This window comes from Shewanella sp. NKUCC05_KAH, from assembly GCF_019345585.1.
GTDB lineage: Bacteria > Pseudomonadota > Gammaproteobacteria > Enterobacterales > Shewanellaceae > Shewanella > Shewanella oncorhynchi.
On record NZ_JAHKQZ010000019.1, the window covers coordinates 57,672 to 115,342 of the forward strand.

General features: G+C 46.1%; 51 protein-coding genes (2 of these 51 cut by a window edge). 21 read left to right on the forward strand and 30 right to left on the reverse strand.

Going from position 1 to position 57,671, the window contains the following annotated elements; all coding sequences use genetic code 11:
• A protein-coding gene (gene rpmA / locus KO533_RS16875; RefSeq protein ID WP_006080527.1) for a 50S ribosomal protein L27 crosses the window boundary here: on the reverse strand, positions 1–4 show its beginning. The gene continues 251 nt to the left of window position 1, outside the view; only the first 4 of its 255 coding nucleotides appear in the window; the start codon lies at positions 2–4; its stop codon lies beyond the left edge, outside the window.
• A gap of 14 nt (positions 5–18) precedes the next feature.
• Positions 19–330 carry a 50S ribosomal protein L21 gene (gene rplU / locus KO533_RS16880; protein WP_006080526.1) on the reverse strand — a complete coding sequence of 104 codons (312 nt, stop codon included), beginning with the start codon at positions 328–330 and terminating at the stop codon, positions 19–21.
• A gap of 272 nt (positions 331–602) precedes the next feature.
• On the opposite strand from rplU, the gene ispB reads away from it, so the two are divergent.
• Positions 603–1,574, forward strand: a complete 972-nt coding sequence (gene ispB / locus KO533_RS16885; RefSeq protein WP_049821790.1) for an octaprenyl diphosphate synthase — start codon at positions 603–605, stop codon at positions 1,572–1,574.
• An 83-nt stretch (positions 1,575–1,657) separates the two neighbouring features.
• On the opposite strand, the gene ung is transcribed toward ispB, so the two are convergent.
• Positions 1,658–2,323 carry a uracil-DNA glycosylase gene (gene ung / locus KO533_RS16890; protein WP_181800850.1) on the reverse strand — a complete coding sequence of 222 codons (666 nt, stop codon included), beginning with the start codon at positions 2,321–2,323 and terminating at the stop codon, positions 1,658–1,660.
• 187 nt (positions 2,324–2,510) lie between these two features.
• On the opposite strand from ung, the gene KO533_RS16895 reads away from it, so the two are divergent.
• Positions 2,511–3,074, forward strand: a complete 564-nt coding sequence (locus KO533_RS16895; RefSeq protein WP_028761538.1) for a prepilin-type N-terminal cleavage/methylation domain-containing protein — start codon at positions 2,511–2,513, stop codon at positions 3,072–3,074.
• Between the two features lie 74 nt (positions 3,075–3,148).
• Positions 3,149–3,469, forward strand: a complete 321-nt coding sequence (locus KO533_RS16900; protein WP_105250001.1) for a DUF3144 domain-containing protein — start codon at positions 3,149–3,151, stop codon at positions 3,467–3,469.
• A 92-nt stretch (positions 3,470–3,561) separates the two neighbouring features.
• On the opposite strand, the gene KO533_RS16905 is transcribed toward KO533_RS16900, so the two are convergent.
• On the reverse strand, positions 3,562–4,176 hold the full coding sequence (locus tag KO533_RS16905) for a LysE family translocator (protein ID WP_168825002.1): 615 nt from the start codon (positions 4,174–4,176) through the stop codon (positions 3,562–3,564).
• A 277-nt stretch (positions 4,177–4,453) separates the two neighbouring features.
• On the opposite strand from KO533_RS16905, the gene KO533_RS16910 reads away from it, so the two are divergent.
• Positions 4,454–5,005, forward strand: coding sequence for a thioredoxin family protein (locus KO533_RS16910; RefSeq protein ID WP_219255264.1), 552 nt, complete (start codon positions 4,454–4,456; stop codon positions 5,003–5,005).
• 141 nt (positions 5,006–5,146) lie between these two features.
• On the opposite strand, the gene KO533_RS16915 is transcribed toward KO533_RS16910, so the two are convergent.
• A complete protein-coding gene (locus KO533_RS16915; protein ID WP_219255297.1) occupies positions 5,147–7,723 on the reverse strand; it encodes a TonB-dependent receptor in 2,577 nt (858 codons plus the stop codon).
• Positions 7,724–8,092: 369 nt separating this feature from the next.
• On the opposite strand from KO533_RS16915, the gene KO533_RS16920 reads away from it, so the two are divergent.
• The 3 genes from KO533_RS16920 (at position 8,093) to KO533_RS16930 (ending at position 13,321) form a co-directional block, all read left to right on the forward strand.
• Entirely contained in the window at positions 8,093–9,553 is a 1,461-nt protein-coding gene (locus KO533_RS16920) for a sigma 54-interacting transcriptional regulator (RefSeq protein ID WP_105250005.1), read from the forward strand.
• Positions 9,554–9,725: 172 nt separating this feature from the next.
• Positions 9,726–11,198, forward strand: a complete 1,473-nt coding sequence (gene ccoG / locus KO533_RS16925; protein ID WP_173246391.1) for a cytochrome c oxidase accessory protein CcoG — start codon at positions 9,726–9,728, stop codon at positions 11,196–11,198.
• A 521-nt stretch (positions 11,199–11,719) separates the two neighbouring features.
• Positions 11,720–13,321, forward strand: a complete 1,602-nt coding sequence (locus tag KO533_RS16930; protein ID WP_173246394.1) for an AMP-binding protein — start codon at positions 11,720–11,722, stop codon at positions 13,319–13,321.
• Between the two features lie 96 nt (positions 13,322–13,417).
• Here KO533_RS16930 and KO533_RS16935 read toward each other — a convergent pair whose 3' ends face one another.
• The 4 genes from KO533_RS16935 to KO533_RS16950 all read right to left on the reverse strand — a co-directional run bounded on the left by KO533_RS16935 (position 13,418) and on the right by KO533_RS16950 (position 18,843).
• The gene (locus KO533_RS16935) at positions 13,418–15,322 is read right to left on the reverse strand and encodes an ABC transporter transmembrane domain-containing protein (RefSeq protein ID WP_173246397.1); all 1,905 of its coding nucleotides are present in this window, start codon (positions 15,320–15,322) and stop codon (positions 13,418–13,420) included.
• A gap of 218 nt (positions 15,323–15,540) precedes the next feature.
• Complete coding sequence (gene hutZ, locus KO533_RS16940; protein ID WP_173246400.1) at positions 15,541–16,098, reverse strand: heme utilization protein HutZ; 558 nt, start codon at positions 16,096–16,098, stop codon at positions 15,541–15,543.
• 37 nt (positions 16,099–16,135) lie between these two features.
• On the reverse strand, positions 16,136–16,711 hold the full coding sequence (gene hutX / locus KO533_RS16945; RefSeq protein WP_173248680.1) for a heme utilization cystosolic carrier protein HutX: 576 nt from the start codon (positions 16,709–16,711) through the stop codon (positions 16,136–16,138).
• A 41-nt stretch (positions 16,712–16,752) separates the two neighbouring features.
• Positions 16,753–18,843 carry a TonB-dependent hemoglobin/transferrin/lactoferrin family receptor gene (locus KO533_RS16950; RefSeq protein ID WP_219255266.1) on the reverse strand — a complete coding sequence of 697 codons (2,091 nt, stop codon included), beginning with the start codon at positions 18,841–18,843 and terminating at the stop codon, positions 16,753–16,755.
• 335 nt (positions 18,844–19,178) lie between these two features.
• Between KO533_RS16950 and KO533_RS16955 the strand changes: the two genes are divergently transcribed.
• The 7 genes from KO533_RS16955 to KO533_RS16985 all read left to right on the forward strand — a co-directional run bounded on the left by KO533_RS16955 (position 19,179) and on the right by KO533_RS16985 (position 24,827).
• On the forward strand, positions 19,179–20,051 hold the full coding sequence (locus tag KO533_RS16955) for an energy transducer TonB (protein WP_219255268.1): 873 nt from the start codon (positions 19,179–19,181) through the stop codon (positions 20,049–20,051).
• 137 nt (positions 20,052–20,188) lie between these two features.
• Complete coding sequence (locus tag KO533_RS16960; protein ID WP_106649665.1) at positions 20,189–20,944, forward strand: MotA/TolQ/ExbB proton channel family protein; 756 nt, start codon at positions 20,189–20,191, stop codon at positions 20,942–20,944.
• The gene (locus tag KO533_RS16965) at positions 20,941–21,378 is read left to right on the forward strand and encodes a biopolymer transporter ExbD (RefSeq protein ID WP_106649664.1); all 438 of its coding nucleotides are present in this window, start codon (positions 20,941–20,943) and stop codon (positions 21,376–21,378) included. Before KO533_RS16960 ends, KO533_RS16965 begins: the two co-directional genes overlap by 4 nt.
• Positions 21,379–21,475: 97 nt before the next feature.
• Positions 21,476–22,447: a hemin ABC transporter substrate-binding protein gene (locus KO533_RS16970; RefSeq protein ID WP_219255270.1), complete on the forward strand. Its 972-nt coding sequence runs from the start codon at positions 21,476–21,478 to the stop codon at positions 22,445–22,447.
• Between the two features lie 65 nt (positions 22,448–22,512).
• Positions 22,513–23,529 (forward strand): iron ABC transporter permease, encoded by a 1,017-nt coding sequence (locus KO533_RS16975; protein WP_219255271.1) that lies wholly within the window; start codon positions 22,513–22,515, stop codon positions 23,527–23,529.
• 10 nt (positions 23,530–23,539) lie between these two features.
• On the forward strand, positions 23,540–24,379 hold the full coding sequence (locus KO533_RS16980) for a heme ABC transporter ATP-binding protein (protein ID WP_131523862.1): 840 nt from the start codon (positions 23,540–23,542) through the stop codon (positions 24,377–24,379).
• 109 nt (positions 24,380–24,488) lie between these two features.
• Complete coding sequence (locus KO533_RS16985) at positions 24,489–24,827, forward strand: DUF2956 domain-containing protein (protein ID WP_131523863.1); 339 nt, start codon at positions 24,489–24,491, stop codon at positions 24,825–24,827.
• A 52-nt stretch (positions 24,828–24,879) separates the two neighbouring features.
• On the opposite strand, the gene KO533_RS16990 is transcribed toward KO533_RS16985, so the two are convergent.
• Together KO533_RS16990 and KO533_RS16995 are read right to left on the reverse strand one after the other, a co-directional pair.
• The gene (locus KO533_RS16990; RefSeq protein WP_251073479.1) at positions 24,880–25,269 is read right to left on the reverse strand and encodes a hypothetical protein; all 390 of its coding nucleotides are present in this window, start codon (positions 25,267–25,269) and stop codon (positions 24,880–24,882) included.
• Between the two features lie 743 nt (positions 25,270–26,012).
• Entirely contained in the window at positions 26,013–27,551 is a 1,539-nt protein-coding gene (locus KO533_RS16995) for a leucyl aminopeptidase family protein (protein WP_219255273.1), read from the reverse strand.
• 219 nt (positions 27,552–27,770) lie between these two features.
• On the opposite strand from KO533_RS16995, the gene KO533_RS17000 reads away from it, so the two are divergent.
• The 3 genes from KO533_RS17000 (at position 27,771) to KO533_RS17010 (ending at position 31,772) form a co-directional block, all read left to right on the forward strand.
• Entirely contained in the window at positions 27,771–29,231 is a 1,461-nt protein-coding gene (locus KO533_RS17000) for an aminoacyl-histidine dipeptidase (protein ID WP_131523865.1), read from the forward strand.
• 244 nt (positions 29,232–29,475) lie between these two features.
• Positions 29,476–30,030, forward strand: a complete 555-nt coding sequence (locus tag KO533_RS17005) for a cache domain-containing protein (protein ID WP_028761558.1) — start codon at positions 29,476–29,478, stop codon at positions 30,028–30,030.
• A 95-nt stretch (positions 30,031–30,125) separates the two neighbouring features.
• Positions 30,126–31,772 (forward strand): methyl-accepting chemotaxis protein, encoded by a 1,647-nt coding sequence (locus tag KO533_RS17010; protein ID WP_168824980.1) that lies wholly within the window; start codon positions 30,126–30,128, stop codon positions 31,770–31,772.
• Between the two features lie 153 nt (positions 31,773–31,925).
• Here KO533_RS17010 and KO533_RS17015 read toward each other — a convergent pair whose 3' ends face one another.
• A complete protein-coding gene (locus KO533_RS17015) occupies positions 31,926–32,858 on the reverse strand; it encodes a DMT family transporter (protein WP_219255275.1) in 933 nt (310 codons plus the stop codon).
• A 92-nt stretch (positions 32,859–32,950) separates the two neighbouring features.
• Between KO533_RS17015 and KO533_RS17020 the strand changes: the two genes are divergently transcribed.
• On the forward strand, positions 32,951–33,850 hold the full coding sequence (locus KO533_RS17020) for a LysR family transcriptional regulator (RefSeq protein WP_219255277.1): 900 nt from the start codon (positions 32,951–32,953) through the stop codon (positions 33,848–33,850).
• A gap of 44 nt (positions 33,851–33,894) precedes the next feature.
• Here KO533_RS17020 and dinB read toward each other — a convergent pair whose 3' ends face one another.
• The 16 genes from dinB to KO533_RS17100 form a co-directional block, all read right to left on the reverse strand.
• Positions 33,895–34,971, reverse strand: a complete 1,077-nt coding sequence (gene dinB, locus KO533_RS17025) for a DNA polymerase IV (protein WP_219255278.1) — start codon at positions 34,969–34,971, stop codon at positions 33,895–33,897.
• Between the two features lie 203 nt (positions 34,972–35,174).
• A complete protein-coding gene (gene bfr, locus KO533_RS17030) occupies positions 35,175–35,642 on the reverse strand; it encodes a bacterioferritin (protein ID WP_011918791.1) in 468 nt (155 codons plus the stop codon).
• 9 nt (positions 35,643–35,651) lie between these two features.
• Positions 35,652–36,125 carry a bacterioferritin gene (gene bfr / locus KO533_RS17035; protein ID WP_006080475.1) on the reverse strand — a complete coding sequence of 158 codons (474 nt, stop codon included), beginning with the start codon at positions 36,123–36,125 and terminating at the stop codon, positions 35,652–35,654.
• 253 nt (positions 36,126–36,378) lie between these two features.
• Entirely contained in the window at positions 36,379–36,603 is a 225-nt protein-coding gene (nqrM, locus tag KO533_RS17040; RefSeq protein ID WP_105250019.1) for a (Na+)-NQR maturation NqrM, read from the reverse strand.
• Positions 36,604–36,618: 15 nt separating this feature from the next.
• Entirely contained in the window at positions 36,619–37,665 is a 1,047-nt protein-coding gene (locus tag KO533_RS17045; RefSeq protein WP_219255280.1) for an FAD:protein FMN transferase, read from the reverse strand.
• Positions 37,666–37,763: 98 nt separating this feature from the next.
• Positions 37,764–39,020, reverse strand: a complete 1,257-nt coding sequence (nqrF, locus tag KO533_RS17050; protein WP_028761565.1) for an NADH:ubiquinone reductase (Na(+)-transporting) subunit F — start codon at positions 39,018–39,020, stop codon at positions 37,764–37,766.
• A 46-nt stretch (positions 39,021–39,066) separates the two neighbouring features.
• Positions 39,067–39,675 carry an NADH:ubiquinone reductase (Na(+)-transporting) subunit E gene (gene nqrE / locus KO533_RS17055; protein WP_006080469.1) on the reverse strand — a complete coding sequence of 203 codons (609 nt, stop codon included), beginning with the start codon at positions 39,673–39,675 and terminating at the stop codon, positions 39,067–39,069.
• A 5-nt stretch (positions 39,676–39,680) separates the two neighbouring features.
• Positions 39,681–40,313, reverse strand: a complete 633-nt coding sequence (locus tag KO533_RS17060) for an NADH:ubiquinone reductase (Na(+)-transporting) subunit D (protein ID WP_006080467.1) — start codon at positions 40,311–40,313, stop codon at positions 39,681–39,683.
• Positions 40,313–41,101, reverse strand: coding sequence for a Na(+)-translocating NADH-quinone reductase subunit C (locus KO533_RS17065; RefSeq protein WP_028761566.1), 789 nt, complete (start codon positions 41,099–41,101; stop codon positions 40,313–40,315). Before KO533_RS17065 ends, KO533_RS17060 begins: the two co-directional genes overlap by 1 nt.
• Positions 41,094–42,293 carry an NADH:ubiquinone reductase (Na(+)-transporting) subunit B gene (locus tag KO533_RS17070; protein WP_105250021.1) on the reverse strand — a complete coding sequence of 400 codons (1,200 nt, stop codon included), beginning with the start codon at positions 42,291–42,293 and terminating at the stop codon, positions 41,094–41,096. Before KO533_RS17070 ends, KO533_RS17065 begins: the two co-directional genes overlap by 8 nt.
• The gene (locus KO533_RS17075) at positions 42,293–43,627 is read right to left on the reverse strand and encodes a Na(+)-translocating NADH-quinone reductase subunit A (protein ID WP_028761568.1); all 1,335 of its coding nucleotides are present in this window, start codon (positions 43,625–43,627) and stop codon (positions 42,293–42,295) included. The genes KO533_RS17070 and KO533_RS17075 overlap by 1 nt, the downstream gene beginning before the upstream one ends.
• A gap of 401 nt (positions 43,628–44,028) precedes the next feature.
• Entirely contained in the window at positions 44,029–46,083 is a 2,055-nt protein-coding gene (locus KO533_RS17080; protein WP_219255282.1) for a TonB-dependent receptor, read from the reverse strand.
• 164 nt (positions 46,084–46,247) lie between these two features.
• The gene (gene luxS, locus KO533_RS17085) at positions 46,248–46,757 is read right to left on the reverse strand and encodes an S-ribosylhomocysteine lyase (protein WP_028761570.1); all 510 of its coding nucleotides are present in this window, start codon (positions 46,755–46,757) and stop codon (positions 46,248–46,250) included.
• Between the two features lie 154 nt (positions 46,758–46,911).
• Entirely contained in the window at positions 46,912–48,030 is a 1,119-nt protein-coding gene (gene dctP / locus KO533_RS17090; RefSeq protein ID WP_131523871.1) for a TRAP transporter substrate-binding protein DctP, read from the reverse strand.
• Between the two features lie 232 nt (positions 48,031–48,262).
• On the reverse strand, positions 48,263–48,583 hold the full coding sequence (locus tag KO533_RS17095) for a BolA/IbaG family iron-sulfur metabolism protein (RefSeq protein ID WP_173246445.1): 321 nt from the start codon (positions 48,581–48,583) through the stop codon (positions 48,263–48,265).
• A 151-nt stretch (positions 48,584–48,734) separates the two neighbouring features.
• Entirely contained in the window at positions 48,735–49,349 is a 615-nt protein-coding gene (locus KO533_RS17100) for an alpha-ketoglutarate-dependent dioxygenase AlkB (protein WP_219235186.1), read from the reverse strand.
• Between the two features lie 83 nt (positions 49,350–49,432).
• Between KO533_RS17100 and KO533_RS17105 the strand changes: the two genes are divergently transcribed.
• Both KO533_RS17105 and KO533_RS17110 read left to right on the forward strand, forming a co-directional pair.
• A complete protein-coding gene (locus tag KO533_RS17105; protein ID WP_219235188.1) occupies positions 49,433–50,569 on the forward strand; it encodes a methyltransferase in 1,137 nt (378 codons plus the stop codon).
• A gap of 212 nt (positions 50,570–50,781) precedes the next feature.
• Positions 50,782–54,012: a DUF2339 domain-containing protein gene (locus KO533_RS17110; protein WP_219255283.1), complete on the forward strand. Its 3,231-nt coding sequence runs from the start codon at positions 50,782–50,784 to the stop codon at positions 54,010–54,012.
• A gap of 106 nt (positions 54,013–54,118) precedes the next feature.
• On the opposite strand, the gene KO533_RS17115 is transcribed toward KO533_RS17110, so the two are convergent.
• Together KO533_RS17115 and KO533_RS17120 are read right to left on the reverse strand one after the other, a co-directional pair.
• Entirely contained in the window at positions 54,119–55,417 is a 1,299-nt protein-coding gene (locus KO533_RS17115) for an aminotransferase class I/II-fold pyridoxal phosphate-dependent enzyme (RefSeq protein WP_131523875.1), read from the reverse strand.
• 123 nt (positions 55,418–55,540) lie between these two features.
• Positions 55,541–56,980, reverse strand: a complete 1,440-nt coding sequence (locus KO533_RS17120; RefSeq protein ID WP_219255285.1) for a PLP-dependent aminotransferase family protein — start codon at positions 56,978–56,980, stop codon at positions 55,541–55,543.
• 158 nt (positions 56,981–57,138) lie between these two features.
• Between KO533_RS17120 and KO533_RS17125 the strand changes: the two genes are divergently transcribed.
• Positions 57,139–57,671, forward strand: the 5' end (the start) of a protein-coding gene (locus KO533_RS17125; protein WP_219255287.1) for a cytochrome ubiquinol oxidase subunit I. The gene runs 802 nt beyond the window's last position; only the first 533 of its 1,335 coding nucleotides appear in the window; it begins with the start codon at positions 57,139–57,141; its stop codon lies off the right edge, out of view.

A 57,671-nucleotide genomic window follows, 5' to 3' on the forward strand; every position in this document is an offset into this window, starting at 1 on the left:
CCATGAGTTAGACTCCTATTATGCGTTGATAGCAGTAATTTTAACTTCAGTGAACCACTGACGGTGGCCCATTTTCTTGTCGTGGTGCTTACGACGACGGAACTTAACGATAGTAACTTTATCGCCACGACCGTGACTTACAACTTCAGCAACGACTTTACCGCCAGCTACTAAAGGAGCACCAACATGCACTGTTTCTCCATCAGCGATCAAAAGAACTTGATCGAACTCGATAGTTTCGCCAGTTGCAACTTCTAACTTCTCTAAACGTACTGTGTGGCCTTCAGCTACACGGTGTTGTTTACCACCACTTTGAAAAACAGCGTACATAGCTATTTTACTCCAATTCCTAACACGCGGGCTCATTCTTGGATGAGGCAGGGTGCTACAAAAACTTTATTGACAATGGGCGCGGAGTTTACGCGAAGAATCTAACTCTGGCAAGCCCTAATTAGGAAAGAATAAAAAAAGACCGGATTAACTCTCACATTAGTTGAGCTAGTGCTGTCATATGTCAGAATTTTAGGTAAAATTCATTTCATTATAACACGTGAGCCTAAACAGGGGCCGGGTACGTAATGACCCCACAACCAGAGTCTATTATGGATTTAAACGCTATTCGTCAACTGGCTGACACTGATATGCAAGCAGTCAATCAGCTGATATATAAACAGCTTGAATCAGATGTCGCCCTAATTAATCAATTAGGTTTTTACATTATTAATGGTGGTGGTAAACGTCTTCGTCCTCTGCTGTCGGTTCTAGCCGCACGTGCGGTGAGCTACGAAGGCGAAGCACATCTTAAGCTAGCGGCGATTATTGAGTTTATCCATACAGCCTCATTGCTCCATGATGATGTAGTTGATGAATCGACGTTACGCCGCGGACGAGAAACCGCCAATGCACTGTTTGGCAATAGTGCCAGTGTGCTAGTCGGGGATTTCCTTTATACCCGCTCATTCCAGATGATGACCGAACTTGACAACATGAAAGTGCTCAGAGTGTTAGCTGATACGACTAACGTGTTGGCCGAGGGTGAAGTCTTACAGCTGATGAATTGCAATGACCCAGACACCACTGAAGAAAGCTATATGCGGGTCATTTATTGCAAAACAGCCAAGTTATTTGAAGCCGCTACGCTACTCGCGGGCGTGCTAGCAGGTGCAACGCCTGAGCAAGAAACCGCCTTAGGCAACTATGGTAAGTATCTCGGCACCGCCTTTCAGCTTACCGACGACTTACTCGACTATACCGCCGACAGTGACGAGCTAGGAAAGAATATTGGCGATGACCTTGCCGAAGGTAAACCGACGCTGCCACTCATCTATGCCATTGCCCATGGCACAGACGAAGAGAAACAGCTCATACGTCAAGCAATTGAGCAAGGTGATGGTACTCAGGCCATAGATAAAATCGTAGCAGCATTGCACCATTGCGGCGCGTTAAACTACACCCAACAAAAAGCAATTGAAGAATCAGAGAAAGCCATCGCGGCATTATCTGCTTTACCCGATAGCGACTATAAGCAAGCCTTAGTAACGCTAGCTAAGATTTCGGTCGACAGAAACCACTGATTGCAAACTAATGTAGTTTCGCCCCCAAAAATAAGGTCTTACTCAGTAAGACCTTTTTTATTGCTTTAACCGCAATCCTAAAATCAAACCTGCCAAAGGATCGGCGTTTCGCCTCGCTCAAGCAATAATTGATTCACTTGAGAGAAATGCCCACAACCAAAAAAACCGCGATAAGCCGATAAAGGTGAAGGATGTGGTCCTGTGAGCACTTGATGTTGCGGTGCGTTAATCACTTGACCTTTTTTGATGGCATGACTGCCCCAAAGCACGAAGATAATCGGCTGAGTCTGCCGATTTAATAATTCCAGCACCGCAGTCGTAAAGACTTCCCACCCAGCTTTGGCATGGGAATGCGCCTTGCCTTGCTCAACCGTCAGCACAGTATTGAGCATCAATATCCCCTGCTCCGCCCATGCGGATAAATCACCATGGGATGGCACAACAAAACCTTCAATATCCGTCGCTAACTCTTTGTACATATTGGCTAAAGATGGCGGTGGTTTTATCCCGCGTTTAACCGAAAAACATAAACCATGGGCTTGATCTGGGCCGTGATAGGGATCTTGGCCAATCAAAACCACTTTGACTTGTTCAAGGGGCGTCATACTAAAAGCATTGAAAACATCAACTTCGGGGGGATAAACCACTTTCCCAGCCCTGCGTTCATTATCAACAAATGCGCTTAGTTGCTGAAAATAAGGCAAAGCTCTTTGCTCATCGATAAATGTTTGCCATGTCACCTGAGTCACTATTTTACTTCCTCAATTCTATAATCGGGTTAGCTTAAAAGTCCTATAGTGGTATGGCAAGTTTGCAGACCTTACTTGCCGCTAAGTAATACCACTAAACCTGCTAGGTCTCACGTTAAGACTTTCAATTTAAAACATTCGAAATTAAGTGATATAGTGCGCCCATTCTCGCACACTCTGATACGTAATGATGATCCAACATTCTGATAAATCAATTCAAAGACATCAAACGGGTTTCACCTTAATTGAACTTGTGGTGGTCATCATAGTGCTCGGTATTTTAGCCGTAGTGGCCCTGCCAAAATTTATCAATGTGCAACAAGATGCGCAAATTGCAACCGTTAAAGCGGCAGGCGGAGGCTTTAAATCAGCCATCAATCTGGCACGTTCCGTATGGGCTGTAAAAGTGGGCTCAGGTCCAAAAGAGGATTTACCCGTATTTGGTACAGCACAATCCGAACAAATAGATTTCAACGCCTTCGGTTGGCCAGCACAACACTATATCCATGGTAATGAGGCCTCTCCGGCACTCGATAATGTCGAAGACTGTATATCGGTATGGGAAGTATTATTCCAAAATGCCCAGCCAAGTGTCTCGCGCTTGAATATTGATGCGACTGAAACCGACTATAAAGCCAGTTATACCGATCCTGGCCAGTGCACTTATTTGTATCGAACAAACGATAAACTGTCGATTAATTATGACTCCCATACAGGAGTCGTCATTACCGACACAGATCCCAATAGTTAATGCCTGACGATTCCTTCTTACACCAATTAAGTTAGAATCGAACTTTAATCTGTTACTTTTTTAGAGTGAACGCCATGACCGACACGAGCAGCACCACCATTTACGAACTTGCCGATCAGTTTATTGCCTTAGCCAATCAGCTAAGCCAACAAGAAGCAGATGTAGGTAAAGTTGGCACAGCACTCCGTTTTGCCGCAGCACGTTTTAATGCCTTCGAAGCCGCGATTAAATCAGCGGATCTCGGTGCTGAAAAAGAGAGCGCATTAGAATGGTTTAGCAGTGAATTCAAAGAAATGCTGAGTGACAACTTAGACGACCACATTGCCAATCCACCCATTATCCAAGAAAGTGTGGCAGAAGAAGCTGATAATTCTGTGCAAATGTTTAAAGGCTAATCACGCCTTGATTTAAATGCATAGCCATCAACAAACACGCCATCGATTGATGGCGTGTTTGTTATTTAAAACCAATAATTTTAGATAGATCACTAAAGTGTGTACACCACACGGATCGCCAGCAATATTAATACTACGCCGGATAACTTATCAATTACCCCCGCTTTCTCTCTCAATTTAGGCAACACACTCGAGTGGGATAGCAATAAGGCTATCAAGGTGTACCAAAGACCATCGACCACTAACGGTGTAAAAACAATTAATGCTTTAGCCGTCATGCTGTCGGCGACCATCACAAATTGGCTGAATAACGCAAGAAAAAATAGCATTATCTTAGGGTTGAATAAAGAAATAGCGATACCATCACGGGCTGCGGTTAAGGTATCTGTCGCCTCCCCTGCAGCCAATTTAGCTTGCATACCTCCATTAGAACGCAGCGCTTGAACTCCCATCCAAGCAAGGTATAAGGCACCGAGAATCGCAATGCCATTAAAGACTAAGGGCGCCTTTTTAAGAACTACGGCTAAGCCCAGTAACGTCACCAGCGCATAGATCCCAATCCCTATCGAGTGTGCCCAAGCACAGACGATCCCCTTTCCCCGCCCACCACCTAAAGTATGACGTACTACCATAGTCAAACTTGGGCCCGGCGACATAGCCCCCAAACAACAAATAGCCAATAAACCTAACCAAGTACTCCAACTCATTGATGACACCTTTCGCCGAATAAAAAAGCCCACTGCTGGGCCTTAAACTTGCTTGCTATTCTAACATCGCGCCATCAAGGCGTTAACGCTAATAAATCCATTTTCAATAAATGAACAGTTATTTAAGAGAACCCCAAATGCGATAATCCCATAAATTCACACTGATTTAAGCCGTTAACCGCTAAGATTAGCGCTAACCTAAGTCTTTATAGCCAAACCTTAATACCTAAGCCTTCATCGCTATTATCACAAAGGCGATTCTCAATCAGGAAATTTTATGAACACTATAACGCTGACCAGTATTTTTATTCTTTGCCTATTAATAGGTGCGATCTTATTGCTGCTTTGGCAAAGACAAAAAGGTAAAACCATACCACTGACGGTGATTTTTGTGCTGGGATTTTTCGCCTTAGGACTCAGTGCTATTATTGGATTTGTGCACAAAAGCGAGGATTACCAAGCCTATCAAAAACTACAATGGCACACCTTAGCCCCAGAGAAAATCGCGCCTCTGGTTGCCCAAGGCTATACCGTCTTTGTCGATATTACCTCTGATTGGTGCACCATCTGCCAAACGAATAAAGCGGAAGTCACCCACAGGGAGCAAATTGTAAATGCCTTGATGGCCGACAATATCATTCTGATGCAAGGTAACTGGAGTGAGGCGAATAAAACGATTGAAACCTATATGCGCCACGAAGGAGTGCCCGGCACGCCCTACAATAAAATTTATGGTCCAAGCGCCCCTAATGGGATTCTCTTGCCGTCAAAACTCAGTATGAGTGATGTGTTAAATGGTTTAGTTGCCGCGCAAACGAATCGTAACTAAGCACTAAACCATATTTAGGACGAGTCAAATACGAATAAAAAAGGCTGCATTGCAGCCTTTTTGCTTACTTCACTTCTATTTATAAAAGCCAAATTTCTTGAAAGGTGGGTTAGAAATCGCTTCTATAAATTGGCTTACTCATTAAAAACGGTAATTCACTCGACCATAGTAGAAACCGCCGTTGTAATCGAATGGCCCACTTTCATAATAAACGCCACCGAGTTCACCCAAGGTCCCTTCTTTCAGCTTTTGCGCTTCTTGATCAAATAGATTATTAGCCCCCACCGCCAGCGTTAAGCCATCAAGTAATTGATAGCTCATTTCAAGATCGACGGTCACCGCAGCATCAGCCATTTCAGAGCCCCAATCAGAGGTATCGTCAGCATGAGTCGCATAGTACTCGCCAAAATAGTTACCACGCAGTGACAGGGTTAACTTGTCCCATGACTGTGCCCAAGTTAAGGTGGCACGATGTGCGGGGATACCATCTTCTAAACGACGAACTTTACCCGCATCGGTCGTTTTAAGATCAAACTTATCAACGCTGGTATCGGTCCAACCATAGGCAAGACTGAACTTAGCATTACCCGATAGGATTTCCGCATCATAGGAAGCGACGATATCGATACCTTGAGTCGTAGTATCAAAGTCATTGGTGTAATAGCTCACGCCTTGGATCAACTCAGGGAACTCAACGCCAGCTGCACGTAGCGCATCATAATCTTTAGCTTCAACATCAATCTTACTCGACTGCGCAATACGGCCCTCAACGGCAATATTGTAGTAATCGACCGTTAAGAAAAAGCTTTCGTATTCATATACTGCACCTAACGCATAGCTTATTGACTCTTCAGGCTTTAGCACTTCACCACCGTAAAATGCCGCAAGCGGATCGGTTGGAGGGGCGATAAAGGTCTGGATCAATTCACCATCGATGATCGATGTCTGGGTATTCACCACGTTTTCTTGGCCAACCGTTGGCGCACGAAAGCCAGTGCTGTGTGAGGCGCGGAACGACAATTCATCCGTTGCAGAATACTGCAACGTCAATTTGTAATTTAACGTATCACCAAAGGTTGAGAAGTCTTCGTAACGCAGTGCTAAACCGAGTAACCAGTCATCACTTAAATAAGCTTCTAAATCCGTATAAATACCGATATTGTGGCGAGAGTTTTTACCCGCAGATTCTGGGCCAAAGCCTTTAAAACCGTGCGCACCAATGTTGAAACCTTGGTTAGCATAAGGGCCTGCAATCCACGAGGCTTCATCACCTTGAGAAATCTCAAACGACTCATTTCGCCATTCAAAACCAGAAGCGAAACTAATGTCTTCAATGCCTCCTAAGGTTATGAAGCGCGAGAAATCGAGGTTAACGGTAGTTTCAACTTGCTCGTAAGCTCCCGTATCGAAATCCGTCGGGGTATCTAATCCCAGTGATGGATTCAACGAATTTTTAAGACCAAAACTGGCTTTGTTCGCCCCAGTACCGGCACTGAAATCATAATTCCATTCACCGATATCGCCTTTTACACCTGCGAAGAAGGACATATCTTCAATGGTGCCGGTGAACTGTGGCGTATAGCCACCTGGAAATATCTGGTTCATAGCAAAGCAATTTGGGTCGGCAACCATCGCCTTGTATGCATCAGTGTCGAGTACGTTGCCGTCACTTCCATCAGCATTTTTAGGGATAGGTACGAGTCCACATGTTGATGGATCACCATTTACAGCGCCCACAAGTAAATTCTGGCCACCATCATTGGAATACACATTGCTACGATTTTGCGGGTAACGATAATAGAAGCCTCCCACGGCATCGCGGGAGGACAGATTACCAAAGGCATAAGCGTGCATGTTGGCATTAATGTCTAAGCCTGAGTTAATGAACACTGAATAGTCATCATTAATCTCAGGATTACCCCACACTTGTGCAGGGTCATTAATCGCGGTATTACCCTGCTCGGCTAAGTTAGCCGCATCAGGACGCTGCACACTACGGCTAGTGGAGTCAGCATTTTTATACTGGAAGCTCAAATTGACGAAGCCATTTTCAGTCACAGGTAAACCGACATCACCTTCGACCGTAGTCGTAGCACCATCACCCTCGTAATATTCTCCTTGGGTCACAGTGATGGAACCACCCTCGGAATTATCTTTTAAAACAAAGTTCATGACTCCGGCAATCGCATCCGACCCATACTGCGCCGCAGCGCCGTCGCGCAACACTTCAACTTGCTTTAATGCAGAACCAGGAATAACTGAGATATCAGGACCTTGAGCGCCATCGTTAATACCACCACCTTGGAACGCAATCACAGATGCACGGTGACGACGCTTACCGTTGACTAGCACTAGCGTACTGTCTGATGGCAAACCCCTTAAATTAACGGGACGAACTAAGGTTGCTGCATCACTAATGGGTTGAGCGCGTGAGTTAAACGATGGCACCGAAGTCACTAACATATCAATCATGTCAGTCGAACCATTCTTTTTAAGGTCGTCACTACTAATAATATCAATAGGAACGGGGGAATCGCCGATTGAGCGTGGCGCAGCACGGGACCCTACAACTGCAATTTTTTCAACGTTCTCATTTTTAACAGCAGTCTCATCTTCTTCTGCTATTGCCTGCGGACTGATTAAACTACCAGACAAGGCTAGAGTAATCGCCAAACTCACTGCACTTAATCCAAACTTCTGCTTCTTTGAGGTCATCATATTCATCCCAACTGCTTATTATTTTTAGAATACCTGACCTGCTTTGTGCGATTCTCGTCCCTAAACCTTGCTACCACGGCCAACGCAAAATCACATTACACAAACATTTTTATAACACAAATAAAACAATATCCAATGTTAAATCAGACTTTTGGATGAATATTAGTCATTTATCTTTTATATCAATTTCTTAGATGAAAATATTTTTTAGAGTATGGCACCAAGTAAAATGTACTCGAACGGCAAAAAGTGTGAGCAGAAAAATCACCAAAGAAAAAATGCTTAAAGGGCATAATCAAAAACACGATATATCGCGTCACAGTACTTAAGGTATACTCAGAAAATACCGCCAAAACCAGAGTAAGACAGATGACTAATAAGATTTCAGTCAATAATGAAAAATCGATAGATAAGCATTTCTTACCGGAAAACCAGTTACTGCTCAACGCTGTCGGCGAAGGTATTTATGGATTTGATTTAAGCGGTAATGCGGTGTTTATCAATCCGGCAGCCGAACGCATGACGGGTTGGAAGAATGAAGAGCTACTCGGTAAAAACATCCATAACTGCCATCATCACAGCCATGCAGATGGCAGTCATTATCCCCAAGAGGATTGTCCAATTTACAACACCTTAAAGGATGGTATCACCCGAGAAATCACCCACGATGTATTTTGGCGTAAAGATGGCAGTAGCTTCCCCGTTCATTACAGTTCCACCCCTGTTTACCGTGACAATCAACTGATTGGCGTAGTCGCGATATTTCGCGACATTAGTATTCAAAAACAAACAGAGCAGTCATTACGCCAAGCCCTAGCCCAAGTACAAGCACTCTCGGAGCGACTCGCCTCTGAAAATCATTATCTACAGGCAGAGTTGGCAGACAAAACGGGTGATGTGGATATTTCGGGTGCCAGTACAGTGATCCGCCATATGATCCAGCAATTGCACATGGTGGCCAATACCGACAGTACTGTGCTCATTTGTGGTGAAAATGGCACAGGAAAAGAACTCGTTGCCCGTAACTTACATCAGCTCAGTCGCCGCAAAGATAAACCCATGATCAGTGTCAACTGTGCCGCGTTTTCGGCATCTTTACTAGAAAGTGAACTCTTTGGTCACGAGAAGGGGGCATTTACTGGCGCCACAAGCCGCCGTAAAGGTCGCTTCGAACTTGCTCATCAAGGCACACTGTTCCTCGACGAAGTCGCTGAACTCAGTTTAGAAGCCCAATCAAAACTACTGCGAGTCATCCAAGAACAATCCTTTGAACGTCTCGGTGGCAGCGAAACCATTCAAGTGGATATTCGCTTAGTCGCCGCCAGTCACCACGATTTACTCAAGCGAGTCGAACAGGGATTATTTAGGATGGATCTCTATTACCGTTTGAATGTATTCCCTATTCAAGTACCACCACTGCGCGCAAGAATCGAAGATATTCCCGAACTCGTCAGCCATATTCTGCACAACTTGAATCGTAAACTAGGTAAAAAAATTCGTGGAGTGAGCCAAAAAGGGCTACAAAAACTCATGGCTTATACTTGGCCCGGCAATGTGCGCGAACTGCAAAATATCCTCGAACGCGAAGCCATTCTATCCCAAGGAGATATTCTGCAGATCCACGCTATGCCGAGCAATAATCCCTTAGCTCAAACCCAAGGGCAAACCTTAGCGGAAGCGGAAGCGCTGCATATAGAACAAACCCTTAAGCGCTTAAACTGGCGCATATCCGGCCCACTCGGCGCAGCGAATGTCCTCGGTGTGCCCGCAAGTACACTGAGATCGCGAATGAAAAAACTGGGGATCCAGCGTCAATCGAGTGAAATCTAATTCAAAACGAGCACACTAAAAACGCGATATATCGCCAATGTGTGATATATCGTGATCTTTATCTGGCTTTAATCACAAAATAACCATATATATCATAAGGTTGAATCATTCAAAACTTGGCCTAGCGCTTGCTATAGGGAGGCGAATCTTATTTAAGCCGTTAGGACCCTTTATGCCCAAGAGCGAAGTTACCCCAAATTCTCCAAGTGTAAATAAGAGTGTGGGCGCGAAACCTGCCTCAGTAGAGCTACACATTCCGGTTAAAAACCTCTCTACTGAAACCGCAGCAAAGAGTCGTCTCCCCTCTGGCAATATCCATTTCCGTGAGCAAAAAGGTGATTTTCAGCGCCTGCGAACCATGATGAATAGCCTATTGATCGTGATGTTTTTCGCCTTGCCGTTTATCTCTATTGATGGCCGCCAAGCAATACTGTTAGATATCAGCCAACAACAGTTTTTTTTCTTTGGTATCACGCTCTGGCCACAGGACTTTACCTTGCTGGCATGGATTTTTATCGCCGCCGCCTTCGGTCTGTTTTTCATTACCGTATTTTGGGGCCGTGTTTGGTGCGGTTACCTTTGCCCACAAACGGCGTGGACCTTTATCTATGTGTGGATAGAAACGCGCATCGAAGGCAGCAGTAATAAACGTAAGCAGCTCGACAAAGCCCCTTGGTCTAGCAGTAAAATCGGTAAAAGAAGTGCAAAACACTTACTTTGGGGTCTAACAGCTCTGCTCACTGGCTGTGGTTTTATCGGTTATTTTATTCCCGCCCGCGAACTTTATGTGGACATCTTGACGGGTAATGCCAGCTTCTGGGTGACAAGCTGGGTGTGGTTTTTCGCCATTTGTACTTATCTCAATGCGGGCTGGATGCGCGAGCAAATGTGCTTACATTGCTGCCCCTATTCACGTTTCCAAGCTGTGATGTTCGATGCCAACACTAAAACCGTGACCTATGATGCACAGCGCGGTGAAGCCCGTGGCCCTCGCAAACGTAAACAAGAGAACAATCAAGATAACCATACTTTAGGTGACTGTGTTGACTGTAATTTGTGTGTCGAAGTTTGCCCGACAGGGATAGATATTCGTAACGGCTTGCAATATGAGTGCATTAACTGTGGCGCCTGTGTCGATGCCTGTAATGAGACTATGTTGAAGTTCGATTACAAGCAGAATCTTATCGGCTATATGAGTGAAAATGATCTTAAGGGAGTGAATTACTCCTATTGGCGCTCGCCGCGTTTCTTAGGCTACGGTGCAGCGGTCATTATCATGTTTATCGTCATAGGGTTAGACTTAAATAGCCGCAGCGAGATCCAGCTTAACGTGATCCGTGATCGTCAAAGCTTGTACCGTGAAACCTCGGATAATAAAGTTGAAAATACCTATCAGCTGAAGATCCGCAACAAGACACAAGATACTAAGCAATATCAACTCGCCGTCGACAGTGAAATGCCCTTTAGCTTGATTGCCGATCCTATTATTACCTTGGCAGCGGGTGAACAAGTGGACTATCCCGTCACAGTATTAGCCGATAAGGATGCCATCCCCTCGGGGCGCAAAATTATCCAATTCTCGGTGACGGATGTTAAACAGCCAACACAACAAGTGAGCCAAGAAACCGGATTCTTCAGTCCTTAGCACTAAGCTTTTAGCGCTTAATATGAGTTACCGTAACATTGGTCATCATCAAATTAACTAGCCAATCGGCGCTTGAGGAATCAACTCAAGCGCCGGTTAAAGGCAGATATTCATCCCCAAAGACAACCAGATCTTTAACGTCTCATACATCGGAATTAAACCTTAAACGCCTACAAAGCTGAAAATTTCCCCGTTAAACGGCGCATAGACAAAGCAAATTGAGCACATTTAATCTTAATCCTTAGAAACATAACGGTTACAAATTTTAAATTGTCTTTCCTTCAACTCTTATTTAGGTTTTGTGGTTCATTAGATAACTAAGATTCTAAGATAACTAAGCTATAGTTAAGCACTTAGCTTTAGAGTAAAAATACTATTTGTTACATAAAGATACCGTTATTGGCATAAAGATGTTTTTCGCGATAAGCATTGACCTCTAGTGCTAACACCCTCTAATCTAAACACCTGTTTAACTCCAAAATAATAACAACTAATAAACATCATCTTTGAGGTAGTTCAGCATGGCATACGATCAAGACTCTCAACTCAAACTAAACTACTCATCACTGGTCGATCTGATCGAGAAAACCAGCCTGCGTTACGGTGATAAACCCGCCTATGCCTGTCTCGGTAAAACCAGCAGTTTTAACGAGATAGAACGCGATTCTCGTTACTTTGCCGCCTATTTACAAAATACGACCACACTCAAACCGGGCGATCGCATCGCCATTCAATTGCCTAATATCACCCAATTTGTCATCGCGGCCTACGGCGCAATCAGGGCTGGGCTTATCTTAGTTAACACTAATCCCCTATATACCGAGCGTGAGCTCATCCATCAGTTCAATGATTCTGGTGCCAAAGCGATCGTGGTGTTATCCGATCTATTACCGACCTTAGCCAAAGTCATCGACAGCACCAAAATAGAATACGTCATTTCAACCCACCCTTTAGATTTGATCGATCCGCACGTACAGCCTAAGACAGGCCTGAAGAATGTGGAGTTTTGCCAAATTTTAAAACAAGGCGCAGAACTCCCCTTTAGCCGATTTATCTCAAATCTCGACGACCTCTCGGCGTTGCAATATACGGGCGGCACCACTGGATTATCTAAAGGTGCCATGTTGACCCACGGCAATATGCTCGCTAATGCGGCGCAGGTAAAATCCCGCATCGCGAGCGTGATCACCGAAGGAGAAGATATCTTCGTTGCACCGCTACCGATTTACCATATTTATGCGTTTATGGTGAACTTAGTGCTGTATTTCGAGTGTGGCGGCTGCTCGGTATTAATTCCAAATCCACGGGATATTAGCGGCTTAATTAAGACACTCGCCAAATATCCCTTCACTGGATTTGCAGGACTCAATACTCTGTTTGTCGCCCTATGCCATCAACCCGAGTTTAAAGCACTCGATTTTAGCCATTTAAAAATCACCATCTCGGGCGGCACAGCACTGACGGCCGCTGCGGCCAACATTTGGCAACAGACGACAGGCAACATGATCAGTGAAGGTTATGGGCTATCTGAAACTTCGCCGGTGATTTCACTCAATGCACCCGGTTATCAAAAACTAGGCACTATTGGTAAACCTGTGATTGGCACTGAGGTTAAACTCTTAGATGAAAACGACATTGAAGTGCCCTTAGGTAAGGCCGGAGAATTAGCTGCACGCGGCCCACAAGTCATGCGGGGATATTGGAATAATCCGCAGGAAACCGCCAATGCTATGACTCAAGAGGGCTTCTTTAAAACTGGGGATATTGCCATAGCAACAGCAGAAGGTTTCCACCAAATAGTTGATCGTAAAAAAGATATGATCATAGTCTCAGGTTTTAATGTCTATCCCAACGAAGTGGAAAACGTCCTAGCAAGCCACCCTAATGTGATCGAATGCGCCGTGGTGGGAGTAAAAGATGAGCACTCGGGCGAAGCGGTTAAAGCCTTTATTGTGCTAAAGGATGATAGCCAAGATCATCAACAGGCTAAAGAGGCCATTCTAGCCTATTGCCGCGAGCAGTTAACCGCCTATAAATTGCCAAAAGTCATTGAATTTATGACGCAATTACCTAAAAGTACCGTAGGCAAAATTCTGCGCCGCGAGCTAAAAGATAAAGCTTAAAAACCGCATTTAAAGGCAAAGCTAAGAAACAAAAACACAATAAAAACCCAGTAAGCTAGCCTGAGCGTTTCAGCTAGCAACTGGGTTTTATTTTACCTAAATGGTCTCATTCAAGGTGCTGGCATTGGCCTCTTCGGTTAACAATTGCAGACTGGCAAATTCACGATATAACGCATTAGATTGCATTAACTCTTGATGGCGACCGCAGGCGACAACCTCACCCTTATCAAATACAAAAATCCTATCGGCATTGATTACCGTCGATAAGCGATGGGCAATAATCAAGGTGGTTTTACCCGCCATCAATACGTCCAACGCTTGCTTCACTTTCTGCTCGCTTACCGCATCTAAGGCGCTGGTTGCTTCATCGAGTAACAATATCGGTCTGTCGGCTAAAATCGCCCGCGCAATGGCAATACGTTGCTTTTGTCCACCAGAAAGCCGCACACCACGCTCACCTAAATAGGTTTGATAACCTTCAGTAAACTCGCTAATAAACTCGTGGGCACGGGCCGCAATACAGGCATCTATCACTTCTTGCTCGGTGGCATCGACTCGACCATAACGCACGTTTTCAAGTACGCTAGTCGCAAAAATCACCGAGTCCTGCGGCACTAGAGCAAACTGCGACCGCAACTCCTGTGGCAGAAGATTGGCAATATCAATACCTTCCAGTCGAATACTGCCAGCGCTAGGCGCATAAAAGCGTTGCAATAACTGGAACAAGGTACTTTTACCCGCGCCACTTGGCCCGACTAAGGCAACCCGCTCACCCGCGGCAATAGCCATATTGAGCTTTTTTAGCACTAAGGCATCATGCTCTGGATAGGCAAAATTGAGTCCTTCAATCATTAACTCGCCACTGACCTTGGCGGGCAAAGTCACAGGATGAGTTGCAACGGGAATATCCACTTGTGTTTCAGCCAGTTCGATTAAACGTTCGGCGGCGCCAGAAGCCCGCTGAATTTCGCCTATCACTTCGCTAATCGTCGCCACTGCGCCCGCGACCATCACAGCGTAAAACATAAAGGCAGATAACTCACCGCCCGTCATCTTACCCACCATCACATCGTGGGCACCAACCCAAGTCACCATAGCAATCGCGGCGATACTTAAAAACATCACAGTTGAGATCAGCAAGGCACGGTAACGGATCCGGCCACTGGCCGCAGACATGACATCTTCGACGCGGCGATTGAACAAGCTACGGTCTTTATCTTCATGCCCATAGGCTTGCACCGTATGGATTTCATGAAGCGTTTCATCAACATAAGCGCCGAGATCGGCAACCCTATCTTGGCTTTCTCGCGCCAGCGTACGGACTTTACGGCCGAAAAAGATCACCGGCCCTAACACTAAGGGCACAGCCAACAACACCAGCAATGTCATCTTAACGCTAGTGATACCCATCATGACTAAACCACCAAGCACAGTTACGCTAGAGCGCAGCGCCATGGACAGACTCGAACCCACCACAGTTTGTAGCAAAGTAGAATCGGCGGTAAAACGGGAGATCACTTCACCAGTGCGCACCTTAGCGTAAAAGGCGGGAGAGAGTTTAAGCAGTTGATTGTAAACCGTTAGACGAATATCGGCGCTGACCCGCTCGCCAAGCCAAGTCATCAAGTAGAAGCGGCAAAACACAGCTGTGCCACTGACGGCGGTAATTCCGAGCACTAACAGTATGATTTCATTCAGCCGCTGCGCATTATCCCTTACAAAGCCTTCATCGACCATCAAGCGCACACCTTGGCCCAATGATAACCAAGCGAGCGACCCTATCATCAAGCAGATAATCGCCGCGACAACTTTCAGTTTGTAGGGTTTAAGAAAACCCATAATCCAAGGCAATACCGATCTTTGCTGCGCCGAGGTCCATTTAGCCTTTGATGTATCAGCGCTTGTTGTAGACGTGACTGGAATTAACTTTTCGGGCAATGGCTCAGCCCCCGCTTTAATGGGTTCGGAAGATTTGGCGAGTTCAGCTGTAGGCTCGGTCACGGGTGGCATCCTTGAGGTAGGTAAGGCAATTCAAATATAACATCAGCATGAATGGGATCATCTGCAGCCGTTAACCGCGCAGCATTACTTAAAGCATATAAGTGAGATGCTACCTCTTGCAGTGGAATTCAAGGGCTGTGTGGTTTTACTCAAAAGAAAAGCATAAAACAAACCCGCAGCGAGTGCGGGTTTGTTTTATTACAATAGCTTGACGCGGCTTAAGCGACTTGCTTGTTTTCCGGCGTTTTTGGCGTGCCGTGGTGGCCATCGCGCTTCCAATCCACATCTAACAACTCTGCGCCGCTCAGGCTAAATGCTTGGCCAAAACCTTTGACGTAAAGACCCTGATGGGGCGCGAGCTTATATAAGTTAAAATCGGTTAACGCCGCAAGGTTATCGGACATTTCGCCAAAACGTGCCGATAACACACCAACACCTTTGCTGAAGTCGGGCGTATCGCGGGGCACTGCCTCGGCAATCGCATCGAAGGTTAAACGCTTGCGGGCAAAAACCGATTTGGCCGCAGTTTCGTCTTCAACTAACATCACAGAGACCTTAGATGAGTGCTTTAAATTATGACCGTGACGGGCTAAGTCACTCACCAAAATATAAAAACCATCATCTGCCAGTGCGAAGGGCGCATAGCTCGCATTCGGCTGGCCATCTGTACCAATGGTGGCTAGTTGCAAGGTCTCGCGCTGCTGTTTAAAGGCTTCGATTTCGGGTAAGAGTTTGTCTCTTAAACGCTGTTCTTGTTCGGTAATTTCAGGCTTCATTTACTGTTTTCCTTAATACTTTTGTTAATGCTGCAATTCAGAGGTGTGATTGCACCGAGGCAAAGGCTGTCGCGAGCGCTTTAAATTGGCGAACTTGCTCAGGAAACAGTGCTCTTTGTTTATCACGGCCTAAATACACTTTGAACACCACCTCACCTTCACTGCCGAAAAAGTTAATCGAATGGCTCTCGCTGCCTCTAAAAGGTCTGCTGATCAAAGCGATACCACTCATGGCATCTAATTTGAGATGACCATGCAAACCGTCCCCCTTGCTGTAGAGGTTGTAATAACCGTGGGCGTATTTTCCCTCGGGGAAATCTCCTTTAAATTCAAATACGCTGCCAGATAACATCACAATAGTGGTTAACTTTCCCCATTTGGGTAAGGCTTGCAGTAAGGTATCGAGCTGAGTTAACGGAACAAACACCACTTGTTCGGGCGGCAGCGCTGCAACCACTTCGAGCTCGGCAATGCCTAATTCACTGGCGAGCTGCGCTGGCATTAAATCAGCTTGTTGTTCAAATCGTTGTCGCAATTGCGCCTGTTGCTCACTTAGCTGACGTTGCTCAGAGTTTAAATCTGGCGCGACATTGAGCTCGGTATCGAGTGTCATCTTCATTTTACTGTCTCCAGCGGTAGTGACTATTGAGTGGCTTAGAACATATAGCGCGCCGATAACTTCATATTACGACCCGGTTGATACAAGGTTTGCCACGCTTGTTGATACTTCTCATCACCGATATTTTCGATTGCGAAATCCACTCTCACACCCGCCATCGCGCCCATAGTCGGCTCCCACGCTACATACACATCCCATAGGGTGTAATCGTCGTATTTCGCCACTTTAAAGCCGTCAGGCGTATTCGACTGAGTCGCCACATAAGTGACGCGAGTACCGAGTTTCATGTCGCCTTCCATAATGCCTTGGGATAAATCGACATTGAACTTATTGGCGGGTATATTTTCTATATCATCGCCCGTTTGACGATCTTCGCCATGGGTTTGGCCGTAATTCATCGCTAAACGAGTTTGGCCAATACGGTAACGACCGCTAATTTCAAAACCTGTTAAACGTGCATCTTCAACGTTATTCCATGAGGTCGTTTGCTCGAATCCAGGAATGCCACGCCAAGGATTAGACACTTGCTGCACGATAAAATCGTCCACATCGTTACGGAAAACGTTAAACGTTAGCGCCAGTTCATCATCACCCGCTAACTCACTGAAACGTAAGTCCGCTTTGATTTCTTTATTGCGCGCAGTCTCTGCTTTTAGATCCGAATTCACCGCGAAGGTGTTACATAAACCTTGGGGTAAAAATCCGGGGATTGGCGGGATACAATAATGGGTGCCGCTGGAGAACATTTCCTCTACCGTAGGTGCGCGGAAGGCTTGATCGTAACGTGCGCTTAAGGTCAACCAAGGCTGAGTCTGCCACACCAAGCCAAGCGATGGTGATAACTCATTGTCATCTGAGGATAAGTTGAGATTATGGCTGTCATTTTTAAAGCTGTCATAACGCAGACCCGCATCAAGATTTAACGTCTTAGTCAACTCAATATCTGCCCGCGTAAAAGCGCCCCATACTGTGGTTTCGCCATCGATATTCTCTGGACGCTGGCCCACTTGGCCCGAATCATCACGCGTCGTTTCTATGGTATCGCGAAAACCATCGACCCCGTAGGTCAACAGAGTATTGCCTAAACGCGAACTGTTATTAAGGTTAATCCCCACAGTGCGGAACTCAGTACTGTCTTGCTGACCTTTCGTAATACGGTCTTCATCGTAGTCGGTACTGTTCCAATACACTTGCATCTTAGTATCCAGATACGGGTTATTAGCAGGATTGAGACTGTAGTTTAGGGTGAGGTTTTTATCGTCAGTCTTGCGGCGCACCAAAGGCACTGAACTACTCACAGCAGCAGAAGGATTGCTCGGTACTAATTCATTGTTTTTGCTGGCTCTTGCAGATAACTCTAACCGTGATGCCTCGTCGGCTTGCCAACCGAATTTAGCTAAACCACTGCTGCCTTGGGATGCACTGTTGTTTAGAGTTTCGTCATTACCGGTTTTTATATTGTTTGAATCGTAATAGGAACCATTGAGTAACCAATCGATGCTGTCTTGTTGACCATAGATAGCGCCACTGGTTTTAGTGCGGGAGCCATTGGTCTCATAACCTTGTTTGAAATAGCCACCAAAGGTCTCATCTGGCGCTAAAAAATCTTGTGCCGACTTAGTATTCTGCGCTACGACACCACCGAGGGCACCACTGCCCCACAAGCTACTGGCAGGGCCGCGCAGCACTTCGATGGATTTGAGCAACTCAGGGTCCATAAAGTAGGTACCTCTGTGACCAGAGCTAGTATTTTGTCTTGCGCCGTCAATTGTTTGCAACACACGATCGCCACTTAAACCACGGATTTCAACCCCTTGAGATGAAGCTCTTGGGCCATTGGTCAACGTAATATTCGCCTCATTTTTAAGGGCATTGGCAACTGATGATGCTTGGGCGACCGTAAGTTGCTCTTCATCCACCACTGCCACGCTACGGCTGGTTTCGGAGGCTTTTTCACTGATGCGTGTTGCACTCACTAATACTTCATCAAACTCTGTTGTGACCAGTTTTTTATCCGCATCCTGTTGAACAACAGGCTTAACACTTTCCTCTGCCGCTAACGTAAAACTTAGGGCCGTACCACTCAGTGCTATCGCCATGGCGATCACTAACGGCTTTTTTTTCATCTCTTCATCCTCAAGTGATATTCAGCTGTTTCCGTACAATTTATTACTGAGCCTAGACTCTCTTTCCAGACGCCAATCCTTTCGAGATTAAGTCTGTTCCAGATTTGGCTCTTTCGAGATTGAGCCTCTTCCAGATCGAGCCCAAGGCAATCAGTACCCATAAAGTAGGATAAATCGTCGGTTTAGCTGCTTTTTAAAGCGCTCATTCGAGCTATTGCAGGCACTCTACCTGAGACAACAAAATAGATCAAATGCAAATCATTATCATTTGCGATCTTGTTTATATTGAGATATCTTAATTAGGAAAATGGCTTTCATTGGAAAAAGAGGTTGCTGTGACACCAAAACGATATCTTGCCTTTGGCGCGTTAACGGTTGCCATCCAGACGGGTGTTATCGCCTCCCAACCCGCTATGACTATGCAGCCAAGCGCCCAATCATCGAGCGTAAACCAAGCATCGCTCACTCCCAGCGCGAATACTGTCACCCTTAATTTTTCTACCGCGACTAGCGCTGCAAGCAACACAAATGCAGAGCCCATCAAGCAAACAGACGCCAAAGTAGCCACTGTGAACAGTACAGTGCAAAAAAACAGTACAGCGCAAAATGTATCAACAGCAGAATCTGTCAATAAGGCGGTTATCCCGAAAACTAAAGCTGATCAACGAATTGACAGCCAACTCGCCAAAAAATCTTCAGCAACAAAACCCACGGCTAACAATCATCCGAATACGGACCCTTTAGCGACGAACGCTTTAGAACCAAGTGCTTTAAATCCAAGCGTTTTAGCACATAAGCGACTCGAACAAATTGAACATCAAACAGAACCCAAAACTGCACAAATGGATTTAATCACTAACGCAGCCGAAGTTGATGCAAAAGCGACCCCAAATGTGGCCAGTGAAACAGCTGACAGTGCCCAAACTAACATAGTGGAATTAGCCAAACCGCTGTTCGCTGCAGCGCCACCGCAACCGACTTATCCAAAGATAGCGCGTAAAAAAGGGCTAGAAGGCACCGCAACCATAGAAGTGATGTTTAACGAACTTGGTGAGCAACTTGCACTGACGTTAGTAAAAAGCTCAGGGTTCAGTCTGTTAGATCAAGCCGCGTTAGATGCAGTTGAAAACTGGCAATTTGCGGCGCCAGCGCAAAGGCTAGCGAGTCATTATAAGGTCAGAGTGCCTATTCGCTTCGCGCTCAACTAACAGGCCCAATGTTGCCACTGAAAAGTTAGCCCGTGGAGAGTTAGCTCGTAGGGAATTAGCCACCGCACAACTAGCCTGATTTTTGTTTTACTAACTTACATATAAAACTACTTTTTTCAATCGATTGGAGAGGCTTAATGCCCGTAACTGATTTTTCAACCCTACAGACTCAGCTTGGCGTGCTGACTTGGCCCTTGTTGTTATGTGCTTTTTTAGCTTTGATGATCTGCCTTGAACGTAGCGCCTTGTTTTTGCATCAAACTTTGCTGTCAATCTGGCCCAAAAAACAGGCCTGGGTAAAAGCATTGCGTCAATCAAGCTCAGCGGCAACCACTGAAAACGTCAGCGCGCTGCTAGCGCAAACCAGCGCACAGCAAGATTTACTCGCCCGTGGCGCGACCTTGCTACTCAAACAAGTCCACCAGCCAAAAGTGCTAAGGGAAGAATTACTCAGTCTGTGGCTCAATAAGCAACAACGCGACTTGCAAGCCGGACTCAAGGTTTTACAAGTGATTGGCATCATTAGTCCACTACTCGGTTTGCTCGGCACAGTATTGGGACTCATCGAAATGTTTGCCCAACTCGGGCAATCACAAGGCCCCGTCACTCCAGCACAACTCAGTGCTGGACTGGGCCTTGCGATGAACACCACAGCTGCCGGACTCATGATCGCCGTGCCCGCCATTACCGCCGCCCATCTTTTTGGGATCTGGGCTCAAGGCCAATGCCTGCGTGCTGGGCATGTGCTCAATCAACTCAATCTCTGGTTAGCGGGTATCGAAGATATTTCAATTGATGCCAATCATTACCATGCATTCACCCGAGTCAGTAAAACTAGCGTCGAGCAAAAATTGGCATCCAAGCCCCATTCTCAAATTGAGCCACAGACATGATAAGTGCAGATAAACCATTCTTATCGCAGGCTGGCATTGCTTCGCCTGAGCAACTTCCGAGCCTAGATTTAACCGCGTTAATCGACATTATTTTTATCGTGCTGGTGTTTTTACTGCTGACGGCAAATAGCCAATTATTAAGTTTGCCGGTAGATGTGCCACAAAGCCCAAGCTCGGCCATCACGGCAATCGACAACAAACAAACAATTGCCATCAATATCATGGCAACAGCGCCTTATTGGGCTATTGATGGCAAAGAGTTTGATGACTTAGCCACTTTTACCACTGCATTTACTGCACATTTTCAGACTATGCCGAAGGCGACGGTTGTCATTGCCGCCGACAAAGCCGCGCCAGTGGAACCTTTGATGCAACTGCTTGCACTGTTGCAGACGCAGTCCATCAGTCAGACACAAATTTTGATGGAGCACTAGCGTATCCGAACCCGCCATTTAAATGAGAAAGCAAAAGTCTGATATCAAAAAACGGCATCTAAGCCTGTCGCGAACAAGTTGTATTAGGAGTTTAACCATGTTGTTTCAAGCAACTAAAATACCAGTAAAAAAAGGTTCCAGAGTTCAGCGTTATCAACATAAGCGCACATATAAGACATTAAAAAATTTGATGTTTTTCACATCAGCACTTACGGCCTTACTATCCTCAAGCGTTTTTAGCGCTGAACTGAGTGCCGAGCCAGAGATAAGACTCGTGAGTGCGGGTACAGGAGTCACAGAGCTCGTGCTCGCCCTCGACGCAGGCAATGAGCTAGTCGCCATCGACTCCACCAGCTATGTGCCTGAAAGTTTGAGCCATGTGGCTAAGCTTGGTTATCACAGAATGCTCTCCGCCGAAGGCATTATTGCCCTCTCCCCAACGCTGGTTGTCGGTTCAGATGTGATGGGACCAGAAACCACACTAAAGGTATTAAAACAGGCGAATATCCAAGTTGTGCAATTACCCGCAACAAATGATGAACCACAACTGATGAACAATGTGGATACCTTAGGTCACTTACTCAATCGCCAAGAACATGCGGTTAAATTAAAACAAAATTTACATCAACAACTGCAAAGCTTAGCGGGTAAAAAACAACAAGTGCGCGATGCTGGCTCTCAGCCCAAAATTCTCTTCATGCTGTTACAAGAAGGCCGCGGTGCACGGGTTGGCGGTAAAGGCACAGCCGCAGATACTATTATCGAGCTGTCTGGGGCACAAAATATCGCCGAGTTTGATGGCTACAAAAGCATGTCTCAAGAAGGGATTCTATCCTTACAGCCCGACATTATTTTGCTGTCAAAGCGTAGCGATAAACCCACAGATCAAACCAATGCACAAATTGCCCAAGAACTGTTGAAAGAGATGCCACTACTCGCCCATACCCCAGCAGGTGAAAACGGCCATATTCAAACACTAGCACCGCAAGCCCTTCTCGGTGGTTTAGGCATCAGTGCCATAAGCGCCGCGGATACGCTCGCCAGCACATTGCTCAAGCAAAACCATTAACAGACGCAGCGATGAGCACAGTTAGCACTAATTAGCCCCAGATAAAAATAGAAAGGATATTTGAGATGTTCCTCAACCGCTGGCTCTGGCCGAGTCTAGTCACACTGTTAGCCCTCAGCGGCTTACTCTCGGTCAGCACTGGCCCCGTTAGCATCAGCTTTGTCGACGCCCTAAATGCAGTGTTCAATTGGGCTACCCAGCAAAATATCGGCAATATTGCGCCCCACGAGCAAATGGTAATCAACAATGTGCGCTTACCACGGACATTACTGGCGTTAGCAGTAGGCGCTACGCTCGCACAGTGCGGCGCGGTAATGCAGGGGCTTTTTCGCAATCCCTTAGCGGATCCCGGTATTATCGGAGTGTCATCCGGCGCTGCACTTGGCGCAGCCATCTGTATCGTGCTGTTACCCAACGCGAATCCGTTGATGATCCCCATCAGTGCGTTTGCATCGGGATTAGTGACCACCCTTATCGTCTACCGACTCGCCAGCAGCCCAACAGGTACATCGGTCGTATTATTACTTTTGTCGGGTGTTGCCATAGCTGCGCTGGCAGGCGCAGGAATAGGTGTTCTCACGTATCTTGCCAACGACATGGCGCTACGTGACTTAACCCTATGGCAAATGGGATCGATTGCAGGTGCGCAGTGGCTATATGTCAGTCTGTGTCTTGTGACCTTAGCGCTACTGAGTTGGCGATTTCACCAAGATGCGGCGGCACTCAATGCCTTGCTGCTTGGCGAATCCGAAGCACGCCACTTAGGGATAGATGTCGATAGGCTCAAACTTAGGCTTATTTTGCTTTGTGCCTTAGGTGTTGGCGTAAGTGTAGCTGCAACAGGAATTATCGGCTTTATCGGCCTCGTCGTGCCGCATTTAGTGCGCATGATGTTAGGGCCAGATCATCGCCAACTGCTGCCCATCAGCGCACTTTTAGGTGCAGCCCTATTGGCATTGGCCGATATCGGCGCGCGCGCTTTTTTACCGCCTGCCGAGTTACCCGTTGGACTCGTCACCGCGCTCATCGGTGCGCCTTTCTTCATCTTTTTACTACTGCAACAACGCAGTAAGCTAATCTAAGCGAGTTTTTATGGCTGCAACATCCTTTGCAAATCAACCAACACAATCGACAACTTATTCAGCCAAGGCGCAATTTGATCGCACCGAGCTCAGCATTTGTCAGCTCGATGTCAGCATCGGCCCAAAAACCGTGCTCAGTGATATTAATGTACAGTTTCAATCGGGTGCAGTAACCGCCCTACTCGGCCCAAATGGTGCGGGTAAATCCACCCTGCTTAAAGCCCTTTGCCAAGAAATCAGCACACCAAGGCAAAGTATACGGCTAGGCCATAGCCAGCTGGCGGATTGGCCTAGGAGAGAGCTGGCAAAATCCTTAGCTGTACTGCCGCAACACGCCAGCCTCACCTTTCCCTTCACTGTGTCAGAAGTCGTAGCAATGGGCCTATATCCCTTAACCATCAGTAAGATAGAAGGTGATGCGTTAGTTGCCGAGCAACTGGCGCAAGTGGGCTTAACCCATCTGGCTAAGCGCAGCTATCCAACCCTCTCTGGCGGCGAGAAACAGCGAGTCCAACTCGCCAGAGTCTTAACTCAACTCAGGCAATCGCCGTTTCCGCCCGTACTATTACTGGATGAACCAACATCAGCGTTGGATCTTGCCCAGCAGCACAGAGTACTTGAGTTAGCCCAAAACTTAGCTCACCAACAAGGCTACACTGTAATAGTGGTACTGCATGACTTGAACCAAGCCGCGCGCTATAGCGATCAATTAATTGTGTTAAAACAAGGGCGAATCGTCAGTGAAGGCACGCCATCCGATGCTCTGTCGGTTGATACCATTAGGGAAGTATGGGACTACGAGCCCGTATATATCCCCGCCCCACAGGGTGGACATCCACTGATTTTTTAATGGAAAGAAGATATTCATCTTACGTTTTTGAGGTCTAATGTGGGTATAATCGCTGCGTTTACACTTTTAGCTATCACCTTTTAGCCGCATTAATTTAGGCAGAGCCCAGATGAAACCCACTATCTCGACAGAAACTCAACAAGAAGCACTGGTCGCAGCCAAAGCCACCCAAAAGCCGGGCCAAACCAAAGAGCAAACTAAACTCATTGCCCAAGGGATAGAAAAAGGCATAGCTGAATATAAAAAGCTGCAAAAAGCCAAAGCTCGCGAACGGGATAAAGCACGTAAACAACAGTTGAGAGCAAAATCTCGCACAATTAATGACACTGATGAACTAGAGGATTCAGACGAGTTATTCGAATCTCAACGTCAGTTCACCATCGCGACTTGGATTGCCATAACGCTTTTACTATTAAGTTGGGTAGGGTTTGCCGCATATATCCTTTAAAATTTAAAGCTATGATTTATAAATAAAAATCAAGATATCCATATATCACTTGTTAGGCAATATCCTCTAATACCTTACACACATCATTAATTGAAAAAATATTACCGTTAAGGCTTGCTCGGTCTTTTGATATATTCAGAACGAGCCTAAATACGTTGTTCGCATCAGGATAACGGGCAAGCTTTAAAATGATGTCATCACCATTTTCTTCTGCAGACCGAAAATCCCAGCCCTTCCCTGATAAATCAAAAAGCACTTCCGCCGTTTCAGTATTGATTAACACTGGCGCATAAACCCAATGCGACATTCGCATCTCACTGGGGTTGATATCCAGTGTTAACTTACCATTTTGAAAAAACAACTTAGTGTCCATAAACAGTCCCTGAGTAACAAGTATCACAAGCGATAGGCCGATAGCTTGTATATTGAACCCCATATCCATTTATTGTCCATACCACATCACTTCTAACACGAACCGTTTACGCTCATTACATCAGGCAAAACCGTTAAATACTTAAGCGAAAAAAAGACAAAAAAAAGCCTGCTCAATGAGCAGGCAAAGACATATTTCAAGCGTCCCTTTCGGGGAAGTACATTACCGCGCTAGCGGGAAAAACCTGGCATATCCATGCAAAAACATCAATATGCTACTTGAGTCTAAACACGCCAAAAAAGGCGATACAAAGGTTGATGGATGATGGAAACTCAAACTTTAAGGAGGGTTAGGCCTTAAAGCTCATGGCGAATAAACCGCCACGCAAAACATCAGTGTTAAACCAAGTGTTTTGCCAATAAATATGGTTGTTGCCTGTATAAGACATAGTCAATACTCCTAAATTAGTTGTGATTAAGTACTCTAGTGAAGCTTGGCTCGGTTCCTTGGAACTAGAGATTCTCATATCCGTTGAGACGACTTGTCACTCAGGTCCTTGGAGAAAAATATCCATCCTGGATAGACTAGAGAGGAAAGGCGTAGTGCCTAATCCACGAAAGCAATTATATGGATTTGTAGTTTTATTACAACCTTTATTTGTATTTTTTTTGATTAAGGCTTTTTAATGTAATTAAATTACACAATTATAGTGGGGTTAATGGCGACCTGCTTCACAGAAAAACAGAAATAACCCTATAACTATATAATAAATAAGATATTACAGAATTATTTCTATTTGTTACCACAAATCGTTAGCGATTGATCAGATATTGATACAAGCCCACCAGCGGACTCGCTGTAGGTTTGCCGTAGAGCGGATCACCTTCTGTTGCACTGCCTGCAATATCTAAGTGTGTGTAAGCCAAGGGAATAGGGGCTGTTACACCATGGTCAAATAGCCCCGACGCTTTCAGTAAAAATGCCGCGGGATACTGATGTCCACGGGCGGTAATCGATGATGGCGCATTATTGGAAGATAATATTTCAGCAGCGCCTGACACATCGCGGATCTTAACGAAGTCTTCAGGGCGTAATGTAGACACTTCAAAGGGTTCACCCCATTGAGTCGCTTGCTGCTGTAAAGTGACAGCGCATTGCTGTGAACTCGCCACTGAGTTTTCCACCGCCGCGGGATAGCTGCCATAACAACGTACGACATGACCTGTGAGTGTTGCTACCGAAAACATCTCAGGCTTCACCGCCGACACGGCTTTGATGCGTAAATGGCTCAGTAAATCCGCCAGCACTAAGCGTCCTTCAGCATCCGTATTACCAATCCGCACTCGCACACCCGCATGGCTCGTAATAATTTCATCGGTCACGAAGGCTTCGCTGCCTATGCTGTTACGCACTAAACCTAACTCGGCAATCACTCGAATACCTTTAGGCTTGAGCATTGACAGAGTTTTAAATAAACCCGCCACGGCAGAAGCGCCGCCTTTATCACGACTCATGCCCGCCATAGCGCCGCCGACTTTCAGATCGGCGCCGCCGGTATCGTAAATCACGCCCTTACCCGCAAACAGGAAAGTGCGAGTCACTTGACCCTCTGGCAGATACTCTAGTTTCACCACGCGAGGCTGATGACGACCGACGGCAAAAGAAGAACGCGCCACAGCACTGAGCAGCGGATAATCACGCTCTAAAATATCTCTGTCTTCCACCACGGCGGTTTTGATCACGCTGCCCGCAAAGGATTGCAAACAATAGTCCGCAAAGGCTTTAGCCGACATGCGCTCAGGTTCAGTACCACACAAATCCCGCGCTAATACGCGGCCCGCTTCTAAGGCATTGAGCAAATTGCTGTTATGGGTTGATGAAGATAATAACCCTATGGCCTCAAATGCAGGCGTTAAGCCAGTCGCTTCACGCAGCTCTAAGGTTTGCCACAGTTCTTGACCGCAGGCTAATGCTGCGACTTCAGAGGCAAAACTAAAACGTGAGTCCTTCGATGGCACTACATATAACAACGGACGTTTTGCGCCTGCGTCTTTTGCAATGGCAATCGCCGCCCTTGCAGCATTGGCATATACACGCACATCAACATACTCGTCATGCACTTGGGTGACAGGCGCAATGATCAAACGCCCTCCCGCAAGCCCTGGGGCAAACAATAATGTAGGGCTCTTACCCACGCGCTTATCCACGTGGGCACCGTGCTGAGCCAATAAACCTATCTCATCAAAACCGATAGAATCCAGATCGGGCGTCACCACCACAACCGCATCCCAGCCTTCACCATCAAAAATGGCATTTTCTGCTTTTACATCAACGAAGTTAACTTGAAACATGACCCATCCTTTTTCATTATTGTGCCTGCATTATTCCCGCTCTATCGCTTAATTACCAATCTAAAAGTGCTACCGACACTCCCAGAAAAAATCGAACTGGAAACTTTGGCTGCCAGCTCACCAAAAGCCTGTGACGCTGAGATTATTTGGCTGCACAGAATGTGGTAGAATGGCCGCAAATTTGCCCTATACTCACAAGACCTTATGAGGGACACTCAAGTGACAGCCTTAAGTCAGTTATACCCGCAGCCATTATGGCAATGGTTCGAACAAATTTGCGCGATTCCCCATCCATCTAAGCATGAGCAAGCCTTAAGCCAGCACATTCAAGCGTGGGCTAAAAGCAAACAACTTGCCGTCGTTGAGGATGCCGTTGGCAACGTGATCATCCGTAAACCTGCGACGCCGGGTATGGAAGATCGTAAAATCGTGGTTATTCAAGCCCATATCGATATGGTGCCACAAAAAAATGCCGATAAAGTGCATGATTTTACTAAAGATCCTATCGAAGCTTATGTCGATGGCGATTGGGTTAAAGCCAAGGGTACAACCTTAGGTTCAGATAACGGTATTGGCATGGCATCGGCTTTAGCCATTTTAGGCTCTGATGATATCAAGCACGGCCCATTAGAAGTGCTGCTGACGATAGATGAAGAAGCGGGCATGACAGGCGCCTTCGGTTTACAGGCTGGCATGTTAGACGCAGACATTCTGATCAATACCGACTCAGAGCAAGAAGGTGAAATCTACATGGGCTGTGCCGGTGGTGTCGATGCTCAAATCACCCTGCCTATGGTGTGGCAAGCGTCTGAGCAAAGTTACTCAGCCTTTAGCCTGCACTTATCAGGCTTAAAAGGGGGTCACTCTGGGGTGAATATTCACTTAGGTCGTGGTAATGCCAACAAGCTATTAGCGCGTTTCCTCTTTGAAAACGCAGATGATTTAGCATTGGAGTTGACCCAATTTAGCGGCGGTTCACTGCGTAATGCGATCCCACGGGAAGCCAACATCAGCTTTATGTTGCCAGAAGAAAACGTCAGCGCCTTAAACGAAAAAGTCGCTGAGTTTGAAGCGCTTATCCGCACCGAACTCGCCATTGCCGATCCCGATATGCGTTTAGTGTTAAACACTATCCCAACGCCAAAACGTGTGATGAGCGAAAACAGCCAAAATACCCTGATCGATTTGCTGCATGTGTGCCCGAACGGCGTGATCCGCATGAGTGATGAAGTCGAAGGTGTGACTGAAACCTCGCTCAACGTTGGCGTTATCAGCACTAACGATGAAGAAGTCACTATCCTGTGCCTTATCCGCTCGCTGATCGATTCTGGCCGTACTCAAGTCGAAGGCATGTTAACTGCGCTGACCAACTTAGCCGGAGCCGATATCGATTTAAGCGGTGCTTACCCAGGCTGGAAGCCAGATAACAGCTCACCTGTAATGGCAATAGTGCGCGAAACCTATCAAGACATTTACCACAAAGAGCCAGTGATCATGGTGATCCATGCGGGTCTCGAGTGCGGCCTATTCAAGAAACCCTATCCAGACATGGACATGGTCTCGATTGGCCCCACCATTCGCTATCCACACGGTCCAGACGAAATGGTAAACATCACCACAGTCGGCCAATATTGGACATTATTATTAGCCGTACTCGAGCGCATTCCAGTCAAGGCTTAATGTTCTAACCTCACCCAAGCTCACTCAATTCAAGGCCACATCAGATCAAGTCAGATGTGGCCTTATTTTTTACCGCGGATTCTATTTGTTTAGAAATGCCATCGATAAAATTTTTATGAAAGAACTGAATAACTTGAATTTTCTACTATAGTTGTTCTGTCTGACCCTAACGTATTTTTGCTTATCGCGCTTTTAGAGATAACCGCTTTCCCCTTCAATACTGTGACCTTAAGGAATAGAGATCATGAAATTTGGTAAAATCTTGTCTGCCGCCGCACTACTGCTCAGCAGTAACCTCAGTTTCGCCGAAGAAGTCCCCAAAGCCGTTATCGACCTAGCCGATTCACTGATGCCATTAGGCAGAGAAGTGGTACTGGTGAATGCCGTTAAAGCGCAAAACGCCCAAGGCAAAAGCTTAGATTCAATCAAAACATTAGATGAGAAATGGATTGCCACCGCAGGTATTGATGACTTTATGTCATCCCTGATGAACAACGAAGCGGCCAAGTTTCTCACGACCTTCGAAGCCAGCAAACCTTACTACCAAGAAATTTTCCTCATGGACAATCAAGGCGCGAACGTCGCCATGATCAGTAAAACTTCAGATTATTGGCAGGGTGATGAGGATAAATGGCAAAAATCATTCGCCAATGGCAAAGGCGATAAACACATAGGTCCGGTCAAATTTGACGAGAGCTCCCAAGCCTATCTAGTACAAATTTCTATTCCAGTGATGGATGGCGATGCTGCAATTGGTGCTATCACGATTGGGATCAACCTAGATCAATTTGGACTCTAATTACCAGAGAACGCCAGTGATGGGCTGCATCCTCTTACCACAGAGGTTACTGCGGCTCTCACCTTTTCAGTGCATCAATCAAGGAGGGCGTGACTATGGAATGGTATAAAGATCTATCCGTTAATCAGAAACTGACTTATCCAAGTCTGCTACTCGCTGGCGTAGTCATCTTCGCCTCTTCAACTGGCATTTTAGGACTCAAAGCCTTAAATCACAGCGCGAATACACTCGCGCTTGAATACTTACCTAGCCAATCTGAACTACTACAAGCCGATAAAGAGCTTTATCAAGCTCAAGTGGCCGAGCGCAGCCTGATGTTTGTTAACGTGGGCACAGACTCTTACAACGACCTTTTAAAGCAGCACACTAATAGTATCTCTCTCGTTAAAGAACATATTGATAAGTTTGCCGATGTGACTACAAGTCCCATCGCTAAAGATAAGCTCAATGAATTGAATCGCAGTTTCGATACTTGGCGAGCGACAACCACAGAAATCAGTAATCAACGCACCCAAAATGGCCGTAACGGTAGAACGACGGCGATTGATCTTAGTTTCGGTCAAGCAGCAACGCAATTCGAGCAATTACACCAGAACATTAATCATTTAATCAATGATTTAAATAGTAATACTACCGCAGCGATAGCCCAAGTAGATGATGATGCCAATCATGGACAACAGATGCAGTTAATTGCCTTAGCCATCAGTCTCTTGATCTGCATACTCTTTATCGTTGCACTGCCTAAACTCATCAGCAAACCGCTGGCGGTTTTACTCGCAAAAATCCACGACATTACCGATGGTGATGGCGATTTGACCGAACGAGTCCACTTAACCTCTAAAGACGAGCTTGGTGATCTCGCCAAGGCATTCAATCATTTTCTCGATAACTTACATGGCATTATCTCGCAATTTAAACAGTCTACATCAGAACTCAACACCGCTGCCGAAGGTCTAGCCAAAACCAGCGCATCAGCAAAACATAACTTAATGGATCAACAAGCTGCAACCCACAGAATCGCCGATGCCAGCGATCATATTGCCGCATCAGTGCAAGAAGTATCAGTCAGTGCCAGTCATGCCGCCGATGCCGCTAAACAAGCCGACGTATTTACCGCCGACGGTCAGGCAAGAGTGAAAAAAACCATCAATGTGATTCGTGAACTTGCGGGAGATGTAGGCACGGCAGAAATGCAGATCAATAAACTCGAACAGGAAGGCCAACATATCGGCCGCGTGCTCGAGGTGATTCAAGCCATTGCCGAACAGACGAATCTATTAGCCCTTAACGCCGCAATTGAAGCGGCGCGAGCAGGCGAACAAGGACGCGGCTTTGCAGTGGTTGCCGATGAAGTGCGATCCCTCGCCTCTAAGACTCACCAATCAACCGAAGAAATTAAATTAATGATCGCCAATGTGCAAAATGGCACTCAAAGCGCTGTGGCAGCGATTAATATCGGTAATGAAAAGGCTATCTCAAGCGTAGAAGCCGCCAGTAATGCCGGTGAAGCCTTAGCGCATATTGCAGAAATGGTCAGCCAAATTAGTGAGATGAACAATCAAATCGCCCTCGCGGCTAAAGCGCAAACCACTATGGCCAACGAGAGTCATCAAAATATTCAACACATTGCCGAACAGTCGGAGGAAAGTCTAAGAACCACTGATGAAATCTACGCAGCAAGCGTACAACTCTCGTCAATGGCGAGTAATCTCACGGCGCTGGTCAGCCGCTTTAAACTGTAATTTGTTGAGAGTGAAAGCTTTTATATAAGTTACCTTTTGTAAATCAGTGATGTTTGAAAGGTCCCCTCAAACGAATAAGGGAGCATAAACCTGTCGCAGTGATTATCTGAATTCAGGTGCTCCCTTATATTTAAACAGCAAAGCTAGCACCGATTAGCAGCGCTTAACCACTAAGCCTCTTGCCGCGCGCAGGTTGACTAACATAGGTAACATCAACGCAAGGATCACTATCAGCATCCCTACCAACTGAATTTCCGTCACCGCCTGCCCCATGGCTAACGCCGTTAATGCTGCAAAAACGGGCACGAGATTAAAAAAGATCGATGCCTTAGCGGGGCCAAGCGCTTTAACGCCGTTAATCCAAAACAGATAACCGAGCACAGTGGCGAACAAACCTATGTAGAGCACGCTAGAAAAAGCCGTTGCCGACACTTCCATCAACTCCAGCCAAGGGTGAAACTCACCTCGGCCAAGCCCAACCACGGACATAGACACACTGGCAGCTATCATACTCAGCAAGGTAAATGGCAACACAGGCAACCAATGGCCGACCCGTTGCGAACAAATGGTATAACCACTCCACGCCAACATGCCGGCGGCAATCATCACATCACCTTGGTTAAAACTAAAGTTGAGCAACTGCTGCACACTACCGTTGGTGATCACTAGCAGTACGCCCGCCAATCCGCCCACTAAGCTAAACACTTGTTGTCTGCTGAGCCATTCACGCTGTAATAGCGCATTGACGATTGAAGTCACCAGCGGGCTGAGCGCCATAATCAAGGCACCATTGGCAGCAGAGGTATGCTGCAGGCCATTAAATAACGCCAGATTTAAGCCGCCCACACCAATCACACCCACTAACGCTATGACAATATATTGCGCCAAACTCAATTTGGGCCAAGCCTGACGAGTAAAAACGATATATAACGCTAGAGTCACAGCCGCAATGGTAAAACGCCAGAAGACGAGGGATTCTCCTGACATCTCCTCCAGCACTCGCTTAGCAATCGGAAACACACTGCCCCAGCTAAAAACGCAAATCAGTAGACAAACGAATGTCATGTAAGGTGTATGGGATTTCATATCGTCCTCTAGGGAGGTAATTGGGATTGAGCTTAGTTTATAAGTTTCATATATTATTAAAATACACAAGATTGAGAGCTTAAATTCCAAATATGAAACCTAATTATTCCTTAGACGATATGCGCTTATTTTGGGTAGTGGCACAGCAAGGGAGTTTTAAGCTCGCGGCGCAGCACTTAGGCATTCCACCTTCAACCTTAAGCCGTCGAATCAATCTGTTAGAACAATCCTTAGGTCTGCGTTTACTGCACAGAGACGCCCATAGAGTCAACCTTACCGCCACAGGTCAGCGGTATCTCGAACGCTGCGGCCCGCTGTTTATCGAGTTAAACCAGGTATCTGGTGAGTTGCATGCGGATAAACATCAAGCGGTTGGCAAATTGCGGATCTCGGCGCCCATCAATACAACCTATCGCTGGCTAGGTGAATCACTCAACGCCTTTCAACGGCATTATCCCAATATCGACATCGATTTAAGCCTGTCGAACATGAATATCGATGTCAGTGAAAACGCCATCGATATCGCCTTTCGAGTGGGCGAACCTAAAGATCCCGATTGGATTGCAAGGCCACTTACCACGATTAGCTTTGTACTTTGCACCAGCACATCGGCAACGCAGTGGCATGCGCTGCAATCCATTGAAGAGCTGGATCAGCATCCGGTTATCATCGCCAAGCCCACAAAAACGTGGCGTTTACAGCACAATAGCACAGGGCAAAATGTCGAGTTTGAACCAAGGGGGAATATCAAATTAGCCGTCGATGATATGGCGATTGCCTGTCAGGCCGTGGTGGCGGGGCTTGGGATTGGACTCATACCCATCAGCATGGCGAGTGAACAGATACGAAGTGGGAAACTCATTCAAATACTGCCCGAGTGGCAAGGTATTCCGCGTACCGCCTACTTGATGTATCGCGATCGAGACAACCTGCCCTTACGAGTCAGACTGTTAATTGATTTTATGTTGGCGAATCCACCCGAGGCTTATTGAGCCAATGCAGGCATGAGTCTGCGGCTTATCGACTCAATAAACGGCTAGAGTGCTAAATCCAGCTGAGTCTGGCCGTTTAAGCTTGTGGCGACGACAAGAGTAGAATCGGTAAGGCCGACCGAAATACCCAATAGACGAATGCCACGGCCTTCTTGCCTTTCCATAGCCTGTGCGAGTAGCTCATAGAACATTACAATCGAGACTTCATCGCTCCGGTGCTCAATTGTAGTCTGCTTGAAATCGTTAAACTTAAGTTTGACCACCTGTTTATGTATTTTGCGTTCCTTAGCACTGCGACTTAAACGCAACGACAGTTCTTGAATCAAACTCGGCATCACCTGCTGGCACTGCTCTAAGCTATAAATATCCTTTGCTAATGTGGTTTCAACCCCCACTGATTTGCGCTCTCTGTCGGCAGAAATCCCCCGTTCATCTATGCCTTGGGAACGCTCAATCAACACACCACCAAACTTACCGAATCGCGCTAAGAGCTCAGGTTTAGAATAAGCTTGCACATCACCACAGGTATTGAGCCCGAGCGAAGAGAGCTTTTCTGCGGTGACTTTACCAACACCGGGAATTTTACGCAGCGATAAGGTCTTAACAAACTCAGAAAGCGTCTCTGGCGTAATGACATATTGGCCGTTTGGCTTGTTCAGATCCGAGGCGACCTTAGCTAAAAATTTTACTGGGGCGATACCCGCCGATGCGGTTAAACCCGTTTCGGCTAAGATATCGCGACGAATCGCTTGGGCAATCAAGGTCGCTGAGCCCTTATATTGCTGGCACTCACTCACATCCAAATAAGCTTCATCTAAGGAAAGCGGCTCAATTAATTGGGTATAGCGAGAAAATATTTCACGAATTTGTAGCGACACTTCTTTGTAAACCTGCATCCGGCCTGGTACTAAAATCAGCTCAGGGCACAACTTAAAGGCATAAGCCGTTGCCATTGCTGAACGTACACCGAATTTACGTGCCTCGTAACTGCAAGTACTGATAACACCGCGACGGTCGCTACTGCCACCCACGGCTAAAGGCTTGCCACGGTACTCTGGAAAGTCGCGCATTTCCACTGCAGCAAAATAGCAGTCCATATCGATATGAATAATTTTTCGCACGTTGAATTCCTCCAACGCCAAAATACTGTATATAAAAACAGTAATCAAGTATTCCTGATAGATTTGGGGCCAATAAGATGTGGCCTAGCGCTGAAAAAGAGAACAAGACAAGTGTGAGGAACAACAGACATGCTTAATAACTGAGTTTCCTAGGCCATTACACTCAGTGGCCTAGGTATTTACTCAACCTAACAATCTAAGGCTCACATCTTAGTTTGCAGGTAGTTTTGCAATCCAACACGGTCGATAAGCCCAAGTTGTTTTTCGAGCCAATACATATGGTCAGACTCTGTATCGTCGAGTAATACTTCGAGAATTTCGCGGGTCTGGTAATCTTGCTTCTGCTCACACAGTGCAATCACTTTGCGCAAATCGTCCGCGACCTTGTATTCGTAGGCGAGATCATTACGTAGCATCTCTTCTACATCTTTACCTATGTTCAATGCCTCACGGGCGGCAACATTGGGTGTACCTTCAAGGAATAAAATGCGCTGCACTAATTTGGCTGCATGGGCTTTCTCATCATCTGACTCATGGGCGATACGCTCATAGAGTTCATTCAGGCCCCAATCTTCGTACATATGGGCATGGACAAAATACTGATCCATTGCCGAGAGTTCTCCCGTTAGGAGTCGATTTAACGCATCGATGACGTCTTTATCGCCTTTCATATCTTGCTCCTATTGGTCGCTAATTTGCGATTGTAGATAATTTTGAATACCGGTTAGCGTAATGAGCTCTTGCTGCGACTCGAGCCAATCTAAGTGCTCTTCTTCGTCTTCGAGAATATCTTCCAGCAGATCGCGGCTCACATAGTCCTGTTCGGCTTCACACAAGCTGATCGCATCACGCAGCAATGTAAGCTGCTCTTGCACCATGGCCAGATCGCAGTCGAGCATCTCTTGGCTATGTTCACCAATGCGAAGTTTTTCGAGTTGTTGCAGATTAGGCAGACCTTCCAAAAACAGCACTCGCTCGATGAGCTTATCGGCGTGCTTCATATCTTGGATGGATTTTTTGTATTCGACGTGGTTTAACTTCTCTAAGCCCCAATGTTTAAACATGCGGGCATGGAGGAAATATTGATTGATGGCGGTCAACTCACAGGTAAGCACCCGATTCAGTTGCCCAACCACTTTAGGATGACCTTTCATAAGTTACTATCCTTGGTAAGCGTGAAAAGATTGATCTAAATCAAGCTTCTAGCCTAGTACAATTTATCGACCAACTCAAATTATCTTTATATTTCACCCACTTAATGATGAAAAGCATTCTCATTCCTGCTTAGATTAACTTGCTATCCCACTCTAATCCCAAGGATAAATCTCAAATGATTAACCCATGTAAGAAAATACGAGGCAAAAAAATAGCCCCCTAAATTGGGGGCTATGATCGAATCAAGACTATTTAGATAATGCGGTCTTTCGTTAACTTCTCACGACGCGCTTCTTCAGCGGCCATACGACGTTTACGTTTGTCACAAGGGTCATCACAATCACACGCTTTCTCAATCCCTAGAACACCTAAACCGCCACAACTTCCTTCAACGGCTTTGCGCTTGATGAGATAACCAATCGACATGAGCAAAAAGAAGACTAACAAGATCACAAATGCCGCAATAAAAGAGGTCATGGTTTACTCCAAAAACTAAATAAGGAAAGGCTTGAAGGCGTCGCTGTAATAAACCTTAAATCCGTCGCCTTGCTTTTCGATTAGCATTATCGCCAAGTGTTCCTTCTTGGCAAGCTCCAATGATGCTTCTGTGCCCAAAACCATCATGGCCGTCGCAAAACCGTCGGCCGTCATACAATTTTGATGCAATACAGTCACGGATGCTAACTTATGATTTATCGGCAAACCAGTACGCGGATCGATTATATGCGTAAAACGTTGGCCGTCTTCTTCATAATAATTACGATAATCACCAGAGGTCGCCATCGCCATAGTACCAGGTGCAATAACCTGCTGTACGGCTTCAGAGCCATCATTGGTCGGTTGCTCTATAGCAATACGCCAAGAGCTTCCATCACCTTTGGCACCTTTGATACTCAGTTCGCCACCAATTTCAACTAAATACCCAGTCGCATGGTATTTATCAAGAATAGAAGCGATTTTATCAACCCCAAATCCCTTCGCGATTGATGATAAATCTACATATAAATGGGTGTTGTGCTTACTTAGACGATTGCCTTCAATGGAAAGTTCACTAATCCCTGTTTTGGCTTTAGCCGCATCAATATCAGCCTGTGTCGGAACTTTCGTTGGACGCTTATCAGGTCCAAAACCCCACAGATTAACTAAAGGACCTAAGGTAATATCAAGTGCCTTATCAGTCACTTGATATAAACGTATTCCCTCTTGCACCACTTTTATGGTATCCGGTGAGACTTCAACGCTTTGCTCCAATGGCAATTGGTTGAAACGGGATAATTCTGAATTAGGCCGATAGGTCGACATCTGGTCATTGACTAGCTCAAGGGCTAAATCAATTTCCGCTTGAAGTAACTGCGCCGTCGGCATCTGCTCATTCGGGACGACTTTAATGTGATAAGTCGTGCCCATAGTGCTGCCGGCCAACGAAATGACTTCGTTTTGCTTTGAACAGGCTGACACAAAAAAGGCCAGTCCCACGAGGACTAGCCAGTTAAATGAATGCTTTAGTGCTGAGGTATTGATCTTTAAGGTCTGAAACATAGTGACCTACTACTCTTATTTGGGCCCTTAAATGCAAAAGTTGCAGATGAAAGGTTAACCTCAACATCTGCAACTTTTCTATCTAGGACTAATGAACATTAGCCGCCGAAGTCATCCAACAGGATGTTTTCGTCTTCGACACCAAGATTTTTCAACATACCAATGACGGCAGCGTTCATCATTGGAGGTCCACACATGTAGAACTCACAATCTTCTGGAGCATCATGGTTTTTCAGATAGTTTTCATACAATACGTTATGAATAAAACCTGTGTAACCATCCCAGTTGTCCTCTGGTTGAGGATCTGAAAGTGCCACATGCCATACGAAGTTATCATTCTCAGCCGCTAGGCCGTCGAAATCTTCTACGTAGAACATTTCACGCTTAGAACGTGCACCGTACCAGAAGCTCATCTTACGTTTAGACTGAAGACGCTTCAGCTGGTCGAAGATATGTGAACGCATTGGCGCCATACCCGCACCACCGCCGATAAACACCATTTCTGCATCGGTATCTTTCGCGAAGAATTCACCGAATGGACCAGATATAGTGACTTTATCACCCGCTTTTAAGCTCCAAATGTAAGATGACATCTTACCGCAAGGCAGTGTCAAGTTACGTGGTGGAGGCGTAGCAATACGCACGTTCAGCATAATAATACCGAACTCTTCTGGGTAGTTAGCCATTGAGTATGCACGGATAGTTTCTTCATCAACCTTAGATTCAAGATTGAAGAAACCGAAGTGTTCCCAGTCGCCACGGTATTGTGCAGGTACATCAAAATCTGCATATTTAATATGATGAGCTGGTGCTTCGATTTGAATATAACCGCCAGCACGGAATGGTACAGACTCGCCATCAGGAATTTGCAGCTTCAGTTCTTTAATGAAAGTGGCTTTGTTATCGTTAGAGATAACTTCACATTCCCATTTCTTGATACCGAAGATTTCTTCGTCAAGCTCGATTTCCATATCGTTCTTAACGTTAACCTGACAAGAAAGACGACAACCTTTACGGGCATCACCTTTGCTGATGTGGTCAAGTTCCGTTGGTAGAATATCGCCGCCGCCAGACTTAATCACCACGCGACATTGGCCACATGAGCCACCGCCACCACACGCACTCGATACGAAGATACCGCTGTTAGCCAAAACGCCTAACAACTTACCGCCCGCACCGGTTGTAATCGCTTTTTCAGGATCGTCATTAATGCCGATCGTGATGTCACCACTAGCCACTAACTTAGACTTAGCGAATAAAATCACTAATACTAAGATGAGGACGATAGCAGTAAACATACTCACACCGAGGTAAACCTCGAGCGGAGTAGATTTAAAAATACCAAGAATATCCATTAACTTATCCTTAGAAGGTCCAATTCAAGAAGCCGTTATGTGTCTCTTACAGAGACACACCTGAAAACGACATGAAACCTAAGGCCATCAAACCAGCGGTGATAAAGGTAATCCCTAAACCACGTAGGCCGTTAGGCACGTCGGCATACTTCAGCTTCTCACGGATACCGGCCATCAATACGATAGCTAATGCCCAACCCACTCCTGAGCCGAAACCAAACACCACACTCTCGCCCAGCTTGTAGTCACGCTCAACCATGAATGATACCGCACCGAAAATCGCGCAGTTCACTGTGATCAAAGGTAAGAAAATACCTAATGCGTTGTACAAAGGTGGAAAGTACTTGTCCAGTGCCATTTCCAGAATTTGAACCAAAGCCGCAATCACACCGATAAAGGTAATGAATTTCAAGAAGCTTAAGTCAGCTTCAGGTGCGCCAGCCCAAGCAAGTGCACCAGGAGCTAGCAGCCCTTGATAGATAACTTGGTTTGCTGGGACAGAGATAGTTAACACTACAACTACCGCAATCCCTAGGCCCATGGCTGTAGTGACTTTCTTAGACACAGCCAAGAAAGTACACATACCTAGGAAGAAGGCCAGTGCCATGTTTTCAATGAAAACAGAGCGAATTAACAGGCTAATATAATGTTCCATCGCACTTACCCTTTTGCTTCAACTTGCTCTGGCTTATAGGTACGAATAATCCAAATCAAAACACCGATCAGGAAGAACGCACTCGGAGGCAGTAGTAGCAGACCGTTTGGTTGGTACCAGCCGCCATCAGAGATCTTGTGCAGGATTTCAACACCGAACAGAGAACCGTTACCAAACAGTTCACGTACGAAGCCAACAGCTAACAGAATTGCACCGTAACCTAAACCGTTACCGATACCATCCATAAAGCTCATCATTGGCGGTGTTTTCATCGCGTAAGCTTCGGCACGACCCATTACGATACAATTCGTAATAATCAGACCGACGAATACCGACAGCTGCTTAGAGATCTGATAAGCATAAGCCTGCAGCAATTGGTCAACCACGATTACCAAAGAGGCAATAATGGTCATCTGTACGATAATACGCACACTGCTTGGAATATGATTACGGATCATTGAGATAAACAGGTTCGAAAACGCAGTTACCGCAGTTAACGCCAACGCCATTACCAGTGCAGTTTCGAGCTTACTCGTTACCGCTAATGCACTACATACACCAAGTACTTGTAAAGCAATCGGGTTGTTGTTGACTATAGGTCCGGTCAGAACCTGTTTCAGTTCTTTAGCGTCAGACATTAGTTGAGACCTCCATTGCGTGCTTTTTCAATGAAACTCGCAAAACCTTCTTTACCCAACCAGAATGTCAGTGAATGTTGTACACCGTTACTCGTTAAGGTTGCGCCAGATAATGCATCTACACCGTACTCAGTGCTAGCAACAGTTGGGTTTTTCGTTACGCTGATAGCGAGTTTACCTTGCTCATCAAATAACTTTTTGCCATGCCATTTCGCTTTCCACTGAGCATTTTGCACTTCGCCACCTAAGCCCGGCGTTTCGCCGTGCTCGTAGTAGACTAAGCTTTGCACTGTGTTTAGGTCAGCATCCATAGCAAGGAAGGCATACATAGTAGACCATAGGCCATAACCATGGATTGGCAGAATGACACTGGTTAATTTACCTTGGCCGTCACGAACAAGATAAACTACAGCCTTATCAGCAACACGTTTCACTGAAGCGATGTCATTCTCAGGTACAAATGAGGTTTTCACATCACGAGACGCTTTACGTTGATCATAAGTGTCAGCATCAACACCCTCAACCCAAGCACCCGTTTTCAAATCGACCAGTTTAGCTTCGATGTGTTTGCCGTATGTATCCAGAATTTGCGCTTTGGTCACTTTGCCAGCTTTAGTATCGATAAGACCAGCGGCTTCCAGAATGTACTTTTGCTTATCAAGCAGTTTATTTTCTGCTTGAGTCGGTCTCAGTAACACTGCTGCAGTAGACACAAATATCGCACAAATTAGACACAGGCCAACGACGATAAATAAGGTTCTGCCGAACGAATCTTTATTACTAGCCACGGGCAATCCTCCGCTTGATATTTGCCTGAACCACGAAGTGGTCGAACAATGGCGCGAACAAGTTAGCAAACAAAATTGCCAACATCATGCCTTCAGGGAATGCAGGGTTAATCACGCGGATAAACACAGCCATTGCACCGATCAAGATACCGTATGCCCATTTAGCTTGGTTAGTAAATGACGCTGACACTGGGTCTGTCGCCATGAACATCATGCCAAACGCAAAACCACCTAACACTAAGTGCCAGTACCAAGGCATTGCAAACATTGGATTAGTGTCACTACCGACAACGTTAAGCAGCGTAGAAATGGCAATCATGCCCACCATTACACCGCCAACGATACGCCATGAAGCGATACGCGTGTAGATGATGACCAAACCACCTAACAGAATCGCTAATGTAGACACTTCACCCACTGAACCTGGAATGAAACCGAAGAACGCATCCCACCAGTTTTGGTTAATTGCGTAATCTAAAGTGCCAGACGCCGCTTGGCTCAGTGCAGTTGCACCTGAGTAACCGTCAGCCACAACCCATGAGGTATCACCTGACATATTCAACGGATAAGCGAAGAACAAGAAGGCACGACCCGCTAGTGCTGGGTTTAAGAAGTTACGCCCTGTACCACCGAACACTTCTTTCGCCACGACCACACCGAAGGTGATACCCAGCGCCACCATCCATAATGGGATAGTTGCTGGCAGCGTTAAAGCAAACAGGATAGAGGTAACGAAGAAACCTTCGTTGACTTCATGACCACGGATAGAGGCGAACAGCACTTCCCAGATACCACCGACGGCAAAGGTCACCGCGTAGATAGGTAGGAAGAAACAGGCGCCATACCACATCAGCGCAGGCCAGCCAGAGTTTGCCGTAAGTTCGGTACCGAACATGCTGAACAAGCTCACTTGCCATACGTCAGGGGTAGCAAAACCAGCCACTAAAGCTAATTGAGCTTGTAAACCTACGTTGTACATACCCACGAACATCGCGGGGAAAGCACAAGCCCAAACCGTAATCATCATACGTTTTAGGTCGAGGTTATCGCGAACGTGGGTTTTGCCCTTGTTCACTTTACCTGGGGTATAAAAAATTGTGTATGCCGCTTCGAATAGGGCATAAAACTTTTCGTATTTACCGCCTTTTTCAAAGTCGGGTTCAATACGTTCGAAAAAATCTTTCAAGCTCATTAGCCTTCCCTCTCGATCGTATCTAGACAGTCACGCAGATATGAACCGTAGTCATACTTGCCTGGACATACGAACGTACACAGTGCGAGATCTTCTTCATCTAACTCTAACGCGCCTAACGTAGCAGCACCGTCAAAGTCACCTGAAATCAAGTCACGCAACAACATAGTAGGAAGAATGTCCAATGGCATTACACGCTCATAGTTACCAATTGGCACCATAGCGCGGTCTGAACCACCTGTACTGGTCGTCATGCTGAACAGACGAGAAGGAGCAAGATGTCCTAAGAATGCACGAGTGATAGAATATTTGTCTGAGCCTGGTAATACCCAGCCTAAAAATTCTTTCTCTGTACCTTCTTCTAACAGACTTACTTGAACATGGTAACGACCTAAATACCCTTGTGGGCCAACGGCTGTACGACCATTCAGAACAGAGCCTGAAATCAGACGAACATTGCCATCTAAGGCTTCACCTGCGGTTAATTCAGTCATGCTCGCGCCCACAACAGTGCGTACGAGTCTTGGCTTAGCCGCTTTAGGGCCTGCGATCGCAATAACACGTTCGGTATTGAGTTCACCCGTCGTAAATAGCTGACCAATTGCTATTACATCTTGGTAACCAATATGCCAAACGGTACGTTTTGCAGAGGCAGACAATAAGAAGTGAATGTGAGTACCGACTAATCCTGCAGGGTGCACACCGGCAAATTCTTCAACTTGGGCGTTTGCGGCAGGAATATCAGCGCCAGGCGCTTTACAAAGGTAAACTTTACCGTCAGTAAGTCTTGCTAAGACCTTAAGACCATTAGCAAAATCTTCTTTATGCTCACGGATCACCACAACGGGATCAGCGGCAAGAGGTTGAGTATCTATTGCGGTTACAAAAATACCAGCAGCAGAAGAGTCTACAGCAGGAACTTTGCTAAAAGGACGAGTACGCAAAGCAGTCCATAAACCTGATTCAATCAGATTGTCACGGACTAACTGCGAGTCGAGCGTATCGAGTGCAGTGGCATCATATTTAGCAAAGGCAACGCTGTCGTTTCCTTCCACTTCAATGACAACAGACTGCAGAACACGCTGGGCGCCCCGGTTAATGTCTAATATAGTACCACTGGCTAAAGCCGTATATTTAACGCCTAAATTCTTCTTATCTTCAAAAAGAACTTGGCCTTTTTGTACTTTATCGCCCACTTTGATCTTCATCGTTGGACGTAAGCCAATATACTCTTCACCCAAAGTAGCTACATGTTTAATGGCTGGGCCATTATGGATAACTTGCTCTGGTCCGCCTGCTATAGGCAGTTCCAATCCTTTCTTAATTGTAATCATATCCACAAGCACTACGTTTGAAGGAAAGACAATGCGCCGCGTTCCTGCTAAATACTTAGGTTTTAAACAAAACCTACTGCATTGAGCTAGCGCAGATTTATCACAGAAATGCGATCGCAATCACGCTGGTCGCGCGCATTTTACCCCAATTGACTTGGCATCGCCACGAAAATTATAGGTGATTTCAAACCTAAAATACGGATTGAAAAGAATCATGCGCTACGGCGTTCACCTTCCGACCTAGTGACTGATCAGAAAGAGAGAATATTACGGCCACTGGGTACTATAGCATTAATAATTAAAGATTTAATTTAGCAAAAAGTCGAAACGTCCACTAAACGCAGCCGAAATCGATCTTATTTGTTTCAATTGATTTAAATTCAAACAAAATAAAACTCAATTTAAAAGCGCCATTGATAACCTAAATAGCTAATACGTCCATTTTCCGATCGAATTCCGCTATTTGATGCTGTCGTAACTAATGACTCATCTAAGAGATTTTCTACCCTAAAATAAATCTCATGGTGGCGATCAAAATGATAATTCGCCGCTAAATCTACCCGCCATTGTACTGCGATAGGCTGTAATTCAGCGCCAAATTGGCCCATTTCCCGCTCGGATTGATAAAAGACATTTGCATTCAATTCATATTCGGCATATTTCATTCCAGCACTAAAATGCAATTGCTGCTCAGGTAACCAAGCCACTCTATCACCAGCCACAACGCAACCTTGGATTTCGTTACAGCTATTGGTTTGATACTCCGAATTCGAATATTGATAATTTAAGACTAATGGTAACTGTACACTACCGATATCCCACTGGTAGCCAAGATTCAGTTCAACTCCTTTGGTCAGTACATCCACGACATTGCCTTGAACCCACAAACGACTGTCGGCACATTGCGTATACGCATCACAATTCACATGAAGACTATCAAAATCTTGGACATAAGTTTTGATGCCTCCAGTAAAACGCTCACTGGCATATTGGACACTGACTTGATATTGCAATGACACTTGCGCCTCTTGCTCAAGATTCCCCGCACTTGCGGCGGTCCATGAGCGGCGAATATCCGTACTAAAGCGCCAATCTCCAGCATCATATAAAACACCGAGTTGTGGCATCCAATCGCTGTCGGAGAAATCAGCCGCATCCAGTCCTACATAAGCCAAATCGACCTTGCGATTGACGCTCACTTGTTCATAGGCAAGCGCGAGCTTTATCTGTAATTCGTCCCAATTAAACAAGGAATCGATTGCCGAAGTAAATGCAGTTGCATCGTCGGTATAGGCCAATAATGCATTTTGTGCATCACTCACTAAACTCAAGTCCTGCTGCCATAGACTCTGTTGTTCGCCAAAGTGCATCTCGGCTTTATCCGTATGATAACGGGCGCTATAGATAATTTGATGGGCACCATACTGATTCACTGATTCAGTTTGTGCCCCAAAGGAGCTGAAATCATTGTCTTGTTGTAAAGAAGCCAGTGAGACGCCATCGACTGTCGGCTGACGTTCAAATGCGGCCAACGCAGCAAGACTCTGAGCATCGAGCATTTGCCCATCAAATTGATTGAGTTGGTTTAATTGCTGCGAATAAGACTGGTAGTAAAAGTCTGTGGTGACCTTATGCCCACCATTGAGCGTAACTTGGTGAGACAGTTGGTACTTATGATGTCGCCCCTGATGTTTATCCGCCGCAGTGGCCGAATACAAACTCATAGGATCTTGTTGCCAATCGGCCTGTGTTAACCCAAGCTGAGAGCGATAACTATCATCATCGAGAAACTGGTAAGTAAACTCAGTCACCTGTGGACTTCTGGCGCCGAGTAAACTCGCGGCGTTGATTTTAAATAAGATGTCTGTCGTTTGATGGTCTGTGTCTTGACCATTGAGCAAGTGATCGGCGCCGCTATTATCTGCATAATTAACCGCGAGTATCATGCCATACTCTTTTTGCTTCACTCCCCAATTCATATCGACACTGTAGTCTGAATCGGTATTGCCCTCGAGAGTCGCCTTACTATTCTCGGTCTGCTCAGCAACAGGTAAGGTTTGATAACTCACCACCCCAAACGCACCTTGCCCACCGACAGCCATATTTGCCATCGGGGTGGCAGTAACACTCTGTTGTTGCAGTAGATTAGGTAAGAGTTGTAATTGCGGTGCCGAATAAGGCGCAGGGGAGAAATACACTCTATCTTGTAATACTGCAATACCTTGAGTCGCGCTGCGCATACTGATGCTCGCGGGATTTCCACTAAGATCCGCAGGCAAAACCGTCAAAGCCGTCAATTGACCTAACGCTAAACGATTAGACGTTGAATGAAATGTGTCATTGAGCTTGTTCAATTCAAGCATTTGACTGTGAAGATCATCGGCGAACGTTGTGCTAGAACAGGCAAGAGATACAGAAATTGCACAAAGTGATACAGTGAAGTAACGACTAGGCATACCAAGCTCCCAAAAACTTTGTTAGCGTACGGTGTTTTTGTTATTAACTTGTAAAATAGCTGAGTTTGCTTGAAAAAAAAAGCGACTCTCGTCGCTTTCTCTTATTTACTTCAGGAAACTGAATTTACTAAAGAAGCACTCTCATACTATAAGAGTGCGAACAATTACAGGTTACCTAGAATTTCATCGCTTAATTTTAGATCGTCATTACGATTAACACTTACACCTGCAGCAATAATATTACGGGCGATATCTTGTGCTTGCTCTAATGAATGCATCTCATACGTACCACATTGGTATTCGTTCAGCTCAGGGATTTCAGACTGCTCAACCACTTTAAGCACATCTTCCATCGCGGCTAACCACGCATCGGCCACTTGGCGCTCTGTGGGTTCACCAATCAAACTCATATAAAAACCGGTACGACATCCCATTGGCGAAATATCAATGATCTCAACATCGCTGCCATTTAAATGGTCACGCATAAAACCTGCGAACAAATGCTCTAGAGTATGAATACCACGCTCACTGAGGATCTCTTTATTCGGTGCGCAAAAACGTAAATCAAATACAGTAATGGCATCGCCCTTTGGCGTGCTCATATGCTTAGCGATACGAACCGCAGGGGCATTCATCCGAGTATGGTCGACGGTAAAGCTATCAAGTAATGGCATAGGGATCTCCAAATTCTCAGGGCGACATCAACGCCACTGTAACTGTCTATTTATGGCTTGCAAGCATAACACCAAATGAATTACGCCGATAACAAGATAATCTAAGATGAAATCATCTCATATAAATCAGATGCTAATGTGACAAAAACATCATTTAGTGTTGACGCTGTTGACTGTAAGCATCCTCAGATATTTTATGGTACTGACGCACACCTTGCTCATACGCGTGATAAGCATCGTACACCTTTCGCATTAAGGGATCTTGATTCGCTTGATCTTCAATCACTTGTTTGGAGATTTTCTCAAGCTCCAACAACACGTTCGGTGGAAACGCTTTAAGCTCCACACCTTCGTCCTTCACTAACGTTTCAAGGGCGGTCACGTTACGGGTCGTGTATTCATCGAGCATATCTTGGTTAATGGCTCTCGCAGCAACTCTGATTATGGCCTGTAAATCCTCAGGTAAACTCTCAAAGGCAGCGGTATTAATCAAGAATTCCATATTTGAACCTGGCTCATGCCAACCAGGGTAATAGTAGTACTTAGCCACTTTATGTAAACCGAAGGCAAGATCATTCACTGGCCCTACCCACTCTGCGGCATCAATCGCCCCCGTTTGCAATGCACCATAAAGTTCACGCCCCGCCATGTTTACAGGTACAGCACCAACGCGTTTCAACACTTCACCACCTAAGCCCGGCATGCGGACCTTCAATCCCTTAAAATCCGCAATAGTATTGATGGGTTTATTAAACCAGCCGCCCATCTGCATCCCTGTATTGCCTCCCGCGAGGGGGATAATCCCAAAGGGTTGATACACTTCAGTCCACAGCTCCATACCACCGCCATAGTGAAGCCAGCCATTTATTTCCTGCGCGGTCATACCAAAGGGGATCGATGAAAAAAACTGCGCTGCGGGCGCTTTTCCTCTCCAGTAGAAAGAAGCGGAGTGGGCCATTTGAATTTTACCCTGACTCACACCATCAAATACGGCAAAAGCGGGCATCAACTCACCCGCACCATAAACGCTAATCTTTAACCGACCGTTAGACATTTCATCGACTAAATGCGCAAAACGCTCAGGAGCCATGCCTAAACCTGGGAAGTTTTTCGGCCAAGAGGTTGCAAGACGCCATTCAATAGCAGGTAAAGCGTGGGGAACATCAGTTGCGGCATGGGAAGCGGCTACGCTTTGCGCATCACTGGAGACGGGGTTACAACCGCTCAGTCCCATCAGCAGCACTGAGATAAACAAACTCCCTAACTTACGCATTTTTAATAGTCTCCCTGATGTCAAACGAGCACATGGATCCAACTGACATGGAAATACACTCAGGATGGGTATCGACAATCACATCGCCCAACCTCTTAAAATAAAACATATTGTTAACACAGAAACTAAGGTAGGGAAACTCAAAAATAGTCTTAAGTTGGTCTAAAACAAAAAGCCACTCTATGAAGAGTGGCCTTGAAATCTAAGCTAAACAGTATTGCTGAGCGATTAATTAACCGCGACAATTTGGCGTATTAGGTACTTGTGCATTCGCATCCCACTCATTTTGAGTGAAAGTATGAATAGACAAAGCATGCACGCCATTGGCTAACTCATAGGCTAAGTGAGTGTTGACCAATCGATGACGGGCTAATAAACGTAAGCCATCAAACTGCTCGCTTACCAGCACAACTTTAAAGTGGGTTTCTGAATTCGGTGGTACATGGTGACGATTACTTTCGTTAATCACTTCTAAATGGGTCGGCGAGAAGCATTCGGTTAATTTCTGCGAAATAGTGTTAGCCACAGTGCCCTGCACATGAGTATTGGACATATTCGAGTCTCAGAATGGGAAAATCCAGTTGCCGCAGAGTACTGCTTCAAATTGAAAAGATCAAATTCACGCTTTCAATTTGTTGATGCCCCACCACTTTATATCAGCCATATTTCGCAGTGCTTCACCATAGACAGTTAGCGGGAGGCAATTAACCATGGAAATTAACGATGAGTTGTCTAAAGGTATAGTTCCAACGCGGCTCTTTTACTTTCAAACGTTTAGGTAAACTGTGTAACCAGTCACTTTGCATAGGCCAGTGCATGATCAGTAGATCGCCACTGTGCAAACTTATGCTGTACTTGGTTTGGCTGTGCTTATGCTTAAGCACAAAATCCCGCGTGGCGCCTAAGGTAATAGAAGCAATATGACTCCCCTGAGCAATTTCAGGTTCATCATCACTGTGGGCGCCCATACAATCTTTACCATCGGCGTAGCGATTCACTAATACCCCATTGCTCTCCAAACCATAATCCCGCGCTAACTTATCCCTCAACTTGTGAGCATATTTAGGCCAAGATAAGGCGCGGATAAACAGTCCTGAATATAAATAGTCGCAGCCCAAATCGCCAAACCACACTTGCTGGCGAGGAATCGCGTGAAGCTGACCAAAGACTTGGATTTCAGGGCGATTTAAGGGATAGGTCAGCGCTTCTTTCATTAGCGCCGCTTGCTGCTCAGCATTAAGATAACCCCGCACTAAGGTGATGGGCGGTTTAATTTGAGCATCACCCTCTGTATCAAACCCTAACTTACCTTGCTGCATTGACGTCCTCCATGTGAGCCGTCGCACTGCGCCATGAAATCTGCGATAATCTGCGCCTTAAATTTATTGGCGCAGTGTGGCACATGACAACACAATTTTCAGTAGCGGGTGTTGAACTCGAACTCTTACGGTATCCAGCTCAGCAGGAATCTAATCTTCAAGCTTGGGATGCCGCCGATGAACACTTACTCAAAAGCCTTATTGAGTCAGAGCAAGCCGCCGTGCCAACCGCCATTATCAACGACAGTTTCGGCGCTTTAAGCTGCGGTTTATCTAAATTGCATCCAAGTTGGCCACTGTGTGTTGAAACCGATGCCAGAACCAGCTTTTTAGGCACAGAACAAAACCATGGCCGCAATCAGTTGCCAATGGATAATCTGCAATGGTTTACCAGCCGCGATACCTTGCCAGAAAATTTAGCCTTAGTATTGATGAAGTTGCCTAAGAACTTAAGCTACTTTGCTCACCAGCTAACGCGCTTGTCGCAAGTGTTACCCGCAGGCACTCGTGTATTAGTGGCCGCCAAATCCAAATCGATTAATGGCGCCTTACTCGACATCTTTGCTAAGCATTTAGGCCCCGCAAGCGCCAGTTTAGCGTGGAAAAACACGCGAGTGATCACCTGTGTCAGTGATGGCAAACCAAGACCATTAGCCAAAGAAGTGACTTGGGCCGTACCCGAATATCAACTTGAGATCAGCAATTTAAGTAATGTGTTTGCCGCCAACAAACTCGATATTGGCGCACGCATCATGCTAGAGAATCTGCCCAAAGGGGATTTTAAGTCGATTGTTGATCTCGGCTGTGGCAATGGCGTGCTGGGGTTACGCACCGCCCAGTTATTCCCAGAGGCTGACATTCACTTTATCGACGATTCTGAAATGGCAGTCGCATCAGCCAAGGCAAACTGGGCACGCAACCAATTGCCCGCAGACAAAGGCCACTTCTATTGGGACGATTGCATGACGCATCTGCCAGAAGAAGTGCAACCGGATCTGGTGCTGTGTAATCCGCCGTTTCATCAAGGTGAAGCCATAACCGATCATATCGCTTGGCAGATGTTTTTAGATGCTCGCCGCCGCTTGAAAGAGGGGGGGATCTTACATATCGTCGGTAACCGTCATCTGGCTTACCATGTAAAATTACAGCGCTTATTTAAGAACTGCACCACAGTCGCCTCCAACGGTAAATTTGTGATCCTGCAAGCACAGAAAAAATAACCTCATCGAAATTGACACGTTAAATGAGAGCCAGCAATGTTTGGCTCTTTTTTATACAGGGCTCTTTTTATGCTGAGCAATGACATGTTGGAAAAATCGCTGTCGGAGATTTCCTAAAAATCAACAACAACTAGCCGAAAAATACACATACAAGTACACTTCTTGCCGACAAAGGTTTATGAGTTAAGCACTTAAACACTTAGGAATGAGATATGCCGTTAAAGGATGACGTTGCCCAACTAAAAGCTGAGCTGGCACAGTTACAATCGCTGTATTTATCGCAGCAATCTTCGCTCGGTCGTCAATTAGCAGCATTCTCCACTAAGCTCGAGACCTTAAGTCAGCAAATTGCGGCTGAAGACGCCGCTGAAACCACTCTGAATATGGCAGCGAGTGCTTCATCGATTGCATCTGTGCTCACCGCCGCCGATAACGCGCCTACATTAACCTATGCGGCACAAACACCAACCCTTGAGTCTACTCCCGTAGAGCCAGCCCCTGCAGAATCCAACCCATGGCAGCAAGGCCCTATACCAACAGAATCTTGGCAAGAAGACCCTTGGCAAAGAAAAACGAAAAATACCTCGACGGAACAAGCCGCTAAAACCGAACACCTTATTCAAGCACAAAATCAACAGCTGAGTGATGAAGTCAAATTGCAGGCAAGCGTGCAAGCGGCGAGTCAATTTGATGAGTTGTTATCCCAAGGACTCGCGGCCGTCATGGCACCCTTTGCGGCAGTCAACGAGCAAGTCAAATCTTTCTACCATCATTATCAGGCTAAGGGATTAGGACCTGTCTTTTTAATGACTGTCGCAGGGATCATCACCCTGACCTTAGGCTTTGGTTATTTACTGCAATATTCAATCAACCATTGGTTTTCAGAACTTGGCAAAGCGCTACTCGGGTTTGCCAGCGCAAACGCTATCATAGCCGGCGGGATTTTTATTCGCCAAAAACGCGCGGGCATGGCGGATTTTGGCTCAGGTATTGTCGGACTCGGACTCATACTTAATTATCTCTGCGCGTACTTTATTGGGCCGTATTTTGAGTTAATTCCCAATAGCGCGAGTTTTATCTTACTGTTATTGATCACTTTGGCGGGTTATGGCCTGTCGATGCGCTTAGATGCCAAAGTGATCGCCGTGATCGCCTTAGTCGGTGGCTCAACCGCACCTATGATGCTGTTATCCCAAAGCTATGCGCCGCTATTGTATCTGCCTTATTTACTGCTTATTGGTGCAGGCGCCCTTGCCCAGAGTCGCAAACTTAAGTGGCCGCTGCTACTGGAAATCACCGCCCTGTTGCACATAGGCTGCATCGAAACTTTTAGCCATTTCATTGAATTGCCACTCAGGGATTTTGGCGGCATCAGTCTGCTGGCGCTTATCAGTATTAATGCAACCTTTTATCTCTACGGCATCACCAGCCTACTATTTACCAAGCCGTTTACCCATCATGATGAAAAACATAATGCACTGAGCCATCGCATACTCGCCCTACCGATAGCATTGCTCGCCTTTGTGTTATTAGAGTTAACGCAATTTACTGAGTTCGCAGGGGAAATCTTTGCGGCCAACGCACTGATTTGCGCAGCCCTCTATTGGAAGCGCACAGGCAACCTAGAAAAAGCCCGCAACGGCTTATTGTTAGTCTTTGCTGGGAGTTTTGCGGGATTTGCCGCACTGTATTTACTCAGCCACGATTTCCTTGGATTAGTATTACTGCTCGAAGCCTTATTACTCTTGTGGATTGGCACCAAAGAAGAACTAATTTCCGTTCGCGCCGAAGCCTATGTATTGCTGCTGATGGGATTAGGGCTCAATGCGTCTAGTGTACTGACGGGCATGAGCCTTTTAGAATCAAGCTTTATCGATGGGGCGCCAATTTCTCCCTTGTCAGCTTTTGGCTTTCCACTGTTAGCACAGGCCTTAAGTTGCGCCGCCTTAGTCTTAGTGATTCGGCTATTAACACTCCATCATACGTTACTTTCGACCCTAGAAAGTCAGCTAAACAGAGTGTTAAAAGAGCTATTAAGCGGTTTTTATGTAGCGACAATTATCCTCGCGGCTTACCTTTTGAGCAGCGATTACTACCTCGCAATCTTGCCACTGGTCAGCCTATTACTGCTGTATTTAAGCGCAAAGGACAGACTCGTTATCAGCGAGTTTGCTGCTTGGCTCTTACTATTGCCGCTGCTGTTTAAGGTTGTTGAAGGCATAACGCTCACAGGCAGTTTTAGCTTTAGTGCCCAACCGCTTATGGCAAAACTGGCACGGTTTGAGTTATTTACCGCCCTACTCTTGGCCCATTATTGGTATCGTCGCCACTATAAAGATGCCTTATTTGCCAAAGCCGCTTATACGATGCAAATCTTCTGCTATTTGCTGCTGCCGCTTATTCTGCTGCCCAAAGTCATCCGCAACCATTGGGAATATACCGCTATTGCACTCTGGCTGAGCACCTTTATGAGCCTAGGTTTAGCCTACTTTGTTAAACATAAGAGTTTGAATATAGAAGCCAAAATCCTCACTTGGCTAGCGGTTCTGATGACAGCCTCGCTATGCCTTATTCACGCTTGGCAAGGACTCGCGGCGCTAACCGTTGGCGCCCTCTTTATGGGCTTCACACTGCTTCGTTATCGCCAATTACCCGAGCATTGGCGCCCCTTACTGCAACTACAATGGCAATTGAGCCCTTATTACTTTGCACTGGTATTGGCCGTGATCGTTTATGGCTTTAATCATTATGAGCTAGTAGGAATAGCCATGACAGCATTAGCCTTAAGTGGTTATTTTGCATTGCTAATCCAAAGAGGTTTAAACCTGAGAGGTGTAAGTCAGGCATCTGTAGGCCAAACCTCATATAGCGCAAAATTCCCCCTCGCAGCCGAAATCCAAGCCGCAATAAAGGAAAGCTACCATCTCGCCTATGGTCTCACTTTAGGCTTAGCCCTGTTGCCCATCATGTTCCATTTTGAGCTAACACTCGGGCTTAATCGTGATAATGCCTCGTTTGTGTTAATCGAGTTTTTATCACTGGCACTCCTAGCAAGGCTTATCTTGCAGCACGGCGCAGCAATACGCTTACATAGACGTATCTTACCTTTACAAGGGCTTAAGTGGGGTTGGCATCTGTTACTCGCCTTGAGTTACTTTGTGTGGAGTTATAGTTTCGATAACATTATTGCCGCACCGCTCAGCGCGATTTTATTGGTTATCCATGGCAGTGTGTTGATGTTTATCAGCTTAAAACCACAAAATGCCGATATGATCCGCCTCGCTGCTGGGCTATTTACCTTATCGACGCTTAAAGTGCTATTACTGGATATGGCTTCATTCGAGCTAGTGCAAAAGGTGATTGCCTTTATGCTGATCGGGGTCATTTTGCTGACTGTTTCTTACTTCTATCAGAAGGCGAGAAATCGACTGCAGCAAGATTAACATCGTTTTTAAAGCACTAAAAAAGCCGCCATCAAATTGAATCGATGGCGGCTTTTTACTGTTAACGATTTAATAAAGCGATGAGGTATCGGCTATTTAATATGGACTATTTGCTCGCCAGTGCCTTATCGAGCGCCTGCGCCACATCGTTAATGATGTCGTCGATATGCTCAATCCCAACCGAGATACGGATAAGATCTTCAGACACGCCCGCCCTTGCCAGTTCATCGGCATCGAGCTGTCTATGTGTGGTACTCGCAGGGTGACAGGCCAAGGATTTCGCATCGCCAATATTCACTAAACGCAGGATCATCTGCAGTGCATCGATAAAACGTCCGCCAGCAAGCTTACCCTCTTCAGCTGTGGCCGCTTTAATCCCAAAACTAATGATCCCAGAAGCTTTTCCGCCAGTGATCTTGTGGCAATTATCCTGATAAGGGCTGCTCGGCAAGGCGCCGTAGTTCACCCAACTGACCGCCGGATGCAGCACCAGATATTCGGCTAATGCCAAGGCATTTGAGCAATGGCGCTCCATTCTAAGGCTTAAGGTTTCAAGGCCTTGCAACAGTAAAAATGCACTGTGCGGAGACAGTGCGGCGCCGGTATTACGCAGCGGTACCACACGGCAACGACCAATAAATGCAGCAGGACCAAAGGCTTCTGTGTAAACCACGCCGTGGTAGGAAGGATCGGCTTGGTTGAGTAAGGCAAATCTTTCCTTATTCGCCACCCAATCGAACTTGCCAGAATCGATAATCACGCCACCGATCGTCGTGCCATGGCCACCAATGTATTTAGTTAAAGAATGAATAACGATATCGGCGCCATGCTCAAAGGGGCGACATAACACTGGAGTCGCGACCGTATTATCGACAATTAAAGGCACGCCATGCTTATGGGCAATCTCGGCTAAACGTTGTAAATCGACAATATTGCCGGCTGGATTACCAATCGATTCGCAGAATAAGGCCTTAGTTTTGTCATCGATCAGCTCATCGAGGCCTTCAAAATCATCGAAGGCCGCCATGCGCACTTCAACGCCTTGGCGCGGCAGCGTATGGGCAAACAGATTATAAGTGCCGCCATAGAGCTGACTGGTACTGACAATATTATCGCCAACTTGAGTCAAGGCTTGAATTGCATAGGTAATCGCCGCCATACCCGATGCTACGGCCAGCGCACCTATGCCGCCTTCAATGGCCGCCAGACGTTGCTCTAGCACGCTAGTGGTAGGATTCATTATCCGTGTATAAATATTACCAGCGACTTTTAAGTCAAATAAATCAGCACCATGCTGGGTATCATCGAAGGTATAAGAGGTCGTTTGATAGATAGGTACTGCGGCCGCCTTCGTGGTCGCTTCTGACTCATAACCATGGTGTAATGCCAGTGACTCTAATTTCATTTTCCCTTCCTTATCCGTAGCAGCCCAGTATTCAATCGACATTGAGAATTGCACAAGATTTGTGCATGCTCAACAAGCTAACAGATAGACATCTAGAAGTCTAAAACTTTTTAGCCACAGCCTTTAACTTCGGCGCGAATAGTTACGGATAAGTTCGGCCAGCACCACGACCGCTGAGACTATCTCTGGCGAGCACTCGTATGAGGCATTCAAACGCATAAAATGGCGGAATTCGACCTGATTACTAAAGAGATTTCCGGGTGCAATACTGATCCCACGCTCAATCGCCTGATAATAAATTTGTGTAGCGTCCATGTGTGATGGCAGCGCTAACCAGAGAAAATAGCCGCCCTGCGCGAAGTTGACCCCCACAGATTCGGGCAGATACGCGCACAATAATTGATACATGGCCAATTTACGGCTGGCTAACTTTTTACGTAACTGTTTCAAATGCCGTTCATATTGCGCCGACTGAATAAAATCGGCGATGGCGAGCTGCATCGGCGCACTAGTCGATAACGTCGACATGACTTGTAAGCGTTGTAACTGCGGTGCATGGCATCCCGCCGCAACCCAGCCGACACGATAACCAGCAATCAAAGACTTAGAAAATGAGCCGCAGTGCAACACCCGTCCTTCGGTATCGAAGGCTTTTACTGGCCTTGGCGCGCTGGAATCAACATAGAGTTCTTGATAAACATCATCCTCAATCAGACTGACCTTATGCTCGTTTAGTAACTGATAAAGCGCCTGTTTTTTAGCATCCGATAAGCTGCAACCTAAGGGATTTTGATGTTGGCTCATCAACCAGCAGGCTTTCACTGGATAGGTATTTAACACTTCTGCCAGCGCCTCGAGATCAATCCCCTGTTGGGGATCGGTCGCGACCGCAATCGCCCTGAGTTTAAGCCGTTCAATGGCTTGCATCGCGCCATAAAAGGTCGGTGATTCAATGACAACCCAATCACCCGCTTGAGTCAGCGTCGCTAAGCTCAAGTTGAGCGCCTCCATGGCACCCGAGGTAATGATGATTTCGTCGGGCGAAATGCTAATGCCCAATTTGGCATAACGTTGGGAGATAGCCTTACGCAATCCCGCATTGCCTGGCGGTAAATTATCGGCGGCAAAAGAAGGTGACATGTGCCGAGTCACCTTAACTAAAGATCGCGCCAGTGCTTGTTGCGGGAATAAACTAGGATCAGGAAATCCTGAACCAAAAGGCACTATGTCCGCCTGCTTTGAAGCCTGCAACACATTGAAGACAAACTCATTAATATCCACACTATCGGAAAGATAAATCGGCTTTTGCCGCTCGGGATAACGAAAGGCTTCTCCCTGCCGCGCGATTAATTCCGGCTTTGGCGCCACTAAATAGCCAGACTTAGCCTGCGCCGAGATCACGCCTTGGCTTTCCAATAACTGATAGGCATTGAGCACTGTCATCAGACTCAAGCCCGAATCGGCCACAGTTTGGCGCAGCGACGGCAACTTGTCCCCCGCCTGCCAAACACCTTGGGCTATTCGTGTCTTTAATTCCTGCGCTAACTGCTCATACTTCGTCATCTGTTATAGCCAAGCCAAGATATTCTGTGTCTGTTATAGCCAGCATATCCCATGGTCTAATAGCACACAAGCTTTCACCGTCAAGCCAATTTAGGGTTCAGTGAACGCGACTAGAACAATGCCTTTGTAACGAGAAATGCCTATCGCTCGAGGAAATTATGTTTGATTTTGATGCCACAGTACTCGCTAGGATCCAATTTGCTTTTACCATCTCTTTTCACATTATTTTCCCTGCCATCACTATCGGCCTCGCCACCTATCTGGCGGTATTAGAAGGCTTATGGCTGAAAACGGCGAATGAGGTTTACCAACAACTCTATCAATTTTGGTCGAAGATTTTTGCCATAAACTTTGGCATGGGCGTGGTCTCAGGCATAGTGATGGCCTATCAATTTGGTACCCATTGGAGCGCGTTTTCCGCCTTCGCGGGCAGCGTAACTGGGCCGCTACTCACCTATGAAGTCCTCACCGCCTTCTTCCTCGAAGCGGGGTTTCTGGGGGTCATGCTATTTGGTCAGCAGAAGGTAGGCAAAAACCTGCACTTCTTCGCCACTTGTATGGTCGCCACGGGCACTATTATCTCAACTTTCTGGATCTTAGCTTCAAACAGCTGGATGCAGACGCCCCAAGGTTTTGAAATCGTGAACAATCGCGTTATTCCTGTGGATTGGTTTCAGATAGTGTTTAACCC

Bases quoted from the DNA above. Each gene is read 5' to 3' on its own strand.
- rplU (WP_006080526.1), bottom strand. From the start codon at position 330: ATGTACGCTGTTTTTCAAAGTGGTGGTAAACAACACCGTGTAGCTGAA.
- ispB (WP_049821790.1), top strand. From the start codon at position 603: ATGGATTTAAACGCTATTCGTCAACTGGCTGACACTGATATGCAAGCA.
- KO533_RS16895 (WP_028761538.1), top strand. From the start codon at position 2,511: ATGATGATCCAACATTCTGATAAATCAATTCAAAGACATCAAACGGGT.
- KO533_RS16900 (WP_105250001.1), top strand. From the start codon at position 3,149: ATGACCGACACGAGCAGCACCACCATTTACGAACTTGCCGATCAGTTT.
- KO533_RS16905 (WP_168825002.1), bottom strand. From the start codon at position 4,176: ATGAGTTGGAGTACTTGGTTAGGTTTATTGGCTATTTGTTGTTTGGGG.
- KO533_RS16910 (WP_219255264.1), top strand. From the start codon at position 4,454: ATGAACACTATAACGCTGACCAGTATTTTTATTCTTTGCCTATTAATA.
- KO533_RS16915 (WP_219255297.1), bottom strand. From the start codon at position 7,723: ATGATGACCTCAAAGAAGCAGAAGTTTGGATTAAGTGCAGTGAGTTTG.
- KO533_RS16920 (WP_105250005.1), top strand. From the start codon at position 8,093: ATGACTAATAAGATTTCAGTCAATAATGAAAAATCGATAGATAAGCAT.
- ccoG (WP_173246391.1), top strand. From the start codon at position 9,726: ATGCCCAAGAGCGAAGTTACCCCAAATTCTCCAAGTGTAAATAAGAGT.
- KO533_RS16930 (WP_173246394.1), top strand. From the start codon at position 11,720: ATGGCATACGATCAAGACTCTCAACTCAAACTAAACTACTCATCACTG.
- hutZ (WP_173246400.1), bottom strand. From the start codon at position 16,098: ATGAAGCCTGAAATTACCGAACAAGAACAGCGTTTAAGAGACAAACTC.
- hutX (WP_173248680.1), bottom strand. From the start codon at position 16,711: ATGACACTCGATACCGAGCTCAATGTCGCGCCAGATTTAAACTCTGAG.
- KO533_RS16950 (WP_219255266.1), bottom strand. From the start codon at position 18,843: ATGAAAAAAAAGCCGTTAGTGATCGCCATGGCGATAGCACTGAGTGGT.
- KO533_RS16960 (WP_106649665.1), top strand. From the start codon at position 20,189: ATGCCCGTAACTGATTTTTCAACCCTACAGACTCAGCTTGGCGTGCTG.
- KO533_RS16965 (WP_106649664.1), top strand. From the start codon at position 20,941: ATGATAAGTGCAGATAAACCATTCTTATCGCAGGCTGGCATTGCTTCG.
- KO533_RS16970 (WP_219255270.1), top strand. From the start codon at position 21,476: ATGTTGTTTCAAGCAACTAAAATACCAGTAAAAAAAGGTTCCAGAGTT.
- KO533_RS16975 (WP_219255271.1), top strand. From the start codon at position 22,513: ATGTTCCTCAACCGCTGGCTCTGGCCGAGTCTAGTCACACTGTTAGCC.
- KO533_RS16980 (WP_131523862.1), top strand. From the start codon at position 23,540: ATGGCTGCAACATCCTTTGCAAATCAACCAACACAATCGACAACTTAT.
- KO533_RS16985 (WP_131523863.1), top strand. From the start codon at position 24,489: ATGAAACCCACTATCTCGACAGAAACTCAACAAGAAGCACTGGTCGCA.
- KO533_RS16990 (WP_251073479.1), bottom strand. From the start codon at position 25,269: ATGGATATGGGGTTCAATATACAAGCTATCGGCCTATCGCTTGTGATA.
- KO533_RS16995 (WP_219255273.1), bottom strand. From the start codon at position 27,551: ATGTTTCAAGTTAACTTCGTTGATGTAAAAGCAGAAAATGCCATTTTT.
- KO533_RS17005 (WP_028761558.1), top strand. From the start codon at position 29,476: ATGAAATTTGGTAAAATCTTGTCTGCCGCCGCACTACTGCTCAGCAGT.
- KO533_RS17010 (WP_168824980.1), top strand. From the start codon at position 30,126: ATGGAATGGTATAAAGATCTATCCGTTAATCAGAAACTGACTTATCCA.
- KO533_RS17015 (WP_219255275.1), bottom strand. From the start codon at position 32,858: ATGAAATCCCATACACCTTACATGACATTCGTTTGTCTACTGATTTGC.
- KO533_RS17020 (WP_219255277.1), top strand. From the start codon at position 32,951: ATGAAACCTAATTATTCCTTAGACGATATGCGCTTATTTTGGGTAGTG.
- bfr (WP_011918791.1), bottom strand. From the start codon at position 35,642: ATGAAAGGCGATAAAGACGTCATCGATGCGTTAAATCGACTCCTAACG.
- bfr (WP_006080475.1), bottom strand. From the start codon at position 36,125: ATGAAAGGTCATCCTAAAGTGGTTGGGCAACTGAATCGGGTGCTTACC.
- nqrM (WP_105250019.1), bottom strand. From the start codon at position 36,603: ATGACCTCTTTTATTGCGGCATTTGTGATCTTGTTAGTCTTCTTTTTG.
- KO533_RS17045 (WP_219255280.1), bottom strand. From the start codon at position 37,665: ATGTTTCAGACCTTAAAGATCAATACCTCAGCACTAAAGCATTCATTT.
- nqrF (WP_028761565.1), bottom strand. From the start codon at position 39,020: ATGGATATTCTTGGTATTTTTAAATCTACTCCGCTCGAGGTTTACCTC.
- nqrE (WP_006080469.1), bottom strand. From the start codon at position 39,675: ATGGAACATTATATTAGCCTGTTAATTCGCTCTGTTTTCATTGAAAAC.
- KO533_RS17060 (WP_006080467.1), bottom strand. From the start codon at position 40,313: ATGTCTGACGCTAAAGAACTGAAACAGGTTCTGACCGGACCTATAGTC.
- KO533_RS17070 (WP_105250021.1), bottom strand. From the start codon at position 42,293: ATGAGCTTGAAAGATTTTTTCGAACGTATTGAACCCGACTTTGAAAAA.
- KO533_RS17075 (WP_028761568.1), bottom strand. From the start codon at position 43,627: ATGATTACAATTAAGAAAGGATTGGAACTGCCTATAGCAGGCGGACCA.
- KO533_RS17080 (WP_219255282.1), bottom strand. From the start codon at position 46,083: ATGCCTAGTCGTTACTTCACTGTATCACTTTGTGCAATTTCTGTATCT.
- luxS (WP_028761570.1), bottom strand. From the start codon at position 46,757: ATGCCATTACTTGATAGCTTTACCGTCGACCATACTCGGATGAATGCC.
- dctP (WP_131523871.1), bottom strand. From the start codon at position 48,030: ATGCGTAAGTTAGGGAGTTTGTTTATCTCAGTGCTGCTGATGGGACTG.
- KO533_RS17095 (WP_173246445.1), bottom strand. From the start codon at position 48,583: ATGTCCAATACTCATGTGCAGGGCACTGTGGCTAACACTATTTCGCAG.
- KO533_RS17100 (WP_219235186.1), bottom strand. From the start codon at position 49,349: ATGCAGCAAGGTAAGTTAGGGTTTGATACAGAGGGTGATGCTCAAATT.
- KO533_RS17105 (WP_219235188.1), top strand. From the start codon at position 49,433: ATGACAACACAATTTTCAGTAGCGGGTGTTGAACTCGAACTCTTACGG.
- KO533_RS17110 (WP_219255283.1), top strand. From the start codon at position 50,782: ATGCCGTTAAAGGATGACGTTGCCCAACTAAAAGCTGAGCTGGCACAG.
- KO533_RS17115 (WP_131523875.1), bottom strand. From the start codon at position 55,417: ATGAAATTAGAGTCACTGGCATTACACCATGGTTATGAGTCAGAAGCG.
- KO533_RS17120 (WP_219255285.1), bottom strand. From the start codon at position 56,980: ATGACGAAGTATGAGCAGTTAGCGCAGGAATTAAAGACACGAATAGCC.